The sequence below is a fragment of the Bacteroidales bacterium genome, from assembly GCA_014860585.1.
Classification (GTDB): Bacteria; Bacteroidota; Bacteroidia; order Bacteroidales; family 4484-276; genus RZYY01.
In genome coordinates, this window is the sequence record JACZJL010000032.1 from 1 (window position 1) to 44,465 (window position 44,465).

At 43.9% G+C, this 44,465-nt stretch carries 29 protein-coding genes; 9 read left to right on the forward strand and 20 right to left on the reverse strand.

Features of this window, described 5'->3' with window-relative positions; genetic code table 11:
* On the reverse strand, nt 1–301 hold a 301-nt coding region (locus tag IH598_03690; GenBank protein ID MBE0637601.1), incomplete at its 3' end, for a VOC family protein.
* A gap of 173 nt (nt 302–474) precedes the next feature.
* On the opposite strand from IH598_03690, the gene IH598_03695 reads away from it, so the two are divergent.
* Entirely contained in the window at nt 475–852 is a 378-nt protein-coding gene (locus IH598_03695) for a YccF domain-containing protein (GenBank protein MBE0637602.1), read from the forward strand.
* Nucleotides 853–894: 42 nt separating this feature from the next.
* Here the strand turns inward: IH598_03695 and IH598_03700 are convergent, their stop codons facing one another.
* The 6 genes from IH598_03700 to serC form a co-directional block, all read right to left on the reverse strand.
* Nucleotides 895–1,665, reverse strand: a complete 771-nt coding sequence (locus IH598_03700; protein MBE0637603.1) for a TerB family tellurite resistance protein — start codon at nt 1,663–1,665, stop codon at nt 895–897.
* Between the two features lie 115 nt (nt 1,666–1,780).
* Nucleotides 1,781–1,957, reverse strand: coding sequence for a MarR family transcriptional regulator (locus IH598_03705; protein MBE0637604.1), 177 nt, complete (start codon nt 1,955–1,957; stop codon nt 1,781–1,783).
* 21 nt (nt 1,958–1,978) lie between these two features.
* A complete protein-coding gene (locus tag IH598_03710; GenBank protein MBE0637605.1) occupies nt 1,979–3,232 on the reverse strand; it encodes a DUF1015 domain-containing protein in 1,254 nt (417 codons plus the stop codon).
* Between the two features lie 31 nt (nt 3,233–3,263).
* The gene (locus IH598_03715) at nt 3,264–3,665 is read right to left on the reverse strand and encodes a four helix bundle protein (GenBank protein MBE0637606.1); all 402 of its coding nucleotides are present in this window, start codon (nt 3,663–3,665) and stop codon (nt 3,264–3,266) included.
* Nucleotides 3,666–3,774: 109 nt separating this feature from the next.
* Nucleotides 3,775–4,701 carry a 3-phosphoglycerate dehydrogenase gene (locus tag IH598_03720; GenBank protein ID MBE0637607.1) on the reverse strand — a complete coding sequence of 309 codons (927 nt, stop codon included), beginning with the start codon at nt 4,699–4,701 and terminating at the stop codon, nt 3,775–3,777.
* Between the two features lie 18 nt (nt 4,702–4,719).
* The gene (gene serC, locus IH598_03725) at nt 4,720–5,790 is read right to left on the reverse strand and encodes a 3-phosphoserine/phosphohydroxythreonine transaminase (protein MBE0637608.1); all 1,071 of its coding nucleotides are present in this window, start codon (nt 5,788–5,790) and stop codon (nt 4,720–4,722) included.
* A 592-nt stretch (nt 5,791–6,382) separates the two neighbouring features.
* Between serC and IH598_03730 the strand changes: the two genes are divergently transcribed.
* From IH598_03730 to IH598_03740, 3 genes are all read left to right on the forward strand, one after another.
* Nucleotides 6,383–7,255, forward strand: coding sequence for an SPOR domain-containing protein (locus tag IH598_03730; protein MBE0637609.1), 873 nt, complete (start codon nt 6,383–6,385; stop codon nt 7,253–7,255).
* A 51-nt stretch (nt 7,256–7,306) separates the two neighbouring features.
* Nucleotides 7,307–8,062, forward strand: a complete 756-nt coding sequence (locus tag IH598_03735) for an SDR family NAD(P)-dependent oxidoreductase (protein MBE0637610.1) — start codon at nt 7,307–7,309, stop codon at nt 8,060–8,062.
* Nucleotides 8,063–8,234: 172 nt separating this feature from the next.
* On the forward strand, nt 8,235–11,489 hold the full coding sequence (locus IH598_03740) for a PD40 domain-containing protein (GenBank protein MBE0637611.1): 3,255 nt from the start codon (nt 8,235–8,237) through the stop codon (nt 11,487–11,489).
* A 223-nt stretch (nt 11,490–11,712) separates the two neighbouring features.
* On the opposite strand, the gene IH598_03745 is transcribed toward IH598_03740, so the two are convergent.
* The 7 genes from IH598_03745 to nuoE all read right to left on the reverse strand — a co-directional run bounded on the left by IH598_03745 (nt 11,713) and on the right by nuoE (nt 28,078).
* On the reverse strand, nt 11,713–17,115 hold the full coding sequence (locus IH598_03745) for a hypothetical protein (protein ID MBE0637612.1): 5,403 nt from the start codon (nt 17,113–17,115) through the stop codon (nt 11,713–11,715).
* A gap of 282 nt (nt 17,116–17,397) precedes the next feature.
* Nucleotides 17,398–18,408: an AmmeMemoRadiSam system radical SAM enzyme gene (amrS, locus tag IH598_03750; GenBank protein MBE0637613.1), complete on the reverse strand. Its 1,011-nt coding sequence runs from the start codon at nt 18,406–18,408 to the stop codon at nt 17,398–17,400.
* 66 nt (nt 18,409–18,474) lie between these two features.
* The gene (locus tag IH598_03755; GenBank protein ID MBE0637614.1) at nt 18,475–20,223 is read right to left on the reverse strand and encodes an alpha-amylase family protein; all 1,749 of its coding nucleotides are present in this window, start codon (nt 20,221–20,223) and stop codon (nt 18,475–18,477) included.
* Between the two features lie 3 nt (nt 20,224–20,226).
* Nucleotides 20,227–21,711, reverse strand: coding sequence for a 4-alpha-glucanotransferase (gene malQ, locus IH598_03760; GenBank protein MBE0637615.1), 1,485 nt, complete (start codon nt 21,709–21,711; stop codon nt 20,227–20,229).
* 275 nt (nt 21,712–21,986) lie between these two features.
* Complete coding sequence (locus IH598_03765; protein ID MBE0637616.1) at nt 21,987–25,694, reverse strand: FAD-dependent oxidoreductase; 3,708 nt, start codon at nt 25,692–25,694, stop codon at nt 21,987–21,989.
* A gap of 30 nt (nt 25,695–25,724) precedes the next feature.
* Nucleotides 25,725–27,503 (reverse strand): NADH-quinone oxidoreductase subunit NuoF, encoded by a 1,779-nt coding sequence (locus tag IH598_03770; protein ID MBE0637617.1) that lies wholly within the window; start codon nt 27,501–27,503, stop codon nt 25,725–25,727.
* Between the two features lie 47 nt (nt 27,504–27,550).
* Nucleotides 27,551–28,078, reverse strand: a complete 528-nt coding sequence (nuoE, locus tag IH598_03775) for an NADH-quinone oxidoreductase subunit NuoE (GenBank protein MBE0637618.1) — start codon at nt 28,076–28,078, stop codon at nt 27,551–27,553.
* 566 nt (nt 28,079–28,644) lie between these two features.
* Between nuoE and IH598_03780 the strand changes: the two genes are divergently transcribed.
* Nucleotides 28,645–29,625, forward strand: coding sequence for a tRNA-dihydrouridine synthase family protein (locus IH598_03780; GenBank protein MBE0637619.1), 981 nt, complete (start codon nt 28,645–28,647; stop codon nt 29,623–29,625).
* Between the two features lie 49 nt (nt 29,626–29,674).
* Here IH598_03780 and IH598_03785 read toward each other — a convergent pair whose 3' ends face one another.
* The gene (locus tag IH598_03785; protein MBE0637620.1) at nt 29,675–30,466 is read right to left on the reverse strand and encodes a cation transporter; all 792 of its coding nucleotides are present in this window, start codon (nt 30,464–30,466) and stop codon (nt 29,675–29,677) included.
* A gap of 115 nt (nt 30,467–30,581) precedes the next feature.
* Between IH598_03785 and IH598_03790 the strand changes: the two genes are divergently transcribed.
* Complete coding sequence (locus IH598_03790; GenBank protein MBE0637621.1) at nt 30,582–31,463, forward strand: EamA family transporter; 882 nt, start codon at nt 30,582–30,584, stop codon at nt 31,461–31,463.
* 57 nt (nt 31,464–31,520) lie between these two features.
* Here IH598_03790 and IH598_03795 read toward each other — a convergent pair whose 3' ends face one another.
* The 4 genes from IH598_03795 to IH598_03810 all read right to left on the reverse strand — a co-directional run bounded on the left by IH598_03795 (nt 31,521) and on the right by IH598_03810 (nt 38,871).
* Nucleotides 31,521–33,629, reverse strand: a complete 2,109-nt coding sequence (locus IH598_03795) for a LysM peptidoglycan-binding domain-containing protein (protein MBE0637622.1) — start codon at nt 33,627–33,629, stop codon at nt 31,521–31,523.
* A 311-nt stretch (nt 33,630–33,940) separates the two neighbouring features.
* Entirely contained in the window at nt 33,941–35,470 is a 1,530-nt protein-coding gene (gene guaA / locus IH598_03800; protein ID MBE0637623.1) for a glutamine-hydrolyzing GMP synthase, read from the reverse strand.
* A gap of 8 nt (nt 35,471–35,478) precedes the next feature.
* A complete protein-coding gene (yidC, locus tag IH598_03805) occupies nt 35,479–37,428 on the reverse strand; it encodes a membrane protein insertase YidC (protein MBE0637624.1) in 1,950 nt (649 codons plus the stop codon).
* A 135-nt stretch (nt 37,429–37,563) separates the two neighbouring features.
* Nucleotides 37,564–38,871, reverse strand: a complete 1,308-nt coding sequence (locus IH598_03810) for an ATP-binding protein (protein ID MBE0637625.1) — start codon at nt 38,869–38,871, stop codon at nt 37,564–37,566.
* Between the two features lie 348 nt (nt 38,872–39,219).
* Here IH598_03810 and nhaC point away from each other — a divergent pair, with 348 nt between their 5' ends.
* Nucleotides 39,220–40,683, forward strand: a complete 1,464-nt coding sequence (gene nhaC / locus IH598_03815; GenBank protein MBE0637626.1) for a Na+/H+ antiporter NhaC — start codon at nt 39,220–39,222, stop codon at nt 40,681–40,683.
* Between the two features lie 24 nt (nt 40,684–40,707).
* Nucleotides 40,708–41,697 (forward strand): DUF3108 domain-containing protein, encoded by a 990-nt coding sequence (locus IH598_03820; GenBank protein ID MBE0637627.1) that lies wholly within the window; start codon nt 40,708–40,710, stop codon nt 41,695–41,697.
* 619 nt (nt 41,698–42,316) lie between these two features.
* Here the strand turns inward: IH598_03820 and tnpA are convergent.
* Entirely contained in the window at nt 42,317–42,778 is a 462-nt protein-coding gene (gene tnpA / locus IH598_03825; GenBank protein MBE0637628.1) for an IS200/IS605 family transposase, read from the reverse strand.
* Between the two features lie 1,256 nt (nt 42,779–44,034).
* Between tnpA and IH598_03830 the strand changes: the two genes are divergently transcribed.
* Nucleotides 44,035–44,465 (forward strand): hypothetical protein (locus IH598_03830; protein MBE0637629.1); only part of this gene is annotated, 431 nt, incomplete at its 3' end.

Here is a 44,465-nt window from a genome sequence, read left to right on the forward strand (position 1 = left end):
GTTCAAGAAACTGAACCCTGTAATTGATCATAAACTCCTTTTGGGAGGGAGCGAAATATTCACTTCCATTCTTGAATGGGCTCCACTGCAGGTAATTGATCTCATCAGGGCGGTTGGCGTTCCTGAATTCGAAACTTGAACCCCACTGATTCACTTCGAGGCCAAGGTTTGTGGTATACCAGGTTTTGGTTTTTTCAGGATCGTCGGAAAAAAAGAAGATACCCCCGATCCCAGTTACACGCGGTGTAGTGTCGTTAACTTCTGTTTCATTCGGTTTTGTCTGGTTGGTTTTGTCACTCATCGATTTGTCTGTTATGGTGTTACAACTTGAAATCAGCAACGCAAGTATTGCAGTTTTGGTCAGGTTTTTCATTTGTCCGGATTCAGGTTATTATTTTGATTTTGTGAGTAAAGATGTGGCAAAGCTAAACAAATTGTACTACTTTCGTCACCACAATTCTAAGCATCTTATTTATGAATACACTTGGAAACCTGATCTGGTTGATCTTCGGCGGGATAATCATAGCCATCGAATATTTAATCGCCAGCCTTTTGTTGATGATTACCATAGTTGGGATACCTTTCGGCCTGCAAACATTGAAACTTGGAATGTTGGCACTCTGGCCTTTTGGACGGACAACCGTTCAGCGAAAATCAACTACCGGTTGTCTGTCAACAATGATGAATATTATCTGGATTTTTATTGGCGGGATTTGGATTGCCCTGAGCCATTTTGCTTTTGGGTTGTTGCTGGCAATCACGATCATAGGAATTCCTTTTGCCCGTCAGCACTTTAAACTGGCAGGTCTGGCGCTCACACCATTTGGAAGGGACATTGTCCCAGTTAGATAAACTAAAGGCAATTACAATTCGACAACAGTTATGGTTAATGGTTTAAGCCATTCCCCGTTCGGCTTTAATGGCATTGTAGGCAGCGTTGAGTTCCTGGAATTTTTCTTTGGCCGATTGTTGTACTTCCGGCCCTAAGTGGCTTAAGCGATCAGGGTGATATTTGAGTGCCATTTGCCTGTAGGCTTTTTTTATTTCTTCATCGCTGGCATCCGGCGTGATTTCAAGGATTTTGTAATTGTTGAAATTGTCCTTGATAAACATGGCTTTGATGGAGTCAAAATCGGCTTTGGTGACCCTCATGTGAATCGAAATCTGCTCAATCAGTGCTGATTCTTCCGTCGTGGCTTTGCTGTCGGCCTGGGCAATCCCAAAAAGATAATGAAGCAGTTGCAGTTTGGATGAATAATCCATAAATCTCCCTACCTGCTGCGCTACATCACTGAGATGGTAGTTTTGTTTGAGGATTTCGCGAAGCAATAGTAACTGTTGCGCTGCTGCTTTTTCACCAAACTGGACAATCAGGAAGTTCCGGACATATTCAAGTTCCGATTTCAACACCCTGTTATCGGCCTTCATTACTGATGCTGAGAGCATCAACAAGCTGACGGTGAAATCGCCGGTTTGTGTCTGTGGACGCCCGCTCCAAGGCTTGCTTTGATCATTCTCCTGCCCGGTAAGTGGCGGACGATACTCAAATTCGGCTGACTGCATGCTGTCATACATCGTACCGAATACGAAACCAAGCACAGCGCCAATTGGCCCACCCATTGCCCATCCAAGGCCACCACCGATCCATTTTCCGTATTTTGCCATTAATGTATTTTTATTGCCTGTTTTATATCACAAGTTCTAATTTGCAACTTTCTGCTTCATCCCGTTTATTAGTTGCTTCTCACAGGCTTATCAACACTGCCAACAACCTGACATTCTATTTCACCGAATAAAAACACCTCTTTGGTGAATGGATCAACTCTTCTTTTACCAGAACTTTGATAACTTTGTCAACTGTGTTTTTGTCTAAGCCGGATTTCTCAGCTATTTCGCCGCCTTTCAAAGGTTCTTTCGATTCTTTTAAAGTTTTTAAAACGAGTTCTTTTGATTCCATGGCACATTAGATTTTGTAATGTTAGATACTGTCGAGAAGATGAACTACCAGTCCGCTACGAAGTTTCGGTTCAAACCAGGTAGTTTTGGGCGGCATGATATTGCCGGTATCTGCGATGTCGATGAGCTGTTTCATTGAAACGGGATAGAGTGCAAAGGCGGCTTTCATTTCGCCGGAGTTCACCCTGCGTTCAAGCTCGCCTAATCCGCGGATACCACCAACAAAATCAACACGTTCTGAAGTCCTGAGATCTTTAATACCGAGTAAATGATCAAGTACCAGGTTCGAGAGGATGGTCACATCCAGCACCCCGATTGGGTCATGATCGTCGTAAGTCCCTGGCATTGCGGTAAGCGAAAACCATTGTCCATCCAGATACATCCCGAAGTTGTGCAAACGGTCGGGTTTGTAGATTGTATGTCCTTTTTCCTCAACCACAAAACTCGATTTTAGTTTCCCGATAAATTCCTGCGAAGACATTCCATTCAGGTCGGTAACCACTCGATTGTAATCAATGATAGTTAATTGGTTATCGGGAAAATGAACAGCGAGGAAGAAGTTATACTCCTCATCGCCTTTGTGGTTAGGGTTGTTGTCCTTTTTTTCGTTACCCACCAGGGCGGCTGCTGCCGTTCGGTGGTGACCGTCAGCGACGTAGGTGGCGGGAATTTTTCCGAAAAGTTCAATCAGTCTGTTGATCACTTTTTTGTCGTTAATCACCCAGAAATGATGACCAATTCCGTCTACAGCGGTGAAGTCATATTCCGGCTTGTGCGATTTTACCCAATCATCCACCATGTCATCAATTTCCGGAACGGCAGGGTAGCTGAAAAACACAGGCTCCATGTTGGCATTGGTGATGCGCACATGTTTCATACGGTCTTCCTCTTTTACCTTTCGCGTAAGTTCGTGTTTTTTTATCACATTGTTCATGTAATCCTCCACAGCGGCGCATCCCACAAGTCCATACTGTGTTTTGCCGCTCATGGTCTGGGCATAGATGTACAGATAATTTCCGGCATCCGGCGCCAACCAGCCGTTTTTGCGAAACAGATGGAAGTTGTCTTGCGCTTTGTCATAAACCTCCTGCGCATAGTGGTCAATGTCTTCCGGCAGGTCAATTTCGGGTTTGATAATGTGCAACAGTGAGTACTGATTGCCATGTGCTTCTTCCCTTGCTTCTTCGGAGTTAAGCACGTCGTAAGGTCGTGAGGCCAGTTTTGAAGCAATTTCTGCCGGTGGTCTCAAGCCTTTGAAAGCTTTTAAGATTGCCATTTTAGATCAATTTGTATGGAAAAACGTTTTGTTAGTCTTCGTCGAAATTGTTACTGCGCTGCAAGGAGCCGATCAGCGCGCCAATCATTTTGGTTAATTCCATCGAATGGTTGCGCGATTCCTCGAAGTTCTCCTCGGTGATGTAATTCAGTGATTTGGCTATTGCGGTGTAAACAACACACTCGCGGATTGAGCTTTTGGCCATCTTAAGGTAATACACAAACTGTGTTTTGTTACGGGAGGAACCTTCGGCAATCTGCAATGCAATAGCTTGAGCAGCATTTACAAATTTAGTTGTAAGGTTTTGCATCTCGTGGTCAGGAAAAAGAGAGGTATTATTGTGCACCCATTCCACGTAATTCAGCGCTTTGTGATATACCCTCAAGTCTTCAAAACGAAAAAAAGCCTGGTTGTTGTCGTTTAAGTTCTCCATATAAAATCATTTAGGGGATACAAGTAAATAAATTCGGCCAAAAAATCAGACCTGACGTTAGTTAAAAGTCAGGTCTGATAAATAGGCTGCAAAAATAATAATTATTCTCTTACTTCTTGTTAACCTGAAAAGTAGTATCTCCTTTTTCGAAATAATTAACGATCTGCCTTGCCGCTGCAATGCCGGCGTTGATGTTTGCTTCTGATGTCTGGGCGCCCATTTTCTTTGGCGTGAAAAAGAATCTTCCGGAATATTTTGTTTCGATCTCAGCCTGGCAATCAGGAGCAATGTCTGAAATGTACTTAAAATCCGGGCGTACTTCGAATACCTTCAGCAACCCTTCCTCATCAATCACCTCCTTGCGGGCAGTATTCACCAGTACTGCATTTTCCGGCATTAAAGATAGCAGTTCAAAACCGATGGATTTCCTGGTCTGTGCCGTTGCAGGGATATTCAGCGAAACGTACTGGCATGTTTTGTACAGTTCCTTCTCACTCTCCATCACTTTAACACCGGCTTTTGCAATCTCTTCTTTACTTACGAACGGGTCGAAGGCAAACACATCCATGCCGATTCCTTTTGCGATGGAACCGACGAGTTTTCCGACATTCCCAAAAGCGTGTATTCCTAATGATTTTTCACGCAGTTCGGTTCCTGATTTCCCGTCGAACTTGTTGCGGGCCATATAAATCATCATTCCAATGGCCAGTTCCGCTACTGCGTTTGAATTTTGTCCAGGGGTGTTCATGGCTACCACACCTTTTTCAGTGGCAGCGTTCAGGTCAATGTTATCATACCCAGCTCCGGCTCTTACGATGATCTTGAGATTTTTAGCTGCTTCAATCACTGCCCTGTCGGCAATGTCGCTGCGGATGATCATCGCATCCACATCGGCAACTGCAGCGATCAACTCGGCCTGGCTGGTGTATTTCTCAAGCAGCACAAGCTGGTGGCCTGCGCTTTCAACAACTTCTCTGATGGCCTTTACGGCTTTGGAGGCAAAGGGTTTATCGGTGGCAATCAATACTTTTTTCATATCCTTTTCTTTTAATGATTAACCTTTCATCTTTTCAAATTCCTTCATGGTATCAACCAGTGCCTGAACACTTTCGACCGGTAATGCATTGTAAGTGGACGCTCTGAATCCGCCAACCGAGCGATGACCTTTAAGCCCGACCATTCCTTTGGAGGATGCAAAATCGAGGAACTCCTGTTCGAGTGCTTCACGTCCGTCGTTCATCACAAAACAGATGTTCATCCATGAACGGTCTTCCTTGTTTACAGTCCCTTTGAAGAACGGGTTACGGTCGATCTCGCTGTAAAGCAGTTCGGCTTTGTGCTTGTTGATTTTTTCCATCGCAGCCACACCACCTTTTTCCTTCAGCCATTTGAGTGTTTGCAGTGCTGAGAAAACTGGCATTACAGGAGGTGTATTGAACATAGATTCTTTGTCTATATGTGTCTGATAGTTGAGCATTGTGGGAATCTTACGCTCTACTTTTCCCAACACATCATTGCGGATAATTACGAAAGTGACACCGGCAGGAGCCAGGTTTTTCTGGGCGCCGCCATAGATGAGGGCGTATTTGGAAACATCTACCGGACGACAGAAAATGTCGGATGACATATCGGCTACCAGTGGCACAGGTACATCAAAATCTTTCCTGATCTGGGTTCCGTAAATTGTATTGTTGGTGGTGATGTGGAAATAATCAGCGCCTCTTGGTACGGTGAAATCTTTTGGAATGTAGCTGAAGTTCTTGTCTTTTGAGGAAGCTACCTCAATGGCTTCACCAAATAATTTAGCCTCTTTCAGTGCTTTTGATGCCCATTCACCGGTGTTAAGGTAAGCCGACATTTTATTCATCAGGTTGTAGGGAACCATGCAAAACTGAAGACTTGCTCCACCACCGAGGAAGATCACGGAGTATCCTTCCGGGATGTTGAGCAATTCCTTGAACAAGGCAGTGGCTTCGTCCATTACTGCAACAAACTGCTTGCTGCGGTGTGAAATTTCAAGTAGCGACAGACCCGTGCCGGCAAAATCCCTGATAGCATTAACTGTTTCGTCCAGTGTGAACTGCGGGAGGATAGAAGGCCCGGCATAAAAATTATGTTTTTTCATACCTAAAAAGTTTTAATGATTTGAAAAATGGTTAAGAATTTTGCTGCAAAGGTAGAACGATTTAGCGGATTTATCCCTATGAGAGAGTAAATTAGAACAATTCTGTTTAAGTCTGTTTTTTACCATTCGATCGCTTGCGATGAGTAAACGTACTTTCCTGGCGTAAACCTTTAAGTAACCTGATTTTTCTATTAAGACATGACTTCTATATCGTAGAAGTGGTCAGGATGAAATACAAAGAATGAAATTTGTTTAAGCAACCTGGTTTTTGAATTGTAGTGCGATAGCAACCGTGATGTTTAAATAAAAAATATTTCATCAGATGGATTCCTGATAACTTGAATGAAATTTGGAATGAAGGGAGCTTTGTTTTAAATTGGTTTACTCACAGAATTTATTCTGCATCTTTGGGAGTGTACATGCTTGAAAATCAATTATCAATTGTTATCACACAGGCACTTTTTAAATAGATAATGTTTTTGCTTTCATCCGGTCAACCATAAACTTTGGTAATGGAGTGATATCCGGCCAAAAAATAAATTCGTACTTTTGAACCTTGAAAAAATGCCCGGTAAAATGGGTTCAACATATAATGAACACTATGAATGGTTTGAGGAAAGTTAGCTTTTTGTTTTACTTTTTGCTCATGGTTGGATCACATCAGGTGATTGGGCAGGTTACAATTCCGGAGGATTTCTGCATCAGCGATGCTGAGTTAAAGTTGTTCAACCTGATCAACAGCTACAGGAAGGAGCAGAACCTGTCTGCCATCCCGATGTCGAAAAGCCTGAGTTTTGTGGCACGGCTGCACGTGAACGATCTTTTTCACAACCGGCCGGATGTGGGCAACTGCAACCTCCACTCCTGGTCGGACCAGGGCAACTGGACCGAGTGCTGCTATGGCCGCGACCCGGCGAACAGTACCTGTATGACTTCTAAACCCGGCGAACTGACCTCTTACGACGGTAAGGGCTATGAGGTGGCTTTCTGGGAGAGCCTCGACGCTGTGCCCGAAATCGTGCTTGACCTGTGGATCAGTTCAGAGGCATCGAACGACCTGATGCTCAACCTTGATACCTGGAAGGATAAGCCCTGGAAAGCAATGGGAGTAGGGATGTATCATGGATATGCAGTTGCCTGGTTTGGCGATGAGGAAGATGCAGACAAAGGGGTTAAGATTTGCGATTCAGCGCATCAACCGGAGCCGCTGCTCCAACGGGTTCTTCCCGTGCGCGAAACAACCGGAGTGCGTTACTATCTCGTTATTTCGAGTTTTAAGGAACGCAGCCAGGCCGAGAAGGAGGTAAAGGCGCTTCTTAGCAGGGGCTTCCGCAATCCTTCGGTCGTGCCGGCAAGTGATAACTTCAGGGTCTCCCTTGGCGACTACGACACACGTGAACAGGCGCTCGAGGCCAAAAAGAAACTCGGCGCCAAATACGATAAAGCATGGGTTCTGAAGCAATAGTCTGTTAAGCTTGTTCAACTTATTCAAGGACAACAAATTAAAGATTTTAACATGAAAAAATACTTCATCATTACCGGGGCATCGAGGGGAATCGGGCAGGTATTTGCCGAAACCCTACTTGACGAAAATCACATTTTATTCCTGATTTCAAGCAGCGAACACACGGAGATCGGGCAAAAAGCAATCCTGAAGAATTGCCAGGTGCACAGCATCGTGTATGATCTTTCCGAATTGAGCGGTATCGACCGGTTGATATCAAATTTATTTGACCACATCGAAAAGAAGGATTGTAGCGGACTGTACCTGGTGAACAATGCCGCAGTTACCGAGCCGGTAAAGCCTGTTGATAGGCTAAATGCAGACGAGATACAAGCCAACCTTAATGTGAATTACCTGGCGCCTGTGCTGCTTTCATCATCATTTATCCGCCTGGCTGATAAATTTAAAGCGGAGAAAAATATCCTGAATATCACCTCCGGCGCTGCCGCCAGTCCTCACTATGGTCTGAGCCTTTACTGCAGCGCCAAAGCAGCTTTGGATCAGTTCACCCGCTGTGTGGCCGTCGAACAGAGCAACCGTAAAAACCCGGTGAAATTACACTCGATATCACCCGGTTTTGTTGATACGAGGATGCTCAAAAGCCTTACGGAAAAAAGCCTTGACGATTTTGCCGGGCGCCCGATGTTTGAGGAGGTTTACCGGAGCGGAAAAGCCGCCGATGCTCAGGTGGTGGGGAAACGGATCATTAGCCTTTGGCTTAAGGGACGCTTCAGGCATGGAGAAGTATCGCACATCGGAGAGTATTAAATTGTGCGGATGCGAACATGACCTTGTTGGTTTCCGAACAAGCAGGTGTGCTATGAATTCAACTAAAACAGGCTTAATCACTGAATATAAACCGATTACAAAACATGGTATGGAAATGGGTAAACCATTCACCTCTATTTAATTAGCATTTATTCACTTAACATTTTCCTCAATGAAAAAAATACTTTTTGCAATGCTCATGTTGCAGATCAGCGGATTTGCTTTAATTGCCCAGCAGGAAGCGCGCCTGATGCGTTTCCCTGCCATCCATGGCGACAAGGTGGTGTTCAGCTATGCAGGCGATCTTTATACCGTCGGGAAAGCTGGGGGCATTGCCCGTCGTCTTACCAATGATGAAGGTAATGAGATGTTTCCCCGCTTTTCACCTGACGGCAAAACCATCGCTTTCACAGGCCAGTACGACGGAAACACAGAAGTGTTCTCCATCCCGGCTGATGGTGGAGTGCCCGTAAGGCTGACCTATACAGCTACACTCAAACGCGATGACCTGAGCGACCGGATGGGGCCAAACAACCTTGTAATGACCTGGAAGGATGATAACACCATTGTTTTCCGCTCACGCAAAAAGACTTTCAATGACTTTATCGGGCATCTCTTTGAAGTTTCCAAAGACGGAGGGCTTCCTGTGCAAATAGAACTGCCAGCCGGCGGCTTTTGCAGCTTTTCGCCAGATGGTAAAAAACTAGCTCATAACCAGGTTTTTCGCGAGTTTCGAACATGGAAGTACTATAAAGGCGGTATGGCTGACGATGTATGGGTTTACAATTTCGAAACAAAGCAAACCGAAAATGTTACCAATAATGACGCGCAGGATATTTTCCCGATGTGGCACGATGATTTTATTTATTTCCTTTCTGACCGCGACCGTACGATGAACTTGTTCGCATACAACATCAACACCCGCGAAACCCGTAAACTAACCAACTTCACTGAGTATGACATCAAATTCCCGTCGCTTGGCGATAATGCCATCATTTTTGAAAATGGAGGCTATCTCTATTATTTCGATCTGGTTACCCAACGTCCGGTGAAGATCGAAATTCAGATCATGAACGACTTCAACGCCAGCCGTCCCCAATGGAAGGATGCCGACAAGACCATCCGTTCCGCTTCACTCTCTTATGACGGGAACAGGATTGCTTTCGGCAGCCGTGGCGAGATTTTCTCCGTTCCTGTAAAAAGTGGCGTCATCCGCAACCTCACCAATACAAACATTGAGCACGACCGCAATCTCAGCTGGTCTCCTGATGGAAACTGGATTGCCTACATTTCGGATAAAACCGGCGAAGATGAGATTTTTGTCATCAAACCAGATGGTACTGAAAAACCGGTTCAGCTGACTACCAATGCCGATACCTACAAATTCAGTCTGCGTTGGTCTCCCGATAGCAAGAAAATCGCCTGGCACGACCAGATGAAACGACTGCAGTTTATTGATATTGAAACAAAAAGCACAACTGTAATTGCTACTTCAACTGCCGGTGAGATCAACGATTACGACTGGTCAACCGACAGTAAATGGCTGGCTTACGAACTACCGGACACAGATGTAGTGAGCAGGATTTACCTTTATAATCTCGACAATAAGACTTCTGAACCGGTTACTGATCTATGGTTCAACGCTTCATCACCTTCGTTCAGCACCGATGGTAAATACCTGTACTTCACTTCCATGCGGACTTTTAATCCGATCTATAGCTGGACGGAATGGAATCACGCCTATCAGGACATGGTGAAAGTTTACCTGTTGACGCTTGAAAAAGAAACACCTTCGCCTTTCGAGCGAAAAAATGACCAGGCTGCCGTAAAAAAGCCTGAAGGGGCTGCAGAAGAAAAGAAAGAGGAAAAAAAACCTGGTCCCGAAGCAAAAAATATAAAAGTTGATTTTGACGGCATCTTCGATCGCGTGATAGAAGTCACCACCGAAGCGGGTGCCTATTGGAACCTCACCGGTGTGGATGGCGGTGTTTACTACAACCGGATGAAAAGCGGAGATAACGGGTCAAAGTTTCTCTATTTCAAACTGGAAGATAAAAAGGAAACCGAACTGGGGTCAAACATGAGCTACACCCTTTCGGGTGATGGTAAGAAAATGCTGATTGCCGCCAATGGTAAATATGCAGTGATTGATTTACCCAGGTCGCCAATTAAACTTGATGAATATGTGGATGTGTCGAATATGAAGGTCTGGATTGATCCAAAACTGGAATGGCAACAGATTTACAATGAATCGTGGAGGCAGATGAAACATTTCTTTTATGCTCCGAATATGCATGGCGTGGACTGGGATAAGATGTACAACAAATACAACGTGCTGGTTCCATATGTCAACAGCCGTTACGACCTGACCTACGTTATCGGCGAAATGATTGGGGAACTGAACGTTGGTCATGCCTATGTGAACGAAGGGGATCGCGTTTTGCCAAAGAGAATACAGACTGGCTTACTCGGCGCCGAGTTGAGCCGTGACGAATCGGGATATTTCCGTATTGATAAAATCCTGAAAGGCGAAAACTGGAATAAAGAGGCACGCTCGCCGCTTGCCGAGGTGGGACTGGACATAAAGGCGGGTGACTTCATCGTTGCCGTAAACGGCATGTCAACCAAAGATATGGACAACATTTACCGGGCACTTGTTGGAACAGCAGGTAAGATGGTTGAAATATCCGTCAACAGCACGGCAGCCGAAGCTGGTGCCCGCCCTGTGATCGTCGAGCCTATTGCTGATGAAAGCGAGTTGTACTATTATGAATGGGTGCAGGGCAATATCGAAAAAGTAGAGAAAGCTACAAATGGTCAGGTCGGCTATATCCATATTCCTGATATGGGGCCGGCAGGTCTTAATCAGTTTGTGAAATACTTTTACCCGCAAATCCGCAAAAAAGCTTTGATTATAGATGATCGTGGCAACGGAGGAGGAAATGTGTCACCGATGATCATCGAACGGTTGCGGCGCGAATTGTCGATGATGGCCTCCGGGCGAAACACTGAAGGCAACTCAAAGCCCAACGCGATGATGGCCGGTCCTATGGTCTGTCTGATCAACCGTTATTCTGCCTCCGATGGCGACCTGTTTCCATATCAGTTCCGCAAACATAACCTTGGCCCGCTGATTGGCACCAGGACATGGGGCGGTGTCGTTGGTATCAGGGGCTCTCTTCCGTTCATTGACGGTGGCGACCTTCGCAAACCGGAGTTTGCTCACTATAGCGCTGATGGCAACGAGTGGATCATCGAAGGGTACGGCGTTGAACCCGACATTGAAGTCTGGAATGACCCAGCCCTTGAATTTGCCGGCACTGACCAGCAATTAAACAAAGCCATCGAAGTGATCCTTGGGATGCTTAAGGATGAACCCGATCCGCAATATCCACCGCCGCCACCCTTCCCTGATAAGTCGAAGTAAGTTTTATACTCGAGGGGTTGAGAAGTTGAGCGATTGAGAAGTTGAATAAATGAAAGGTTTAGGGGTTGAGAAGTTGGAGATGAGAAAAGTTAGGAGTATAGCTTGGTGAAACCATCGAGTTTAGATACAAATTCATAGGTTGTGTTTATAAAAAAAGCGTTCCGACGTTAGAATCAGTCGGAACGCTTTTTTATTAGCATTAAGCAAATCATCAGGAAATAAACTAAGGCATCAGAATCATTGTGCCGGATGAAGTTTGATAGCCTTTATTGGTTTCGAAAAGGATGGTGTATCTGTAAGTTCCGGCAGGTATTGCTGACATTTCACATTCTATTTGATTGCTCCCTTCAGACTGAAATTCACTGACCAACTTTCTGACCAGTAGTCCCATATTGTTGAAAACCGACAATGTTACCTTTCCCGATTCCGGTAAATTGTAAACGATGGTAGTGGTCTGACGGAAAGGATTGGGGTAATTCATAAGATTCAAATTACCGTGTGCAGATAGTTTGGAAGTGGTCAGGAATGAAGTGATCAGATGCTGATTACTCAATACATTGGCATCTCCGTCGGCCAGTTCAGCATCAGTGCTGAGGGTGAAAAGAGGTGTTTCGTTTGCAATATCTGATAATACTCTCACCGTGAATGTGGCGATAGAGGCGGATTCTTCGAAATAGATGGCCTCATTGTCATACCAGATAAAATTGACAACGCCCTGCTGGTGATCAATATATTTGATTTCATAGTTCACATCAAGCACCTCTATCAATGTATTGTCGTAACTGAAGGCAAGTGTTAATGCTCCGATTTCTGCTGGTGATTCAATTCGCACCGGAATATCAACAATATCGCCTTTCTTCACTTCAATGGTTCCTTTGGTTAGAAGCGTTATCTGAGTGTTGTCTCCTTTATAGCTGCTTTGCGGGATGTAGGAGGCATTGATGTCCCCAAGCGCAGTGTAATAGATATTGATAAAATTATTCCCATTAACCAATGGTAAGGTTGCGCTGCTGTATTTATGATCGGCCGCTCCGCTGTTATCCAGGTATGAGGCATTGCTATGAAGGAAGTTGAGGTCACTGGCATTGGTGAAAGTAAATGGTTGTGGCCATGTTGTGGCCGGAATTCCCTGAACCATGCGGCCTGTCACCCTAAAGTTTGGAGAATAGTCCACTCCGGGTTGGCTGTTCGGAAATTTGGTAATAGTTCCATTAATCCGCTTGGAGACTAATTGGTCATCATCCCTTTTAATTCCACCATTCTCATAGGGTTTTGAACTGTTTACGTCAGCAACTGAATGTGAAAAATAACCGTATCGGGGAACAAATGTATTCGGACCAACCCAGTTATAGCCTAAGGTAACGCTGATGTTCTGTGACTTCTCCATTTTATCAATGGCCTGTACATCAGTTGCATTCACCCCTCCCCAGTTATTGAAAGTATAATTGTCCATCAGATAAGTCCCATTCATAAGCGGAGGATTTGAGCCATACTGGAAGCTGAGGCCGCCATCCCAGACTTTCAGAAAGTAATCATCGTAGCCATACAAATCAACCGGAAGACTGAATTCGAAATAGGAAGGAATCTCTGTCTGGTCATCGGTTATAAAGCTGTCAACTTTTACAGTTTCAATTTCTGTGATTACATTACCGGGTTGAGTTTTATACAAGGTTACATAAAAGTAATCGAACGGGCTGGGATTACCTGGTTCTGTTACATAAGGTGAAGGCATTGTACTTTCAGACTGGTTCCAGTATTTGACCTGGCCGGCAAGGGTTGGTCTTACCCTGGTCACCTGAAAATCATCGGCATAACCTGTACAAGATTCAAAACCGGCCAGTTCGGCAGTTACAGATAAATAATTAGTGCCAATGGTGTTATCCCAAATGACTGAAATCTCGGTGCCAGTATTGCCATTAACAAAGGCGCCTCCACCTGATAAACTCCAGTTATAAGTTATGTTGGAGGGGTTGTTACAAATAGAGTTTTCAACAACTGAGTATGTGGCTGTAGAACCCAACAGTACTTCGTATGGACCTGTTATTACTGGTTTTGGCGCTTCGATCAGGAGGATCTGAAAATCACAGGTCAGAACGCAGCCTTCGCTGTCAGTATATGTATAAATTACGTTGTAAGTTCCGCAGGTCGGTGCATTAAATTCGTAGGCATTTGTTAGCTCATTATAAGAAATATGTTCGCCGGAATAAATGCCTCCTTCAGGAATTGCATCCGCTAATTCAACAGGCAGTTCAAAATCACAAATTTCAAGATTTTCCGGACAGGTCACCTCGTTTTCAAACACTGCAAGGTTAACAACAGCAGATTCACAATTACCCGGATTTGTAATTTCGCAAATGGAATAATAGACAGGATAGGTTCCGGCAGGGGTTCCAGCGGGGACAGAAATATTTCCTGAAGCATTAACTCCTACACCCGTCAATCCGCCGTCATTACTAATGCTTAAAGTCACCTGTGAAGGTAAAACCGGCAATCCGTTGAACAGGTCGTTGGCCAGCACATTACCGGCATTTAAACTTCCAACACAGCCATTCACCGGAGTGGCGGAAAAATCGTCAGCAACTGCAGCCAGTTCTGCCTGGGTGATCAAACATGTTTCTTCAACCGGATAGCCATAAGGTAAGCCTGTATTTCCTGAATATTCCCAGTTAAATTGAACCACGTGCTCATCACTGGTTACAGATTGGAGTGGCGGTAGTGCAACTACTGTAATCACTACTCCATCGGAACCGGCCAGGAAACTTCCATTTGCCGTGTTTTGCTGCAGATCCCAAATAACACTTGGGCAAAACTCCCCAATCGGGGAACTTATGATCTGAAACTTTATCGAATACAACTTTGTCCATGAGCTTGTAGAAATGATTACAGGAGTTGCTGCCGGGTTAACCAGTTGTACTGCACCATTCACATATTCAGCTGCACCGATGAAGGTGAACAAATCAGGACCACTGGAAGGTGAACCCGTTGAAATATAGGGAGGATTGGGAGGGGATGCTGCGTAACCTCCTTCAAAGTTATTGAATTCCACAAAATCCAATACACCGGCATCGTAGAAAAACCTTACATTCATCCCAAACAACTGTTGATCAGGAAGATCAGATTGAAATTCAACATCAAGCGTGAGTGTTTGAGTTTGGGGATCAATTTGGGGATTTGCATACCGGACGGTTATGTTAGCTGGGGGTGTGGGATTAACCATAATTTCAAAGTCGCAGGTTAATAAACAACCCTCAGCGTCGGTATAAGCATACGTAACTGCATATTGACCAGTAGCAGATGGATTAAATTCAAATGCGTTGCTCACTGGATTGAAAGAAACATAATCTCCGATATAATCTCCTCCTTCCGGAAGCCCGCCAGTGAGCATCAATGGCAGTTCATTGAGGTAAACATCTATATCAACCGGACATCCAATTTCATTTTCAAAGACAGCTACCGTAACTGAGGTTTGAGCGCAATTTGAAGGGAAGCCTGTTTCACAGATTATGTAACTAATGTTATACATTCCGGCAGGAGTGGCAACCGGGATGGAAACGTATCCATTAGAATTAATTTCAACACCCGTTAATCCGCCGTCATTACTGATACTTAAAGTCACCTGTGAAGGTAAAACCGGCAATCCGTTGAACAGGTCGTTAGCCAGCACATTACCGGCATTTAAACTTCCAACACAGCCATTCACCGGAGTGGCTGAAAAATCGTCAGCAACGGCAGCCAGTTCTGCCTGGGTGATCAAACATGTTTCTTCAACCGGATAGCCATACGGTAAGCCTGTATTTCCTGAATATTCCCAGTTAAATTGCATTACTTGCTCAATGGAGGGTTTTGAATCGTAAGGTGGTAACGAAACCAGTGTAATTACCACGCCATCTGATCCGCTCAAAAAGCTCCCATTTTCAGGATTTTCTTCAAGGTCCCAGACAACACTTGGACAATATTGACCAAAACCTACAGAACCGTAATTTTCAATCTGGAACTTAACCGAAAATAGTTTTGTCCATCCGTTGGTTGAGAGGTAAACCGGGGGAGCAGGATTGACCAGCTGAATGGATCCGTTGACATATTCAGCGGCACCGATGAACGAAAACATAGCGGGCCCGCTGGTGGGTGAGCCTGTCATAATATACGGAGGATCAGGTGTAACTGGCAAATAACCACCCTCAAAGTTGCAGAATTGCATAAAACCCAGGGCGCCGGCGTCATAAAAGAATCGTACATTCATTCCAAACAATTGTTGGTCTGATAAGTCTGATTGAAATTCAACATCAAGCATTAGTGTTTGTGTTTGAGCATCAATTTGAGGATTTGCGAACCTTACGCCAATATTTGCCAGAAGGGTTTCCAGAACAGTAATCTGAAAATCACAGGTTAATAAGCAGCCATCAGCGTCATTGTAAGAATAGGTTACTATAAAATCACCCAAATAGGTGGGATGAAATTCATAGGTATTGGTTTGAGAGTTAAAATAAACATAATTCCCGCTGTAAACGCCACCTTCAGGAATCGCGCCGGTAAGCGTTAGTGGTAATTGCTCAATTCTGACCACCATGTCTTCAGGGCATTCAACATGGTTTTCGAAGACAGCCAGAGTTACTGATGCCTCTGAGCAATTTGTCGGTAAGGTCACATCACAGATTGAATAGTTGACTGTATAAGTTCCCGCAGCAGTTCCGGGAGGGATGGAAAGTATGCCTTGTGGGTTGATCGCAAGTCCGGCTAATCCGCCATTACTTAGAACTGATAGCACGACCTGTGATGGGTCAACTGGTGTCGCACCCACCAGGTCATTGGCCAGCACATTACCGGCATTTAAACTTCCAACACATCCATTCACCGGAGTGGCGGTAAAATCGTCAGCATTTGCAATGAGTTGAGCTTGCGCATAAACACCGGTTTCCTGAATGGGATAACCATACGGCAGCCCGGTATTTCCTGAATATGTCCAGTTGAACTGATCTACCTGCTCAGTGCTGGCTGTTGATTGTTGTGGAGGTGGAGCAGCCAGGGTGATTACAACGCCATCTGACCCGGTCAGAAAACTTCCGTTGGCTGTATTTTCCTGAAGGTCCCAGATAATACTGGGAAAGAATGCATTGCTGCCGATCGTATTATAATTTTCGATCTGAAACCTGATTGAATATAGCCTTGTCCATCCACTCGTGGAGATATATACCGGTGGTGCTGATGGATTGACTAACTGCATAGCCCCATTGACATATTCAGCCGGACCAACAAGTGAGAACAGATCTGCCCCGCTTGTTGGCGCGCCTGTGGATATATATGGCGGATTGGGTGAAGAGGCCGAATAGCCGTTTTCGAAATTAAAGAAATACATAAAATCCAATACACTCGCGTCATAGAAGAATCGCACATTCATTCCAAACAATTGTTTGTCTGGCAATTCCGATTGAAATTCTACATCAACAACGAGGGTTTGAGTTTGGGTATCAATTTGCGGATTTGCAAATCTGACCGATATTTCCGGATTTTGACCAAAGGAAAAAAAACTGGTCAACAACACTGTAGTTAGGATCAAAAATGATTTTTTTGGAGAGCAGATCAAACAAACTGCTGAATTTTTCATCTTCAACGTAAATAGTTTTTTCATGGTAGTAGATTTTTGAAAGAACGAAAATTATTTCGCCTGTAAAAATATCTAATAAATCAAAATGAAACACAGAAATTTTTTAAAGCAGGTTGTCACCTCATTGTTCCTAAAAAGAAAAATATTTTAACTTATTGAAAAACAAATTAATAAATATTAAAGTACTCTTTCATTCAGCGTAATTTATCATGATTTTAAATAAAATCAACTGCGAAGGGAATGATTCGCAAAATGAGCAGTCTCGCTGAAAGAAAAGTTAACTAAATGTTTATCAAAACTATATGCTTAACGAAAACAGCCATGTATGAAAGCATTACAATTTTTACAATTGCCGGTTTTTTCCATCCCGATCAACCGTGCATCATAGCGATTTCTGGTTATGAGCAGATGGCCGCATAATGGGCAATTGGTGTTTTGTCCGAGGTTGGTGTTAACATTTCCAAGATAAACAAAGTTAAGATGTTCTTTTGCCAGTTCATAAAGGCCGATCAGGGTATCGGGTGGGGTAGGAGGTTGTGAAAGCCTGTAATTGGGGAAATAGCGGGACAGATGTAACACAGTATCTTTCCCAAGTTCTCGTGCAATCCAATTCACCATAGAGGTAAAATCAGACGGATGGTCGTTTAGCCCGGGAATGATGAGGTTGGTGATCTCGAGGTGTTTCCCACTGTGCCGGATTTGCTTCAGCGACTCTTTCACAGGGGCTAATCTGGAAAGGGTTTGTGTATGATAAAATTCTTCAGTGAAAGCTTTCAGGTCAACATTGAAGGCGTCAATTACCTCAAGTAATTCTGCAAGAGGTTCTGAATTAATAAATCCGTTGGTTACCATCACGTTTTTCATTCCCTGACTTTTGGAAAGCTCTGCTACGTCGTACATATATTCGAACCATATGGCAGGCTCGTTATAGGTGAAAGCAATACCCAGATTATCTTTTCGGGCTGAAGCCATTGCAACCAACTCTTCCGGCTTGTACCTTTTCATTTTTTGTAAATTACCGGGGAGTGATTGGGAAATTTCCCAATTTTGGCAAAATCTGCATTTGAGGTTGCATCCCAGGCTGCCCACAGAGAAAATGATTTTCCCCGGGAAAAAATGATACAGGGGTTTCTTTTCAATCGGGTCAAAGTTCATGGATGAAACCACTCCGTATGTTTTTAAAAATAACTCGCCATCAATATTTTCGCGCACATGACAGCGGCCCGATTTACCCTCGCCAATGGTGCAGCGATGTGGGCACAAATGGCACTGGAGAAGTTTACGCTGCATCAGCTCCTGATATCGGGCTATTTTCATGTTTTTAGAAGTAAGCTGTATTTAATGGGTAGGTTAATTATTATCCAAAACTTTTTCAGTTAAAACTTAGTGCTGTTCACAGTTGCAATCTTTTGGCGAAATTTCAAAAATCAATGCATCATTGGGTTTCAGTTCAATTGCAAGTCCCTGATTGTGGGCTTCAGTGCGGCTGAACATCAATTTTTGTGTATTCCATAATAATTCATTGGCTTCGAATTCATTGCAACGGTACCATCCCATCTCATTGAGGGCGTGGTCTGAAATCTTTACTTTGATGGCAAGGCGTTGATTGCGGTCGAAATTTACAACAAACAGCAACTTTTGTTTTGGTGAATGGCGCAGCCAGATATAGACTTTATCTCTGAACGGCAGCGATTCATATGGATTTGCCCACATCAGGTCGTAAAATTCTCCATTCACAATTGCATCGTGCCTGATGCTGAAGTTGAGTATTTTTTGATACATCTGCCTCAGCCTGACCTGTTCTTTGCTTAAAAGTCCCCCGTCGAGTTTTCCATGGTTTATCCACTTTTGCATCTCCGGAATGTTGAAATAATCGTAAATGGTGGTTCTTCCGTCATCGCCGCTGAAACCGCTTTCTCCGGCAGCCGGCTCGCCCACTTCCTGGCCTGAGTAAATCATTACCGGACCACGGTGCATGGCAGCACAAAGGGTTAAAGCTGGTATCGCTGCAAAAGGATCGCCTGCAAAAGCTCCGGATGCGAATCGCACTTCGTCGTGGTTTTCAAGAAATCGGAGCATTTGTGCATCAAGTCCTTCAAGCATCTTCCAGCAGTTGGAAATGGCTGCTGTGGAAGTTCCGCTTATAATAATACTTTTCAGCGTGTCATACAACCCAACTTTGTCATACAGGTAATCAAAGCCGCCATTTTTAACAAAATTATGGTATTCGAGCGGGTTATAAACTTCAGCGATAAAAATGACCTGAGGGAATTTCTTTTTTACAGCTTTAATCACCCACGCCCAAAATTCCACCGGAACCATCTCGGCCATGTCGCAACGGAAACCATCAACTCCTTTTTTTGCCCAAAACAAAAGAACATCAAGCATTTTCGTCCAGGTATCCGGCACAGGTTCAAAATGTCTCTGTTTGTTGCCCTGAAAATCCACACCATAATTCAGCTTTATTGTTTCATACCAGTCATCATTTGAAGGTTTTGAAGTAAAAACATCATTACCGGTGGCTCTTGCAGGCTTTTCGATGTAAGGCATTGAAGGGATCTCAGCTTTGATTTGATCCAGCCAGGCTATTCCATCGGGCAGTTCAAAGGTGCTTCCGGGCAGGTAGTAGAAATTGTTTTTCGGATCAAATAATTTCGATGGATCATCATCTTTACCAAAATCCCGGATTCCCTTTGGACTGCAGTCCGACTTATATTGCCTGAAAACATGATTCGCCACGATGTCGATGATTACTTTCAATCCTGTTTCGTGTGTGCGTTTAACCAGTGCTTCGAACTCTTCCATCCTGTTTTTGACGTTGTTGGCCAGGTCGGGGTCCACATCATAATAATCTTTGATGGCATAAGGCGAACCGGCTCTGCCTTTGAGTAGCGTGGGGTGATCTTTTGGTATGCCAAACTCGCTGTAGTCGGTCATAGTACCGTGTTCCGGGATGCCTGTGAACCAAATGTGTGTGATGCCAAGGTCGCGGATTTCGAGCAATGCTTTTTGGTTGTAGTCATCAAATTTTCCTACTCCATTTTCCTGTATCGTACCATTTAGTCTTGGGTTCTTGTTTTTATTCCCGAAAAGGCGTGGCAGCGTCTGGTAGATTGAAATTTTCCTGTTCATAGGTTACCTGTTATAAATAGTGGTTATTTCGGATAACCATGTGGATTGTTCTTTTTTTAACTGATTTTTTCTAAATCGCCATTGCCAGTTTCCTGAGGCGGTTCCAGGGGTGTTCATTCTTGCTTCGCTTCCCAATTCCAGAATGTCCTGAAGAGGAACAACAGCAAGTTTTCCCACTGAACCCCAGGCAAGGCGGATCAGTTTTTTATTGATGCTCTTTTCATCAGCATCAGCATAGAAAAGGACTTTCTTTTTGATGTTTTTATCCAGGGATTTAAACCAGCCTGTCAGCGTGTCGTTATCGTGGGTACCGGTGTAAACAATGAAATTGTCGGTGTAAGTATGCGGCAGGTATTTTACGCCATCATCGGAGTGGAAGGCAAATTGCAGGATTTTCATCCCCGGAAACCCGTATTTCATCCTTAATGCATCTACTTCAGCAGTGATAATGCCGAGGTCTTCGGCAATGATTGGCAATTCACCCAGTTCATTACGAATCGCTTCAAACAGTTCATCACCGGGTGCTTTTATCCATTCTCCGTTAATGGCAGTCGGCTCGCCATAAGGCACTGACCAGAAAGCTTCAAAGCCGCGAAAATGGTCAATCCGCACGTAATCATACAACCCGAACGAAGCTTTCACCCTGTTGATCCACCATTTAAATCCGTTCCTTTTCATTTTTTCCCAGTTATAAAGTGGATTCCCCCACAATTGACCGGTCTTACTGAAATAATCGGGTGGTACACCTGCAACGCTGATGGGATTGCGCTTATTATCGAATAAAAACAACTCATGGTTGCTCCAAACCTCGGCGCTATCATGGGCCACATACAACGGGATGTCACCGATGATCGAAACATTCTTGTCATTGGCGTACTTTTTCACGGTTGACCACTGACGATGGAACAGGTACTGCACGAACTGATGGTAGCTGATTTCAAATTGCGAATGTTGACTGAAGGTGTCCAAAGCTTCCTTGCTTCTTAAGCGAAATTCCTCCGGCCATTCCCACCAGGGTTTTCCGTTAAACAATTCCTTCAGGGCAACAAAGGTGGCATATTCCTTAAGCCAGTTGCTTTGACTGGCAATAAACGCATGATATTGGGCGTCATTCCCTGCAAGGTTGTCGAAAAAGTGCCTGTGAGCTAATTTAAGCATTTTGCGCTTGTAATTGATCACTGCACCGTAGTTCACTTTAGCTTCCGGAAAGTCGGGGACTGGATTCAACTCCCTTTTTTTCAGTAATCCCTCTGATACCAGTAGGTTAAGGTCAATAAGAATTGGATTCCCGGCATAAATGGAAAAACACTGATAGGGCGAGTCTCCATAGCCTGTGTGTCCCATAGGCAGAACTTGCCAGAGTTTTTGGTTTGCTCCGGATAGGAAATCGATAAAATCCATGGCGTTTTTACCCAAAGACCCGATTCCATGGTCGCCCGGTAAGGATGTCGGATGCAGCAAAATGCCGCTGCTTCGTTCTATTTTCATGGTAAGTACTTGATTGGATTTTTTTTTGCAAAATAACCGAATTCAAGGCAGACTACAAAGACAAAAGCGTAAAATATAATTAATGGCTAGGATAACATGTAAGTGTGTAATTGTCATCAGGTAGCTGGCAAAAGGTGTTTGGAATTATTTCAAAGCCATCAGACAAGGACGAAATCATAGAAAAAAATTTGCTTTTGCTTTGAGATGATTAAATGGCAACTAAAACCGTCTTTTCGGTTTCAGTTGCCAATTAAAGTAAACTGTTACTGATGATATTACTCTGCCTCAAATGCCTGCTCAAATTCATCGTCGAACCGCTTGTTCACAATGTCGCAGCCGTGATTGAACAGCCGGTTGGCGTTGTCCTTTTTAGTAACATTAAACTGAAAAACCATCTTTTCCCGATCAGTCTGGGGTGGTAGCAAACTGAAGAATTCGTTGAGCGCATCTTCCTGGTCGTTGATTCCGTTTAACCCAAAACCTTTCATCAGTTCGATGAGTTGCTGCGGAGACGATTTTTCAATGGCAGATTCCATTTGTTTGTCAAATTTCTGGAGTTTACGCTGGGTGGTGGTAAAACTTCCACCAATTTCGAATGGCAATGAAGCAGGGAGCACCAGGTCAGCTTTTAGGGCGGTTTCGGTGAAGAAGTAATCCTGCACCATAATAAACTCGGTAGAAATGAGCCAGTCTTCGATCTCGGTTTTATCCATAGCGCATCCAACGGGGTCTTCGCCAAAAATGAAGAGATTCTTAAGATCATGCTCAATCAACAATTTGTATGGGCTTTTAATTCGGGTTGGCAGTTCGGCTACTCCCCACTTTTCCTTTAGCTTTTCAATCACTTTTGGGTCATCGCACAACTGGAAACCGGGAGCAACTTTATGGCAACCACCCATGTCGATTATACCCTGGGTATTGTTTTTCTCTTTGATGGCTAAAAGTCCCTGCGCTGTTTTGCCTAACTTACCGGTGATGATGGCCAGGTTATGCAGTTCATAGCTTGTATTGGCTGATATCTCTTTTTCGGTGAAAACGAGGATGGCGTTCTGCTCTTCGTTAAATCCCTTGGCAAACTGCACCAGTTCTTCGATGCAGGTCATACCGGCTTTTTCGAACAGTTCGTCAAAATCTTCTGCAAGTAAATGCTTTTTGTAATCTTCAAATCCTGTGGATCGTCCTTTGATGAAAAGCTGGTTTTCATGGCCTCCTGATAGCAGGTAATAATTTACTGCCTTGATAAAATGATAATAGGATTTGATGTGATGCACCCGGTCAACTTTATGTTCCATGCCGCTTTCGCTCTGGTTGGTAAATAGCTCCACCGGAACATTGTAACGATGATGGGCATTGAAAATCATATGATTCACCAGTGGGTAGTCCATATGCAGATTTGATCCAAAAATATAGATCCGGCTGGCTTCTTTAATTTGCTCAAATGGAACGGAAACCATTGCATTCATGCCATAACCTATACCTCTTCCAATGTATTGGAAACAGTTGACGTTGTTTGTTTTTACCCCTGCACGTGCCAGTTTTTCGATCATGTAAATCTCCTCGTTGGTCAGGCGTGCACCGGCGAAGAATGCATTGTGATCTGGTTCAACGGATTTGATTTTATCGATGATCAGATGAAAGGCTTTCTCAAAAGTAATGGGCTCAAATTTGCCGTTTACCTTCAACAACGGTTTGGTGATACGGGACCTGTCGTTAAGGTATTTGTATCCAAACTTTGCCTGGCGGCTGATGTTGCCATCTTTATTAAGATCGCCTACCCTTCCTGATGCCTTCATGAAGAACCCTGCTTTGTGGTGCAGGTTGATTTCAAATCCTTCAGGGCCGATGTTATCCACTGTTTCGATGGTGTCGAAGCGCATCGGACCGGGTTTAAAAGGAACGTTTTCTGACATGGCTGCAGTGGGGCACGTTTCGATGCACAGGCCGCAGGATTCACAGGTGGTTTCGAGCAGTGATTTTCCCATGGTTGGCGCTACAAATGTGCTGAATCCCCTGTTGACTAACCCGAGTGCATTGGCGCCGACCACTTCTTTACAAATCCTGATGCATCGGGAACAGAGGATGCATTTATTGTTGTCGATTTCGATATACGGGTGCGAGAAATCTACTTCAAACTCGTTGAAGGCGCCTTCAAAATGCTTTTGCTCTGCATGGTATTCAGTTCCAAACTTTTTAAAATCGCAGGTAAAATACTCCACGCATCCGCACTCGAGGCATCGTTGGGTTTCCTGGCGGGCAATTTCCTCATTGGCATATCCCAACTCAACCTCATTGAAATTAATCCGGTTGTCTGGTTCGATGGTAGGCATTTCCTGGCGCAACTGATGCAGGTATCTGCCGATATATTTGTCGGGTTGCTGTTCGTGAAAATTATCTTTCCTGCTTAGAAATTCTTTGGTTTCCGGTACTATTGGTTGTCCTGTTAAAAACTGGTGACAACTGCGCGAGGCCACTTTGGCCTGTGCAATGGCTTCAATAATTGTTGCTGGTCCTGAAACGCCATCGCCGGCAGCAAATATCGATGGGATTCCGGTTTGCAGCGTGGTTCTGTTGCATTCTATGTCGCCCCATTTAGTGACTTTTAACTGGCCACTATCAGCAATTCCATTTACATCTTCGAGAAAATTCACTTCGGTTTTCTGACCGATTGCTGCCAGGATGTAATCCACCTTTACATCAAAATCAGAACCTTCTTTTGGTACCGGACGGCGACGGCCAGAAGCATCGGGTTCCCCAAGTTCCATTCGCAGGCAGGTGATGGAGTGCACATTGCCCTGCTCATCCTTGTTTACCAACCTGGGGTTGGTCAGGAAGAGGTATTCAACGCCTTCGAGTTTTGATTCGTGAATTTCGATTGGGTTGGCAGGCATCTCCTTTTCGGTGCGGCGATAGATCACATACACCTTGTCAGCACCGCATCTGATGGATGTGCGGCAACAGTCCATGGCGGTGTTTCCACCCCCCACAACAGCCACCGTTTTTCCTTTGAAATTGTATCTTTGGCCAGTCACTTCCATGTTTCTTAAAAAGTCGATCCCGGAGAAGACATTTCCGGCATCTTCACCTTCGCAACCCAGGAGCGATCCCCTTTGCGAACCGATCGTCAGAATTACGGCGTCATAGTTTTTCTTGAGTTCGTGGTAATGAAGGTTGTCACCTAATTTTTGGTTGTAAAATATCTTTGCTCCAAGTTCGGTTACAGCCGCTACTTCTTTGTCAATGATATCATTTGGGAGTCTGTATTCCGGGATTCCATAACGCAGCCAGCCACCAGGTGCGGGAGCTGCTTCGTAGATGTCGCACTGATGGCCTTTTTGCTGAAGAAAATAAGCACAGGATAAACCTCCCGGCCCGGCGCCGATGATGGCTACTTTTTTACCGGTTGACGGAGCAACTTTGGGGATAAAACGGCTTGGTGATTCCAGGTCAATGTCGGCGGCAAAACGCTTCAGGTAATCAATGCCAACGCCTGTTCCTTCAGACAGCAGATTACGACGGCAGGCAGCTTCGCAGGGTCTGACGCATACGCGTCCACAAATGGCCGGTAAGGGGTTGGTCTCTTTGATCAGGCCGATCGCTTCGGAGTATAATCCTTTTTCGATCAGCGAAATGTACCCCTGCACATCCACACCTGCCGGGCAGGTCGACTTGCATGGCGCCATGCAGTCGGCGTAGTGATTGCTCGCCAGCAGGTCGAGTGCTGTTTTCCGCGCTTTTCTGATCCGCTCGTTTTCAGTTTCTATCTTGAAACCTTCAGCAATTTTTGTGGAGCAGGCGGGTTGCAAAATCCGGTAGCCTTCTATTTCGACTACACAGAGGTAGCAGGAGGAGAAAGGCTCAAGGCGCGGATCGTTGCAGAGGGTCGGAATATGCACATTGTTGCGGCGAGCAAGCTCAAGGATGGTTTCGCCCGGTTTTCCCTTTACTATTTTCCCGTTGAGGATGATGTTGAAAGTGTCGTTCATTTGGCGTAAAACTTTTTGGTTTTGTGAAAATTAGCGGAGAATTATGGCATCAAACTTACACCGTGAGTAGCAATCGCCACATTTGATACAAATCTCCTGATCGATTACATGAGCCATTTTGCGTTCGCCGGTGATGGCATTTACAGGGCACTTTTTGGCGCAAACCGTGCATCCGGTGCATTTGTCCGGAATGATTTCGTAGGTGAGCAGGCTTTTGCAAACTTTTGCCGGGCACTTTTTCTCCAGAATATGTGCTGTGTATTCGTCCCTGAAGTATTTGAGCGTTGTAAGCACAGGATTTGGCGCCGTTTGGCCAAGTCCGCACAGCGAGTTGTCTTTGATCTGGTAAGCCAGTTCTTCCAACGTATCAATATCTTCCATCTTACCTTTACCTTCAGTAATGCGCTGCAGGACTTCAAGCATCCGTTTGGTCCCAATCCGGCAGAAGGTGCATTTTCCACAGCTTTCGGTTTGGGTAAAATTGAGGAAAAATCTTGCAACATCCACCATACATGTATCCTCATCCATCACCACCATGCCGCCTGAACCCATGATAGCGCCGGTGGCATTCACCGAATCATAATCAACAATGGTATCGGCGAGGTACTCGGGAATGCAGCCGCCTGAGGGGCCACCCAGCTGTACGGCTTTGAATTTTTTTCCTCCGGGAATTCCTCCACCCAATTTGTAGATAATATCGCGGATGGTGATTCCCATAGGCACTTCTACCAGGCCGGAATGATTGATCTTGCCGGCCAGTGCAAATACTTTAGTGCCTTTACTTTTTTCGGTGCCGTATTTTGCGTAGGCTTCCGGGCCGTTGATAATAATCCATGGAATGTTGGCCCAGGTTTCAACGTTGTTGATGTTGGTGGGTTTTTTCCAGAGCCCTGAGATGGCCGGGAATGGAGGTCTCTTCCTGGGCATACCACGTTCACCTTCGACAGATGCGATAAGCGCGGTTTCTTCTCCACAGACAAAAGCACCGGCTCCTTCTTTCACATAAATGTCAAAGCAAAAGCCTTCGATACCCATAATATGTTCGCCAAGATAGCCCTGGTCGCGGGCTTGCTCGATGGCAATATTCAATCTTTTAATCGCTAATGGGTATTCAGCGCGGCAATAGATGACGCCACCATTAGCACCAATGGCATAAGCGCCAATAATCATTCCTTCGAGCACTGCATGGGGGTCGCCCTCAAGCAGCGAGCGATCCATGAATGCGCCCGGGTCGCCTTCATCGGCATTGCAGATGATATATTTCTCATCGGATTCACTTTTCCTGGCAAACCGCCATTTCATCCCTGTAGGGAAACCGCCGCCACCACGACCGCGCAACCCAGATTGCAACACCAATTCAATCACTTCATCGCGGGTTATCCCTTCATCAGCGATTTTTTTTATAGCCTCATACCCCTGGTGCGCCTCATATTCTTCCAACGATTCAGGGTCGATATAACCACAATGGCGCAGGGCAATCTTTATCTGGTTGTCAAAAAAGAGATGATCTGGTGTTTCGAAAAGATCAGTCTTTACAACAAACTCCCGGATTGGCTCGTGATTAACCACATGCTTTTCCAATAATTCCACCACCCTGTTCTCATCCACATTTCCATAAATGTAAGAACCGGTATCGTCGATGATCTCTACCAACGGCTCGCGGAAACACATGCCGATACAACTAGTCTTCTTTAGCTCGAAATCGAGATTCTCGGCCATCCGCAATTGTTCAATTTTCTGATAGGTCTTGTTGGCTCCGGCTGCAATACCGCAACTTCCCAGGCCTACTATTACTTTGGTTTTTGACATATTCTGTTTGTTTTTCTTGCGATACTATTTTTCGATCTTCAAAATGATCAGTTGTTTTTGCTCATTTCATTTATCCTGATTTCTTTTATAATCCTTACAGCCTCTGATCCAGTTAACTTGCCGTATGTGTTATCATGTACCATCATCACCGGAGCCAATGAGCAACAACCCAGACAGGCTACCGATTCAAGGGTGAAAAGCCGATCCTCGGTGGTACCGCCATCGGCTACCTTAAGTGATTCCACCAGTGCTTCACTGATTTTAGTGGCATTTTGCACATGACAAGCTGTTCCATGGCAAACTTTGATGATGTATTTACCGACCGGGTTGAGCCTGAATTGCGCATAAAATGTAGCAACGCCGTACATATCGCTAAGGCTGAGGCCTGTGTCACCGGCAATTTTCTCGAATACCGCCTTCGGTATATAGCCGTAAATGGTTTGAGCGCCCTGGAGCAATGGGATCATATTCCCTTTTTTGTTTTTGTACTTTTCGATCAGATGATCTATCAGGGAGAGATCAACAGCATCGGTTGCCGGTTGGCTCTGTTTAGTGGTTATCCTTGCTATCCGCATAGTCAAAATATGTTTTGAGGGTGTAAAAGTATATATTGTTGTACAAGTTTAACCACCTGAAAAGCAATTTATAGACAATCTAAATTTGGATAAAAATGATTCCTGGTTTTTGCGTTCCGTGTTTTTTGTTCAATGTTGGCAGAATGACTTATGTGATGGATTGTGCAACTTATCGATAAAGGCAGTGATTGTTAGTTGGGCTCTGGGAATTGATGTCGTGAGAAATGTGATCCTGGTTCCGTTTAGCTTTGATGAATAATCACTACTGACCGACTAAAATTTGTTAATCCACTACGTGGAAATTTTGCAAATCGTAAAATTCTCTGCTACAATACTTTATCCCTGCCTGCTTGAGCATTCAGGCAGGCGCTATGCGGAATCCCCGTACGTACGGGGTGAAGTATTGTAGGAAGAGGTTACCCCGAATTTAAAAATACCTCGTAGAGGTTAAAGAAATTAGGGGTTTCAGGACGATTGATTAATTTTACCCGGACAGCATTGATGAATAATTTTACTTTTGTTTTCTATTAGATCAGTCTGATGCGTTTACGTTTAACACCTGTATTATGATTTATCTTGCACCACTGCAGGGCTATACTGAGGTTGAGTTTCGTCAGGCCTGGGCATCATTTTTTACCGGAATTGATGTTGCAGTAAGCCCGTTTATTCCGCTTTCAGAAAGTTTGATTTTTAAGGCAAAACATCTGCGTGATGTGATGCCCGACCTGAATTCCCGTATTCCGGTCATTCCACAGGTGCTTGGTAATGAGCCGGGGAAATTTATCCGGCTTGCACATCGCCTGGCCGATCTGGGCTACGAAACAGTGAACTGGAATCTGGGCTGTCCAAAACTTCAGGTTGCCCGAAAGCAAAGAGGGTCAGGGCTTCTGCCTTTTCCTGATAAGTTGCGTGCGATTCTTGAAAAGATGATTCCTCAGTTGCCATTGCAACTCTCCATAAAAACACGTCTTGGATTTCAGTCACCTGATGAATTTTATGATCTGATCGGTGTTTACAACGATTTTCCGCTCGAAAGCCTGATGATCCACCCCCGCATTGGCAGCCAGATGTATGAAGGGGAGTTGTATCTGAATGTTTTGGATCAGGTGATCGGAGAAATCAGACACCCCATCGTTTTCAGCGGTGACATAGTAACCATTGGCTTTTTTGAAGAATTGAAAAAGAGATATCCCGTCATCACCCGATGGATGCTTGGCAGGGGAGTGCTTGTTAATCCCTTTTTACCTGAAATACTGGTCAGGGGCACATCGCAACTCAATGCGGATATTATCCGGAAGCGGCAATACAACTTCCATGATGAATTGTATTGTGAAATCAGGGATAAATATAAAAGAGAAAGGACAATCCTGAATAAAATGAAAGATTTTTGGTCATATTTTGCCAGGTGGTTTGTGAACGACCATGAAATATTCTACGATCTTTCACATTTCAATACCCTTCACGAGTTTGTACCAGCAGCCAGAATGTATCTTCACGAGGCACAGATTTCATCCTTTGAAACAAGAATTGGCAGGCCGGTAGGGTGATGCAAAACAAGATTTCTGATGCTTTGGCTCGCGGTGAATAAAGGGTTTATCATTTGGCCAGCTTCAGTATTCTGAATGCTCCTCGCATAACCAATGCAAAAACAATGGTTCCGATGATCAGATCGGGGCGATTTGAACCTGTAGCCAGCACCAGCAGGGCGGCAGTAATTACTCCAAGGTTGGCCAGAACATCGTTTGAGGTGAAAATCCAGCTTGCCTTCATGTGGGCTTCGTCACTTTTGGCTTTTTGAAGAAGATAAAGACAGAGCGTGTTTCCGGCAAGTGCAGCCAACGAAACAATGATCATCATGGTGAAATCCGGAGGTGTATCGAAGCCGGTGAACCGCCGGATAACCTCAGCAAACCCAAGAAACGCAAGTGTCATTTGAAAATAACCGCTTGTTCTGGCAATCTTTTTCTTCCGGTTAACTGTTCCCCCAACCGCATAAAGACTTAGCCCATAAACGAAGGCATCAGCAAGCATATCGATGGAGTCAGCTACAAGTCCCATGGAGCGAGAGATGAAACCGGTAATCATCTCAGCAACAAAAAGTGAAAGATTGATGGCCAGCACCGCCCAAAGCACTTTTGTTTGCATCCGGTCCCCTGAAACCGGATTGATCTCGCAGTGCTCAGAACCGGCCATGGTTGCACCCAGATTAAGCGATTTGAGAGATGATTCAATTTTATCAAGGCCTCCAGTGTGATACACATCGAGACGCCGTTCAGGGATATTAAACTCGAGTTGTTTGATTTCGGCAACATCTTCCAGCTTCAGCCTTATCATGCTCTCCTCTGACGGGCAGTCCATTCCGGGTATGTTGAAGGTGCTCTTTGTCATGGTTTACAAAAATGATTACTGTGCAAAACTATAAATTAACACGAATGCTCGTATTGGTGATTTAATCTACTTTTGACCGCCAGTTAGGGCTCGAAATTGAAACCTTTCCCGGATTATGAAGATAGAATATCTGCTGTTGATTACGGCTTCTGGTTTTTTTCATGCATTTTATAATTTTCTGATGCGCCGTGAAAATGGAAGCAGGTTGTTCCTCACAGGAATTTTTGGTGTAGGAGCCTTGCTGTCGCTGGTTGCTACTTTTTTATCCGGCGTTCCTGTTTCAATTCCATGGAATGCAGTACCTTATGTTTTTGCAGCTTCTTTGTTTTACACTTTTTACCAGGTGTTTATTTCTAATGGTTTTGAAAGGGGCGATATAGCGATCGTGTATCCGCTGGCCATGCTTAGCCCGCTGTTTATACCTATACTGGCTTTGGTATTTCTGAAAGAGATCATTCCATTTTCTGTTTGGGTTGGGATTTTTATCACGCTCGGTGGCGCCATATTGATACAATTACGTTCATTATCCTTTTCAGAAATCAAAAAGATGATTTTTTTAGGCAAAGATTATGGTATTGCAAGGCTGGCGCTTGCAGCTTCTTTTATGTATGCCATCGGATCGGTGTTTGATAAATCAAGAATCAGCGTATTCAACATCTTTATTTACATGAATTTCATCCTTCTTTTTATGGCTGGGATGCTGCTGGTTTATGTTTTCGTTTTCGAAAGAAAGCAATCGATGAATGTTTATATAGCAAAACATTACAAACCAATATTAATCGGTGGGGCAGTACTTTTCCTGTCTTTTCTTTCCTTTCGCATGGCCTTGCAGTTTGTGTATGTTAGCATTGCAGTGCCGGTCAGGCTCTCATCTATCGTTTTTGCTGTGTTGTTTGGTGTTCTGGTATTAAGAGAAAAAGTAAACCGCAAACAGGTTACCGGTATCATCATGTTAATCATAGGAATTTTGATTATCCACTGGTTCAGAATGAGCTGATTGGTATGCAATACATTCATTATAGGATTATGAAATGTATTACTGATCCTGTCAATCTTATGGCTTGTTGCTACGCATCCGGGAACTGGTTCGGATTTGATGATATTGATAGTTGTTTAAGCGTAGTATTTTCCACTCCTGGTTTTCAAAACCATTGCCATCGGTTGATAAGAACTGGTAGTTACCAAAAAGGGTGGATGCATCATGGTAGGGTAAGCATTCGGTAAAATGTGAACCATATTTTATGAGTGCGCTGAAAAAGAAAAGACCAGTGTCATACCCTTTGAATGCGTAATTCTCAGGTTCAGCCTGATATTTTTCCCTGTATTTCAGCACAAAATTTCTAACAGCATCAGACTCGAAATCCACATACTCAGAAGTCATCACATGGGTATTAAGGTTATTCAAATGTTTGTAATCGAGACCTTCCATTTCTAACCATTCAGGGAGGCCGAAAACTGTTATTTTGTAATTTTCGCGCAGCATATTGAGTTTGCGCATGAGATCGAGTATATACAACTTGTTTTCGGTATAGACGATGACAACATTCTCTTTTGAGGTTGAAGCCATCTTTTTAAAAGTATTTAAACTGTCGCGGCTGTAAATGATTTCGTAAAAAGGGGCTGGAGAATGAATTTCGTCGGGATTCAATTGCCGGGTCAGTGCTGATCTTAATTTGGTGATGATCTGTTCATCACGCATGGAATTGTGACGTGCGATGAATACTTCAGCACTACTGAGTTTGCTGTAAATATATTCGGCCATAGCATCAAAGATTCTGTCTTCATTAGGTATTACCTTGATAGCGTATGGATTACCTGTCAAAAAATCATTTCGGTTAGAAAGCGGGTTCACAATCGGAATTTGATTGCTTAGGGCAAATTCGGCGACAATCCTGTAACTACTGTTGTAAAATGGTCCGATGATGAGGTGCATCTCTTTGATTTGAGGATTCAGTAATACTGCTTTTGCCTGGGCGATGTCCTCCTCAACATTGAAAACATAAATGTTGGCGTTAAATCCCTTCTTCCGCAAAGAATCCAACGCCAGCAACATTCCTTCATAATACTGTATGAACAGGAATGATTTAATGAAACCTTCGCCACTTTTATCCAATTCGTTAAAGAAAAAGGGCATCATCAGTGCAATGTTAAAGCTCCCTTTTTCTGTTATTTGATCACAAAAATCACCATTGGGTATTTTCTGTTTTAATTCTTCACGAATCATCTCTTCAGAAATCACAGGTTTTTCCTGTTCGGCAATTATATCTGGTTTTCGCGGAGGAAGAGGGATTCTAACTGTTTGTCCTGGTTGCAGTTGACGTGAAATGTAGGGGTTGATGCCTAAAATCTTATCAACTTCGGTCTTATAATCGTTGGCCAGCCGGTTCAGGGTAATTCGATGCCGAACATTATGGGTAATGTAATCCCTTTCAACGCTGCTAATGGGTATTTTAATGATTTGTCCCTTAACCGGTTTATCGCTAACCCCAGGGTTGATGGCGTAAATGCTGTCGATACTGATTCGATAGCGAATGGCAAGTTCATAAAGGGTTTCTCTGTTGCGTTCCTGGAACTCGAAGTATCCTTTTCCGTCTTTATCCTGGGTCAAGGTGGTAGAGGCTGCGTCGGGAGATGCAACTACTGTTGATGCCGGTTTAATTTCAGGCTGCACGGTTGTTTGTTGCTGCTGCCCGGCCAATGCGGGTTGCGTGCGGTCGAAGATGGGAATTTTCACAAAACCGCCTTCTTTCAGTCCCTCGGTAAGGTCGTCGTTGACGGCAATGATCTCTTCAACAGTCACGTTATATTCTTTTGCCAGGCTGAACAATGTTTCACCTTTTGCCACACGGCGGTGGTTCATTCCGATGGGTTTCGATCCCTGGTTTTCATTTTGTGAACTTGAAAAAGGAATTTTTATCACATCATCCGGCTGGATGTTTTCATCAGTTCCGGGGTTGTTTTGCAGGATATCAGCGACTTTTACTTCATAGGCGCGTGCAATTGAATATAGGGTTTGCCCGCGTTCGACCTTGTGAATATAAAATTGGTTACCACCTATAGTTTCGGTCACAGCAGAACGTCGAATTGTATCCTGAGCCTGAACCTGCAATCCGGAAAAGGAAAGAGCCAGAAAGACGATCAGAAGTGCTTTTTTTAAATTCATGTTGAGATTATTGTTCTTTTAATCAAACAAATTCAATGCTTAAAAACTCCATTCAGCAGGTTTTATTTTTGTGCCAATGATTGGAAAACCCCATTACAATCATCATAGTTTTAAATCCAATGCTGTATTCGGAATTCATTATTATTTAGATAAAACACTGCCAGGTCTCAATCCCGCACGTGCGGGACTGGCAGGTTGATATTCATTTCTTAAAAAACATCCGCAGCCATACCGACAACCTCAACCTTACCCTCAACCTCAACCTTAACCTCACCCTCAACCTCAACCTATAGTCTTCTCAACCCCTTCTTTCACTCCCATTCAATTGTTGCAGGTGGTTTTGAACTGACGTCATACACCACGCGGTTTACTCCTTTTACTTTATTGATGATGTCGTTGGATACTTTGGCCAAAAATTCGTAAGGAAGGTGTGACCAGTCAGCAGTCATCCCATCGGTTGAGCCGACAGCCCTGAGGGCTACCACATTTTCATAGGTTCTCTCGTCGCCCATCACACCGACCGAACTGACGGGAAGTAGCACAGTGAGCGCCTGCCAGACCTTGTCGTAAAGCCCGTTATCTTTCAGACCCTGGATAAAAATATGGTCAACATCCTGCAAAATGCTTATCCGCGCCGGAGTGATTTCGCCCAATACACGAATTCCAAGCCCGGGGCCGGGGAAGGGATGTCTGTTGAGGATATCCGGTTTTAGTCCCATTTCACGACCAACCCATCTGACTTCGTCTTTGAAAAGGCTTTTCAACGGTTCAATTACTTTTAACTTCATAAAATCAGGAAGTCCGCCCACGTTGTGGTGCGATTTGATTGTGGCCGATGGGCCTTTTACTGAAACCGATTCGATGACATCAGGATAGATGGTACCCTGGGCAAGCCATTTTACTTCTTCGATCCGGTGTGCTTCATCATCAAATACCTCAATAAAAGTACGACCGATTACTTTTCGCTTTTCTTCGGGATCTGTTTTGCCTTTTAATGCTCCATAAAAACGATCGGCAGCACGAACTCCTTTTACATTCAACCCCATATCGCGGTAAGCTTCAAGCACTGTTTCGAATTCAAACTTGCGAAGCAAACCGTTGTCCACAAAAATGCAGTGTAGTTGGCTGCCAATGGCCTTGTGCAGTAAAAGAGCAGCGACCGATGAGTCTACCCCACCCGAAAGTCCTAATACCACCTTGTCGTTTTTCAAATCCTCGCGTAACCAGTGCACAGTGCTTTCGACGAATCCTGCTGGAGTCCAGCTTTGAGAACAATGGCAGATACCCACAACAAAGTTGTAAAGCAGTGTCATGCCTTCGGAAGTATGGTAAACTTCGGGATGAAACTGAATACCATAGATTGATGAATTACCTGCCTGGTACCCTGCCACCTGTACATCATGGGTTCCGGCAATAATCCTGAAATCCTTCGGAATGGAGAGAATGGTATCGCCGTGCGACATCCAGACCTGGCAACCGGGTGTCATGCCATGCAACAAAGCGTTGGACTGGTCAATATGGTTCAGGTTGGCACGTCCGTACTCCCTGATTTTGGAAGGTTCAACTTCTCCGCCATTGATCTTGGCCAGGTATTGCGCACCATAACAAAGACCAAGGAGAGGAATTTTTTTTGCGAGAATATTTTCCAGGACAGGTTTTGGTGAATCAGGATCTGAAACTGAAAAAGGGCTTCCGGAGAGGATTACTCCCTGAACGTACTCAAGTGACGGTATTTGGTTAAACGGATGAATTTCGCAGTAAACGTTCAGTTCGCGCACACGTCGGGCAATCAACTGGGTGTATTGAGAACCGAAGTCGAGAATCAATATCATTTGTTGCATACTGCGATCTATTTATTGGTCTTTTTAGTTCCTGAAAGTTGCTGCTGACGCTGCCTGGTCAGTTCTTCAAGTTTGGCCTGGAACTTCGATTTCTTCACCGGTTTGGTCTTGTTTAACTGGATTTGCTGATGAATTTTATCCTCATCTATCGTTTTGCGGATCAGGAACATCTGGGCAAACGTGAGAATATTCGCAAGGAAATAGTAGTAGCTTAACCCTGAAGCAAAGTTGTTGAATATTCCGAGGAACATTACCGGCATGATATACATCATGGTTTTCATTCCGGGCATCTGGTTGGTTGAGCCCATCATGTCGTTGTTGAGTTTGGTGTACATGATTGTTGATACGGTCATCAGTAGTGTGAATAAACTGACGTGCGCACCATAAAATGGGATATTGAAAGGCAAATCAAGAATCGAGTCGTAACTTGACAGGTCGTGAGCCCAAAGGAAAGCCTCCTGCCTTAGTTCGATGGAGGAGGGGAAAAACCTGAACATAGCCAACAGGATGGGGAACTGCAGCAACATTGGCACACATCCGGCCATTGGGTTGACTCCAGCTTTTTTGTAAAGTGCCATGGTAGCCTGCTGCTTCTTCATTGTGTCTTCAGGCTTCGGGAATTTTTTGGAAATTTCTTCTATTTCAGGCTTCAGTACCCGCATTTTGGCCGAAGACTTATAGGTTTTGTAGGCTATGGGGAAAAGCACAATTTTAAGCAAAATTGTAAGAATCAGGATTACGATGCCATAGTTCCAACCATACCCGCCCAGCCAGTCAAAAACCGGAATCACCGCATAAATGTTAATCCAGGCCATCAGAAAGAAACCCCATCCTAAAGGGATTTGGCGCTGCAGGTCAAGCTTGTATTGTTTTAGAGTGCTGTATTTATTTGGGCCAAAATAGAAATTCATTTCGAAACTGTGATCGGGGGAGAAATCATAAGGGACAGCAACAAGCGCGGACATTGATTTCAGATAATGCTCATCGCTGTTCTGCAGGTCACTAAACGACTTGATTTCTGCGTTTGTGAAAGCCTGATCTGCAATCAGTGTGGCTAAAAAGAAGCGGGTTTTGAAAGAGACCCATTTCACAGGTAATTTCAACGATTGTTCATCATCTTTGCGCTCCGAAAGGTAATCAACGGACTCTTTATCAAATTTCCAGTAAACGGTTGATTCATTGCGTTCGTTTTCAATACTTTGTTCCTGGCGGCGCATATCGGCGCTCCAGGTCAGGTCAATAAAACCAGTTCCGGGATCAATCACCTTATTCATTCCTACCATGTTCAACCGGTAGCTGAGCATATAGTTATCGCCATAAATGGTGTAGAGGTACTCAATGTATCTTGACTGGTCGGGTGTTCCGTCAGGAGCAACCGCGTAAAGGCGCATGGCAAAACGCAGGGAGTCATTTCCGGTGACAGTCATTGTTTTACTGTCAGTCCATTTTGTATCAGGGTAATAAGGTTGAAAATACAGATCGTTTGTGCTGATACGGCGGCTGTTGGCAAAAAAGGTGTAACCGAATACGGCATCATCATTATTAAATAAAATCAGCGGCAATGAGTCGAAAGTTTTATAATCCTTCAGTTGTGCGTTGATGATCTTTCCGCCTACGCTCGAAATCCGGATCTTCAACAGATCATTTTCGATCACAAATTCTTCCTGCTTGCCCTGGGCAGCCAAAGCGAATGCTCCAAGTTTGTCAATCAACGCCTGGTTGTTGCCTGCTGAAATTGAGTCGGTGAATTCATTAATAATTACTTCTTCCTCAGCCTTCTTTTCGATGTCTGCAATTCTTACCCTGGCGATAGAATCCTGGCGGTATTTCACCATCTCGAGTGAATCACGAACCTGCTCACGCCGGGCGATTTCCTCCTTTGAGGGTTGGTTGAAAATGGAAAATCCGATAAAAATAGCGAAAATGAGGATTAATCCATAGATTGTGTTTTTGTCCATCAGGCTAACTTTTGTGAATGATAAAAATGAGGGCGCAAAGATATTTATTTTGGAGTTATGGGAAGGTAAAACAAATTGCTCAATGCGAGATCAGCCTGATCAATTGTTCGGTTTTTTTTCACTTAATACGACATCTTACTTATTGGCTATCCTTTTTAAGCTACTGATGGCATACAATGGTAAATTTATCAGCCATTCTTCCAGGCGGTAGTCTGACATTGAAGTACGAACCGTGAGCTTTGGGGCAAACTTTTCATGAAATACTCTAAGGCTCTTTGCGTGCAGGTTTTCTTCTGCTTTTACCTCAACTGGTAATACAAGACCATTAAATTGAATTATAAAATCAACCTCTGCACTCGACCGCTCTGCTGACCAGTAGAAAATTTTAAAAAGATCTTCAGTAACCATCTGTTGCAAAACATATTGCTCAGTGAGCGCGCCTTTAAATTCGGTAAATATAGCATTTCCCTCAATGATTGTTTTTGGATCAATGTCGCCCATTGCAGCCAACAAGCCTATGTCAACAAGAAACATTTTGAAGGCAGAAAAATCTTCATAAGCTTTCAGTGGAATGAATGGTTTTACTGCTCTGTTGATTTTGTGAACCTGTCCGCAATCATTCAGCCATGTTAAAGCCAACTCATAATCCTTTGCCCTACTGCCTTCTTTTATGAGTCCATAAATGAATTTTCTGTTCTCCTTTGCCAGTTGCGACGGGATCGAATTCCATACCATGCGTATTCTTGGGACTATACTGACCGGCGCATGTTTGGAAAAATCTTGTTCGTAAGCGTAGAGAATTTGTTTGTGGATAGAGCGGATTTCGTTGAAATCTCTATTTACAACAAAATGGGAAACTGCTTCAGGCATTCCACCCACAAAATAGTAATGCTTTAAATGTTCTATAAATTTTGATTTGAAAGCTGTAATGAGTTTCCAATCGCACTTACTGAGCATCTCCACAAGATTTACTTCATCAAATGCTTCTAAATATTCAATAAATGAAAGTGGATATAAATCAAGAAACTGAACTTTTCCTACCGGAAATGAAACATTGGAGTGGATGGCCATTCCAAGAAGAGATCCTGCTGCCATAATATGGAATTGAGGAGCATCCTCGCAAAAGTATTTCAAGGCAGTTATTAACTTCGGAATTGCCTGGATCTCGTCCAGAATTATTAGAGTGTTTGCTGGATCAATCTTCACTCCGGATTCAACTTCAAGTGCGAGAATGATTCTCTGAATATCAAAATCATCCTTTACGATGGTTTCCAATCGTTTGGTTTTCTCAATATTCAAATAAACTGTATTTTCATAATAAATTCTTCCAAATTCTTTCATTAACCAGGTTTTTCCAACCTGTCGTGCACCTCTGATAATCAGTGGTTTTCTGGATGTAGAGTCCTTCCACGAAATTAGTTCAGCGATTTTAGTTCTTTTCATGGTTGTTAACTTTTTTGCAAAAATACAAAAATTCATACGAATAAATGTCGTTAATCACACTTTTACGTACGAATATTTGTAACAGATCACATTTTTTCAAACGAATATTTGTTGTCAAAACAATTTTTCACATAATAAATGCTATGCCGCACTGGCAAAAGTTGCACTATGTCTTGTTGTTTTTGGATTAAGTGATCCACGGTAAGGAACACAAACTCAAATTCACCCCGGTGCTGCCTTGCACAGGAAGCTTTTATTCAGATAGTGAATGAATGGCGATAAAAAAAATCCCTTTATTTTAGCCGTCAATTAAGGCTAACCTAAGATCAAATTTTTGAACGTGATGATATGACAAGACTAAAGCGTCCTCCAACTCTGCTTGAGGCATTAATCCCGGTAGTTTTTCTAACGGCATTAATCTCAATTAATGTTTTCATTTTTGGTGATGATTCTCTGGCCGGCTCCAACCAGATGGTGTTGGTCCTTTCGGCCACTGTGGCTGCAATTGTTGCCTTTATTTCCGGAACAAGCTGGGAAGAGCTGCATGGAGGAATTGTAAAAAGCATCGGATCAGCCATGTCAGCCATACTGATTCTTTTGTTAATCGGATCGCTGGCGGGCACCTGGCTTTTGAGTGGTATTGTGCCTGCCATGATCTATTATGGGCTTCAGATTCTTAATCCTACTATTTTTCTCCTGGCGGCCTGCATTGTAAGTTCCATTGTTTCGCTGGCAACGGGCAGCAGCTGGTCAACAGTGGCAACGCTTGGTGTGGCTTTGCTTGGCATCGGACGAGCCCTTGGTCTGCCGGATGGTGTGATTGGCGGAGCTATTCTTTCCGGGGCCTATTTTGGAGATAAAATGTCGCCACTGTCCGATACTACCAACCTGGCGCCTGCGATGGCAGGAACTGATCTTTTTACCCATATCCGATACATGGTATTAACTACCGCGCCAACCTTTACAATCACACTGATCATTTACCTGGTTATTGGTTTTTCCCGCACTCAATCCACCGAAATCAATGATATCCAACCCATTCTATCTGCTATCAATGGAACATTTAATGTTACACCGCTTCTTTTTATTGTTCCTGTCATGGTCATTTCTCTGATAGTGATGAAAATTCCGGCACTGCCAGCATTACTTTCAGGGACACTTGCCGGAGCATTGTTCGCACTGATTTTCCAGCCTCAGATCATCGAACAGGTGAGTGGGATTGAAGGTAAATTCCACGTTGCTGCCTATGTTGCTATTATGAAATCGATGTACACCAGTATCAGCGTGACCACCGACCACGAAATGGTGAACAGTCTATTGTCAACGGGCGGTATGCGGGGGATGCTTAATACGGTCTGGCTGATTATCTGTGCGATGGTCTTTGGCGGTATTATGGAGGCCGGCGGGTTGCTGCAGCGAATCACCCAGACTGTGATCCGGTGGGCTAACAGCCAGGGGTCGCTTATAGCATCAACAGCAGGAACCTGCATTTTCTTCAATATTACGGCCAGTGACCAATACCTCAGTATTGTGGTGCCGGGAAGAATGTTTGCCAGCACTTACCGCGAAAGGGGATTAGCTCCCCAAAACCTTAGCCGCACCCTCGAAGACAGCGGAACGGTTACTTCTGTGCTCGTCCCCTGGAATACCTGTGGCGCCACACAATCTGTTGTCCTCGGCATTCCAACCCTGACCTACTTGCCTTACTGCTTTTTCAACCTGATCAGTCCGCTGATGACGATCTTTTTCGGGTATATGAACATAAAAATTGCCAAACTCAGCGACCAGGTATTTGTCCGTAAAGATCAATAAGTTTGAGTAACCATCGTTTGGCTGATGAATGTGCTTGATAAAGTATTGAAGAAAATGCCATTAACGGATAAAAACAAGATTTATAGCAATGCCGGGCCAAAACGTTGGCGTGGATGGATCACTATTTTTATGGGAATATGGAAGAAATTAAACCACTTTGCTACTGTTGCTTTTCTGATTTTCCGGAGCATTTCCTCTAAACCTCTGCCCATTTTTGCTATACCTTTAATAACAGTCCTTTTATCAGTTCAGATCCTTCTTCCTGCTCAACCGGTAGAGTTGCCATTTAAAGCAGGTGAAAAACTCTATTACCAGGTAGCCTACAACTGGCATTTTGTATGGGTAGAAGCCGGCAAAGCGGAGTTTTTGGTTGATAGCCTGAAATACGGTGAAAGAGGCGCTTACCAGTTTAAAAGTGCTGGGCGCACATTGACTTCCTACGATTGGTTTTTCAAGGTACGCGACTACTTTGAATCGGTGGCTGATGCTGAAACATTGATGCCATACTGGTTTACACGCAACACCAGCGAAGGGGGTTATAAGGCATATGAAAAGTACAACTTTGACTACCCAAACAAGCAGATTATTACACAAATTGAGAACAGTAATAAACCCTTCACCAAAAGTATCGTACCACTTGGGGATGGAGTAATGGATGTTCAAACGGCAGTTTATTATGCCCGTTCGCTTGACTTCAGCCAAATGGAACCCGGAGACAAAATCACTTTCCACCTGATGATTGACGGTCGCGTGTATGAAATCTTCGGAAGATATCTTGGGATGGAGCATGTGGAGAATTATGACGGCTCAAAATACCGCTGCCACAAGTTTTCGGTATTGTTGGTTGAAGGGACAATTTTCAGTGGTGGCGAAGATTTGTTTGTGTGGGTTACCGACGACAGAAATAAAATCCCCATCCTGGTTGAAGCTAAGATCCTCGTAGGCTCCGTAAAAGCCTATTTCGTCAAAGCCGAAAATCTGAAGTTTCCTATGGAAACCACAGTTGGAAAATGATTCATTACAACCCTGAAAGGGTTGGATTACTGTAGGTTAAGATAACCGATTGAACTCATAGAGCAACCTCGAAGAGGTTGGATTATATCAATGATTTGGTGAAAATAGTCCAACCTCAGCGAGGTTGTCGCTGAATGATTGTAATGTTCATTGCAACCCTGAAAGGGTTGGAATACTGTAGGTTAAGATAACCGAATGAACTGATAGGGCAACCTCGCAGAGGTTGGATTATATCAATGATTTGGCGGAAATAGTCAAACATCTTTGAGGTTGTGGTGTGGATTTCAGAAAAGGTCATTAGCTACAAAAGTCCAACCTCTTCGAGGTTGTGGCGGTGAATGTGGACTTTGTTTTTGCTACAATAGTCCAACCTCAGCGAGGTCGTCCCCGAATGATTTTAATGTTCATTGCAACCCTGAAAGGGTTGGAATACTGTAGGTTAAGATAACCGAATGGACTGATAGGGCAACCTCGTAGAGGTTGGATTATATCAACGTGTTGTCGATAATAGTCCAATTACACGTTTAGAAATTAAACTTGCAATAACTTGGAAAAGCCTGTCCGAATTCATTAGGGGGTTGGATTAAATTAATCTACTAAAAGTTGGGCTAAGGCAATATCAATCAAAAAAGTCAAACAGATATTTCAAATCATATTCAATCTGAAAATCTTCCAGTAACTCGATGTACTCTTCACGAAAAGTCTTTTTTTTGTGATGCTCTTTTTGATTGATGATATAATTGACAACATTGCTGATATGTGAACGACTGTATGAAAATGCTCCATACCCCTCCTGCCATGAAAATTTGGAATATTGAAATTCTTGCTTTATGAAATTAGTAGATGAACGTTTAACTTCTTTTACCACATCCGAAATACTCATCGAAGGTTTTAGGCCAAAGAAAATATGAATATGATCATACATGCCGTTCACGGCCAAAGATTTATGTCCCATGCTGTTCAGTAGGCCAGCAGTGAATTTAAAAATTTGTTCCTGGTGATTTATAGTTTTAACCGGACAATGTAAATGTGGGCTGAAAACAAGATGAATGTAAAGCTGTGAAAATGAACTGGCTCCCATAGTTGATTTTTTTGGTAAAAGTAGAATTATTAATCAAAACCTGAAATGTAAATCAGATGGATTTTTTTAAATTTAGTCCAACCTCTTCGAGGTTGTGATATAGATTATTGAAAAGGTCGTTAGCTACAATAGTTCAACCTCTACGAGGTTGTCACCAAATGATTGTAATACCTTTGGCAACCCTGAAAGGGTTGGAATACTGTAGGTTAAGATAACCGAATGAACTGATAGGGCAACCTCGCAGAGGTTGGATTATATGAATGATTTGGCGGAAATAGTCCAACCTCTTCGAGGTTGTTGCGGTGGTGAGGGTTGGGGTTTTACTACATTAATCCAACCTCTTCGAGGTTGTGGGAGGGGGATAATCGGGATGGATTTTTGGTACAAAAGTCCAACCTCTGCGAGGTTGTGGTGGTGAATGTGGACTTTGTTTTTGCTACAATAGTCCGACCTCAGCGAGGTCGTCGCCGAATGATTATAATGTTCATTGTAACCCTGAAAGGGTTGGAATACTGTAGGTTAAGGCAACCGAAAGAACTATTTCATCAACCTCGTAGAGGTTGGATTCTATCAATGATTTGGTGAAAATAGTCCAACCTCTTATAGGTTGTTGCGGTGGTGAGGGTTGGGGTTTTACTGCAATAGTCCAACCTCTTCGAGGTTGATAGAGGTGAATGTGCACTCTATTTTACTAAATAGTCCAACCTCTTCGAGGTTGTGATGTGGATTATAGAAAAGTTCATTAGCTACACAAGTCCAACCTCTTCGAGGTTGTCGCCGAATGATTTTAATGTTCATTGCAACCCTGAAAGGGTTGGAATACTGTAGGTTAAGATAACCGAATGAACTGATAAGGCAACCTCGCAGAGGTTGGATTATATGAATGATTTGGCGGAAATAGTCAAAAATCTTTGAGGTTGCGGTTTGGATTATAGAAAAGGTCATTAGCTATAATAGTCCAATCCCGCACCTGCGGGATTGTGGGTCTTTGATGGGCGGGTTGTTTACTACAATAGTCAAACCTCTTCGAGGTTGTCATTTTGGTTTATAATTTAGAATGAATAAAAATTTCAGCAATTTGTATTTTGGATTGGTCTTATGCTCAACTTTGTTGTCGGCAAACGGAAGTTGTAGATAATATGTGCAAGTGGGCGAGTAAATTACAGTATAGCTGCGCTTTAAATATCGAAAAACTCTTTCCTTCTTTTAAATAATCTTCAATAACATCTTTTTATTCATCTTAATCCAATTTTACAATGAAACAGATTTTTACTGCTCTCCTGCTGCTGGCTGCTATGGGGCTGGCTGCGAACAACCTTCAGATTACGAGGGTGGCGCTGGTGGACAACGACCCGGTGGCCAAAACGGTGATGATTGAGTTTGACCTGAGCTGGGACAACTCCTGGCGCGACGACATTAACTGGGACGCCGCCTGGGTGATTGCCAAGTACTTTACCGGCGAGCTGCCCTACCCGCACTGCAAGCTGGCGCTGGAGGGCGCTGCGGCAGGCACCGGCACCGGCCACACGCTGATTGTGCCCGACGACAGCCTCACACTGAACGACACCCCCTACGGCGTGGGCGCCTTTATGTACCGCGACTCCCCCGGCAGCGGAACCTTTGCCGCCACCGGCGCACGCCTGAAATGGAACTACGGCCTGAACGGCTTTGACACCCTGCCCGAAGA

Coding starts and splice junctions, on each gene's coding strand:
- IH598_03765 (MBE0637616.1), bottom strand. CDS start 25,694: ATGAACGACACTTTCAACATCATCCTCAACGGGAAAATAGTAAAGGGA.
- IH598_03720 (MBE0637607.1), bottom strand. CDS start 4,701: ATGAAAAAAGTATTGATTGCCACCGATAAACCCTTTGCCTCCAAAGCC.
- tnpA (MBE0637628.1), bottom strand. CDS start 42,778: ATGGGAGCCAGTTCATTTTCACAGCTTTACATTCATCTTGTTTTCAGC.
- IH598_03735 (MBE0637610.1), top strand. CDS start 7,307: ATGAAAAAATACTTCATCATTACCGGGGCATCGAGGGGAATCGGGCAG.
- IH598_03705 (MBE0637604.1), bottom strand. CDS start 1,957: ATGGAATCAAAAGAACTCGTTTTAAAAACTTTAAAAGAATCGAAAGAA.
- IH598_03770 (MBE0637617.1), bottom strand. CDS start 27,503: ATGTCAAAAACCAAAGTAATAGTAGGCCTGGGAAGTTGCGGTATTGCA.
- IH598_03730 (MBE0637609.1), top strand. CDS start 6,383: ATGAACACTATGAATGGTTTGAGGAAAGTTAGCTTTTTGTTTTACTTT.
- serC (MBE0637608.1), bottom strand. CDS start 5,790: ATGAAAAAACATAATTTTTATGCCGGGCCTTCTATCCTCCCGCAGTTC.
- IH598_03785 (MBE0637620.1), bottom strand. CDS start 30,466: ATGACAAAGAGCACCTTCAACATACCCGGAATGGACTGCCCGTCAGAG.
- IH598_03820 (MBE0637627.1), top strand. CDS start 40,708: ATGAATGTGCTTGATAAAGTATTGAAGAAAATGCCATTAACGGATAAA.
- IH598_03780 (MBE0637619.1), top strand. CDS start 28,645: ATGATTTATCTTGCACCACTGCAGGGCTATACTGAGGTTGAGTTTCGT.
- IH598_03715 (MBE0637606.1), bottom strand. CDS start 3,665: ATGGAGAACTTAAACGACAACAACCAGGCTTTTTTTCGTTTTGAAGAC.
- malQ (MBE0637615.1), bottom strand. CDS start 21,711: ATGAAAATAGAACGAAGCAGCGGCATTTTGCTGCATCCGACATCCTTA.
- guaA (MBE0637623.1), bottom strand. CDS start 35,470: ATGCAACAAATGATATTGATTCTCGACTTCGGTTCTCAATACACCCAG.
- IH598_03740 (MBE0637611.1), top strand. CDS start 8,235: ATGAAAAAAATACTTTTTGCAATGCTCATGTTGCAGATCAGCGGATTT.
- IH598_03710 (MBE0637605.1), bottom strand. CDS start 3,232: ATGGCAATCTTAAAAGCTTTCAAAGGCTTGAGACCACCGGCAGAAATT.
- IH598_03810 (MBE0637625.1), bottom strand. CDS start 38,871: ATGAAAAGAACTAAAATCGCTGAACTAATTTCGTGGAAGGACTCTACA.
- IH598_03695 (MBE0637602.1), top strand. CDS start 475: ATGAATACACTTGGAAACCTGATCTGGTTGATCTTCGGCGGGATAATC.
- IH598_03745 (MBE0637612.1), bottom strand. CDS start 17,115: ATGAAAAAACTATTTACGTTGAAGATGAAAAATTCAGCAGTTTGTTTG.
- amrS (MBE0637613.1), bottom strand. CDS start 18,408: ATGAAAATAGCCCGATATCAGGAGCTGATGCAGCGTAAACTTCTCCAG.
- IH598_03795 (MBE0637622.1), bottom strand. CDS start 33,629: ATGAATTTAAAAAAAGCACTTCTGATCGTCTTTCTGGCTCTTTCCTTT.
- nhaC (MBE0637626.1), top strand. CDS start 39,220: ATGACAAGACTAAAGCGTCCTCCAACTCTGCTTGAGGCATTAATCCCG.
- IH598_03700 (MBE0637603.1), bottom strand. CDS start 1,665: ATGGCAAAATACGGAAAATGGATCGGTGGTGGCCTTGGATGGGCAATG.
- IH598_03755 (MBE0637614.1), bottom strand. CDS start 20,223: ATGAACAGGAAAATTTCAATCTACCAGACGCTGCCACGCCTTTTCGGG.
- yidC (MBE0637624.1), bottom strand. CDS start 37,428: ATGGACAAAAACACAATCTATGGATTAATCCTCATTTTCGCTATTTTT.
- IH598_03790 (MBE0637621.1), top strand. CDS start 30,582: ATGAAGATAGAATATCTGCTGTTGATTACGGCTTCTGGTTTTTTTCAT.
- nuoE (MBE0637618.1), bottom strand. CDS start 28,078: ATGCGGATAGCAAGGATAACCACTAAACAGAGCCAACCGGCAACCGAT.